Annotated in this window: 45 protein-coding genes and 1 tRNA gene (2 of these 46 cut by a window edge); 22 read left to right on the top strand and 24 right to left on the bottom strand. The window is 71.6% G+C overall.

Going from position 1 to position 57671, the window contains the following annotated elements; all coding sequences use genetic code 11:
- Nucleotides 1-515 carry the start of an ADP-ribosylglycohydrolase family protein gene (locus tag AC07DF_RS21695; protein WP_478973602.1) on the bottom strand. It extends 760 nt beyond the left edge of the window, so 515 of the gene's 1275 nt are visible here — the first part of the coding sequence; the start codon lies at nt 513-515; its stop codon lies beyond the left edge, outside the window.
- The gene (locus tag AC07DF_RS21690; protein ID WP_478973600.1) at nt 512-1528 is read right to left on the bottom strand and encodes an ADP-ribosylglycohydrolase family protein; all 1017 of its coding nucleotides are present in this window, start codon (nt 1526-1528) and stop codon (nt 512-514) included. The genes AC07DF_RS21695 and AC07DF_RS21690 overlap by 4 nt, the downstream gene beginning before the upstream one ends.
- Before the next feature lie 227 nt (nt 1529-1755).
- Between AC07DF_RS21690 and AC07DF_RS21685 the strand changes: the two genes are divergently transcribed.
- The 3 genes from AC07DF_RS21685 (at nt 1756) to AC07DF_RS21675 (ending at nt 8926) form a co-directional block, all read left to right on the top strand.
- Nucleotides 1756-2487 (top strand): VIT1/CCC1 transporter family protein, encoded by a 732-nt coding sequence (locus AC07DF_RS21685; RefSeq protein WP_478973599.1) that lies wholly within the window; start codon nt 1756-1758, stop codon nt 2485-2487.
- Between the two features lie 384 nt (nt 2488-2871).
- Nucleotides 2872-7470 (top strand): glutamate synthase large subunit, encoded by a 4599-nt coding sequence (gene gltB / locus AC07DF_RS21680; RefSeq protein WP_478974631.1) that lies wholly within the window; start codon nt 2872-2874, stop codon nt 7468-7470.
- On the top strand, nt 7463-8926 hold the full coding sequence (locus AC07DF_RS21675) for a glutamate synthase subunit beta (RefSeq protein WP_478973597.1): 1464 nt from the start codon (nt 7463-7465) through the stop codon (nt 8924-8926). Before gltB ends, AC07DF_RS21675 begins: the two co-directional genes overlap by 8 nt.
- Nucleotides 8927-9027: 101 nt before the next feature.
- Here AC07DF_RS21675 and AC07DF_RS21670 read toward each other — a convergent pair whose 3' ends face one another.
- The 6 genes from AC07DF_RS21670 to AC07DF_RS21645 all read right to left on the bottom strand — a co-directional run bounded on the left by AC07DF_RS21670 (nt 9028) and on the right by AC07DF_RS21645 (nt 22120).
- A complete protein-coding gene (locus AC07DF_RS21670) occupies nt 9028-9480 on the bottom strand; it encodes a hypothetical protein (protein ID WP_478973594.1) in 453 nt (150 codons plus the stop codon).
- On the bottom strand, nt 9477-9821 hold the full coding sequence (locus AC07DF_RS21665) for a hypothetical protein (RefSeq protein WP_478973591.1): 345 nt from the start codon (nt 9819-9821) through the stop codon (nt 9477-9479). The genes AC07DF_RS21670 and AC07DF_RS21665 overlap by 4 nt, the downstream gene beginning before the upstream one ends.
- A complete protein-coding gene (locus tag AC07DF_RS21660; RefSeq protein ID WP_478973588.1) occupies nt 9818-14929 on the bottom strand; it encodes an HD domain-containing protein in 5112 nt (1703 codons plus the stop codon). The genes AC07DF_RS21665 and AC07DF_RS21660 overlap by 4 nt, the downstream gene beginning before the upstream one ends.
- Before the next feature lie 153 nt (nt 14930-15082).
- Nucleotides 15083-16051, bottom strand: a complete 969-nt coding sequence (locus AC07DF_RS21655; protein WP_478973585.1) for an ABC transporter ATP-binding protein — start codon at nt 16049-16051, stop codon at nt 15083-15085.
- The gene (locus AC07DF_RS21650) at nt 16048-18783 is read right to left on the bottom strand and encodes a thioesterase domain-containing protein (RefSeq protein ID WP_478973582.1); all 2736 of its coding nucleotides are present in this window, start codon (nt 18781-18783) and stop codon (nt 16048-16050) included. The genes AC07DF_RS21655 and AC07DF_RS21650 overlap by 4 nt, the downstream gene beginning before the upstream one ends.
- Nucleotide 18784: 1 nt before the next feature.
- Nucleotides 18785-22120, bottom strand: coding sequence for an FtsX-like permease family protein (locus AC07DF_RS21645; protein ID WP_478973579.1), 3336 nt, complete (start codon nt 22118-22120; stop codon nt 18785-18787).
- Between the two features lie 135 nt (nt 22121-22255).
- Between AC07DF_RS21645 and AC07DF_RS21640 the strand changes: the two genes are divergently transcribed.
- Entirely contained in the window at nt 22256-22987 is a 732-nt protein-coding gene (locus tag AC07DF_RS21640) for an ABC transporter ATP-binding protein (protein WP_478973576.1), read from the top strand.
- 30 nt (nt 22988-23017) lie between these two features.
- On the top strand, nt 23018-23743 hold the full coding sequence (locus AC07DF_RS21635; RefSeq protein WP_478973573.1) for a vWA domain-containing protein: 726 nt from the start codon (nt 23018-23020) through the stop codon (nt 23741-23743).
- Nucleotides 23744-23745: 2 nt separating this feature from the next.
- Here the strand turns inward: AC07DF_RS21635 and AC07DF_RS21630 are convergent, their stop codons facing one another.
- The gene (locus AC07DF_RS21630; RefSeq protein WP_478973570.1) at nt 23746-24612 is read right to left on the bottom strand and encodes an aldo/keto reductase; all 867 of its coding nucleotides are present in this window, start codon (nt 24610-24612) and stop codon (nt 23746-23748) included.
- Between the two features lie 59 nt (nt 24613-24671).
- Between AC07DF_RS21630 and AC07DF_RS21625 the strand changes: the two genes are divergently transcribed.
- Complete coding sequence (locus AC07DF_RS21625; RefSeq protein WP_478973567.1) at nt 24672-25013, top strand: MerR family transcriptional regulator; 342 nt, start codon at nt 24672-24674, stop codon at nt 25011-25013.
- Nucleotides 25014-25113: 100 nt separating this feature from the next.
- The gene (gene qcrB, locus AC07DF_RS21620) at nt 25114-26772 is read left to right on the top strand and encodes a cytochrome bc1 complex cytochrome b subunit (RefSeq protein WP_478973564.1); all 1659 of its coding nucleotides are present in this window, start codon (nt 25114-25116) and stop codon (nt 26770-26772) included.
- Here the strand turns inward: qcrB and AC07DF_RS21615 are convergent.
- Together AC07DF_RS21615 and AC07DF_RS21610 are read right to left on the bottom strand one after the other, a co-directional pair.
- Entirely contained in the window at nt 26744-27811 is a 1068-nt protein-coding gene (locus AC07DF_RS21615; protein ID WP_478973561.1) for an acyl-CoA dehydrogenase family protein, read from the bottom strand. The two genes, qcrB and AC07DF_RS21615, sit on opposite strands and share 29 nt — an antisense overlap.
- Entirely contained in the window at nt 27811-28950 is a 1140-nt protein-coding gene (locus tag AC07DF_RS21610; protein ID WP_478973558.1) for an acyl-CoA dehydrogenase family protein, read from the bottom strand. The genes AC07DF_RS21615 and AC07DF_RS21610 overlap by 1 nt, the downstream gene beginning before the upstream one ends.
- Before the next feature lie 47 nt (nt 28951-28997).
- Here AC07DF_RS21610 and AC07DF_RS21605 point away from each other — a divergent pair, with 47 nt between their 5' ends.
- The 3 genes from AC07DF_RS21605 to AC07DF_RS21595 are packed head-to-tail and all read left to right on the top strand — an operon-like array spanning nt 28998 to nt 31595.
- Nucleotides 28998-29786 (top strand): SDR family oxidoreductase, encoded by a 789-nt coding sequence (locus tag AC07DF_RS21605; RefSeq protein WP_478973556.1) that lies wholly within the window; start codon nt 28998-29000, stop codon nt 29784-29786.
- Between the two features lie 13 nt (nt 29787-29799).
- A complete protein-coding gene (locus tag AC07DF_RS21600) occupies nt 29800-30414 on the top strand; it encodes a TetR/AcrR family transcriptional regulator (protein ID WP_478974628.1) in 615 nt (204 codons plus the stop codon).
- 23 nt (nt 30415-30437) lie between these two features.
- Entirely contained in the window at nt 30438-31595 is a 1158-nt protein-coding gene (locus AC07DF_RS21595; protein WP_478973553.1) for an acetyl-CoA C-acetyltransferase, read from the top strand.
- Here the strand turns inward: AC07DF_RS21595 and AC07DF_RS21590 are convergent.
- From AC07DF_RS21590 to AC07DF_RS21575, 4 genes are read right to left on the bottom strand one after another with little or no spacing between them, the layout of a single operon-like run.
- The gene (locus AC07DF_RS21590) at nt 31579-32628 is read right to left on the bottom strand and encodes an NAD(P)H-dependent flavin oxidoreductase (RefSeq protein ID WP_478973550.1); all 1050 of its coding nucleotides are present in this window, start codon (nt 32626-32628) and stop codon (nt 31579-31581) included. The two genes, AC07DF_RS21595 and AC07DF_RS21590, sit on opposite strands and share 17 nt — an antisense overlap.
- Entirely contained in the window at nt 32628-33368 is a 741-nt protein-coding gene (locus tag AC07DF_RS21585) for a CoA-transferase subunit beta (protein ID WP_478973547.1), read from the bottom strand. Before AC07DF_RS21585 ends, AC07DF_RS21590 begins: the two co-directional genes overlap by 1 nt.
- Nucleotides 33365-34201 carry a CoA transferase subunit A gene (locus AC07DF_RS21580; protein ID WP_478973544.1) on the bottom strand — a complete coding sequence of 279 codons (837 nt, stop codon included), beginning with the start codon at nt 34199-34201 and terminating at the stop codon, nt 33365-33367. The genes AC07DF_RS21585 and AC07DF_RS21580 overlap by 4 nt, the downstream gene beginning before the upstream one ends.
- A complete protein-coding gene (locus AC07DF_RS21575) occupies nt 34202-34951 on the bottom strand; it encodes an enoyl-CoA hydratase family protein (RefSeq protein WP_478973541.1) in 750 nt (249 codons plus the stop codon).
- Between the two features lie 55 nt (nt 34952-35006).
- Between AC07DF_RS21575 and AC07DF_RS21570 the strand changes: the two genes are divergently transcribed.
- On the top strand, nt 35007-35747 hold the full coding sequence (locus AC07DF_RS21570; RefSeq protein WP_478973538.1) for an SDR family oxidoreductase: 741 nt from the start codon (nt 35007-35009) through the stop codon (nt 35745-35747).
- A gap of 1 nt (nt 35748) precedes the next feature.
- Nucleotides 35749-36729, top strand: coding sequence for an SDR family oxidoreductase (locus AC07DF_RS21565; protein ID WP_478973535.1), 981 nt, complete (start codon nt 35749-35751; stop codon nt 36727-36729).
- Nucleotides 36730-36881: 152 nt separating this feature from the next.
- Here AC07DF_RS21565 and AC07DF_RS21560 read toward each other — a convergent pair whose 3' ends face one another.
- On the bottom strand, nt 36882-37772 hold the full coding sequence (locus AC07DF_RS21560; protein WP_478973532.1) for a hypothetical protein: 891 nt from the start codon (nt 37770-37772) through the stop codon (nt 36882-36884).
- Nucleotides 37773-37894: 122 nt separating this feature from the next.
- On the opposite strand from AC07DF_RS21560, the gene AC07DF_RS21555 reads away from it, so the two are divergent.
- The 7 genes from AC07DF_RS21555 (at nt 37895) to AC07DF_RS21525 (ending at nt 45876) form a co-directional block, all read left to right on the top strand.
- Complete coding sequence (locus AC07DF_RS21555; RefSeq protein WP_478973529.1) at nt 37895-38347, top strand: GNAT family N-acetyltransferase; 453 nt, start codon at nt 37895-37897, stop codon at nt 38345-38347.
- Nucleotides 38348-38392: 45 nt separating this feature from the next.
- Nucleotides 38393-38743, top strand: a complete 351-nt coding sequence (locus tag AC07DF_RS21550) for a chorismate mutase (protein WP_478973526.1) — start codon at nt 38393-38395, stop codon at nt 38741-38743.
- Between the two features lie 141 nt (nt 38744-38884).
- Nucleotides 38885-39436, top strand: a complete 552-nt coding sequence (locus AC07DF_RS21545; protein ID WP_478973523.1) for a response regulator — start codon at nt 38885-38887, stop codon at nt 39434-39436.
- A 67-nt stretch (nt 39437-39503) separates the two neighbouring features.
- A complete protein-coding gene (gene pepN, locus AC07DF_RS21540; RefSeq protein ID WP_478973520.1) occupies nt 39504-41996 on the top strand; it encodes an aminopeptidase N in 2493 nt (830 codons plus the stop codon).
- 112 nt (nt 41997-42108) lie between these two features.
- Nucleotides 42109-42942 carry an NAD(P)H-binding protein gene (locus tag AC07DF_RS21535; protein ID WP_478973517.1) on the top strand — a complete coding sequence of 278 codons (834 nt, stop codon included), beginning with the start codon at nt 42109-42111 and terminating at the stop codon, nt 42940-42942.
- Nucleotides 42943-43045: 103 nt separating this feature from the next.
- On the top strand, nt 43046-44440 hold the full coding sequence (locus AC07DF_RS21530) for a pyridoxal phosphate-dependent decarboxylase family protein (protein WP_478973514.1): 1395 nt from the start codon (nt 43046-43048) through the stop codon (nt 44438-44440).
- The gene (locus tag AC07DF_RS21525) at nt 44437-45876 is read left to right on the top strand and encodes a lysine N(6)-hydroxylase/L-ornithine N(5)-oxygenase family protein (protein ID WP_478973511.1); all 1440 of its coding nucleotides are present in this window, start codon (nt 44437-44439) and stop codon (nt 45874-45876) included. The genes AC07DF_RS21530 and AC07DF_RS21525 overlap by 4 nt, the downstream gene beginning before the upstream one ends.
- A 21-nt stretch (nt 45877-45897) precedes the next feature.
- Here AC07DF_RS21525 and AC07DF_RS21520 read toward each other — a convergent pair whose 3' ends face one another.
- Nucleotides 45898-47700, bottom strand: coding sequence for a bifunctional metallophosphatase/5'-nucleotidase (locus AC07DF_RS21520; RefSeq protein WP_478973508.1), 1803 nt, complete (start codon nt 47698-47700; stop codon nt 45898-45900).
- A 163-nt stretch (nt 47701-47863) separates the two neighbouring features.
- Here AC07DF_RS21520 and AC07DF_RS21515 point away from each other — a divergent pair, with 163 nt between their 5' ends.
- Together AC07DF_RS21515 and pyk are read left to right on the top strand one after the other, a co-directional pair.
- On the top strand, nt 47864-48583 hold the full coding sequence (locus tag AC07DF_RS21515; protein WP_478973505.1) for an SIMPL domain-containing protein: 720 nt from the start codon (nt 47864-47866) through the stop codon (nt 48581-48583).
- Between the two features lie 165 nt (nt 48584-48748).
- The gene (gene pyk, locus AC07DF_RS21510; protein WP_478973502.1) at nt 48749-50185 is read left to right on the top strand and encodes a pyruvate kinase; all 1437 of its coding nucleotides are present in this window, start codon (nt 48749-48751) and stop codon (nt 50183-50185) included.
- Nucleotides 50186-50192: 7 nt separating this feature from the next.
- On the opposite strand, the gene AC07DF_RS21505 is transcribed toward pyk, so the two are convergent.
- Together AC07DF_RS21505 and AC07DF_RS21500 are read right to left on the bottom strand one after the other, a co-directional pair.
- Nucleotides 50193-50981: a helix-turn-helix domain-containing protein gene (locus AC07DF_RS21505; RefSeq protein ID WP_478973499.1), complete on the bottom strand. Its 789-nt coding sequence runs from the start codon at nt 50979-50981 to the stop codon at nt 50193-50195.
- Nucleotides 50982-51069: 88 nt separating this feature from the next.
- Nucleotides 51070-51153: transfer RNA gene (locus tag AC07DF_RS21500), tRNA-Leu, on the bottom strand.
- A gap of 101 nt (nt 51154-51254) precedes the next feature.
- On the opposite strand from AC07DF_RS21500, the gene AC07DF_RS21495 reads away from it, so the two are divergent.
- On the top strand, nt 51255-51911 hold the full coding sequence (locus tag AC07DF_RS21495) for an ANTAR domain-containing response regulator (RefSeq protein ID WP_399020495.1): 657 nt from the start codon (nt 51255-51257) through the stop codon (nt 51909-51911).
- A gap of 67 nt (nt 51912-51978) precedes the next feature.
- Here the strand turns inward: AC07DF_RS21495 and AC07DF_RS21490 are convergent, their stop codons facing one another.
- The 5 genes from AC07DF_RS21490 to AC07DF_RS21470 all read right to left on the bottom strand — a co-directional run.
- Nucleotides 51979-52695 (bottom strand): ABC transporter ATP-binding protein, encoded by a 717-nt coding sequence (locus tag AC07DF_RS21490; RefSeq protein ID WP_215122116.1) that lies wholly within the window; start codon nt 52693-52695, stop codon nt 51979-51981.
- Entirely contained in the window at nt 52692-53558 is an 867-nt protein-coding gene (locus AC07DF_RS21485) for an ABC transporter ATP-binding protein (RefSeq protein ID WP_478973494.1), read from the bottom strand. Before AC07DF_RS21485 ends, AC07DF_RS21490 begins: the two co-directional genes overlap by 4 nt.
- Before the next feature lie 5 nt (nt 53559-53563).
- Nucleotides 53564-55378 carry a branched-chain amino acid ABC transporter permease gene (locus AC07DF_RS21480; protein WP_478973492.1) on the bottom strand — a complete coding sequence of 605 codons (1815 nt, stop codon included), beginning with the start codon at nt 55376-55378 and terminating at the stop codon, nt 53564-53566.
- 4 nt (nt 55379-55382) lie between these two features.
- Nucleotides 55383-56312, bottom strand: a complete 930-nt coding sequence (locus tag AC07DF_RS21475) for a branched-chain amino acid ABC transporter permease (protein ID WP_478973489.1) — start codon at nt 56310-56312, stop codon at nt 55383-55385.
- Between the two features lie 137 nt (nt 56313-56449).
- A protein-coding gene (locus tag AC07DF_RS21470) for a branched-chain amino acid ABC transporter substrate-binding protein (protein WP_478974625.1) crosses the window boundary here: on the bottom strand, nt 56450-57671 show its 3' portion. The gene runs 8 nt beyond the window's last position; 1222 of the gene's 1230 nt are visible here — the last part of the coding sequence; the start codon falls outside the window, past its right edge — the gene reads right to left on this strand; the stop codon is at nt 56450-56452.

The following is a 57671-nucleotide window of genomic DNA, read 5'->3' as shown; positions in this document are numbered from 1 at the left end:
GCGGCGACCTCGCTTGCGATGGCGTTCCAGGTGAGGTCGATCGCGGCGCGGGTGCGGCGTTCCCGGCTGAGGTCGTTCAGGACGGTGTCGTCGCCGGCGCGGAGGAGGGCCTCGGCGGCGAAGGCCGCCCACTCGGCGTCGTCGGAGGGGCCGAGGCGGAGGGGTTCGGGGGGTTGGTTCAGGGCGATCGGGACGGGGAGGGTGGTCGTCGCGTTGTGTTCGGCGAAGGTGTCCAGCTCGCGGGTGAGGCGGCGGGTCCAGTCGGGCATGCGGGCGGCTCTGTGGCGGGCGGCGGGCCAGCCGGCGGCGTCTCCGGCGGCCAGTCCGAGCAGGAGGCCTTCGGGCCTTCTGGCCTCGGCTTCGCCTTCGGCCCTTTTGTCTCCCACCCGCGCACCGCCCGTAACTGTCACCCGAGGGGTCCTGGTCTCCCGTGGGGCGCTTTCGCCGTCGGCGGCTGCGGGTGGCTCCTGTGGGTGCTTCTCGCCGTCCGCGGCTGACGGTGCCAGGGGGGTCATGCTCGTACCTCCGCTTCGCCGTCCGCTGTCAGCAGGTCCGCCACGTCCCGTACGTGGTAGCCCGCCATCGCCGGGAGGCATCGGCCGCGGACCGGGCCGATGGGGGTGGCCCAGGCCTCCGGGATCGCCGAGACGCCCCGTGTCGCGCCCGCCAGGGCCCCCGCCACCGCCGCGGTCGTGTCCGCGTCGCGGCCCATGTTCACCGCTGTCAGGACGGACTGCTCGAAGTCGCCGTCGGCCGCCGCGTACGCGCCGAAGGCGAGGGCGACCGCCTCGGGGGCCAGGTCGGTCCAGGGGTAGCCGCCGATGACGACCGCGGAGCGGACCGCCCGTTCGCCCCGGTGGGCCACCGCCACCGCCCGGCGCAGACAGCGGGCCGTCCACGAGTCGTCGGGCACGACCGCGAGCGCGGCGGCCACCACCGCGATGGGCTGGGCGCCCGCCATCGCCGCCGCCACACCCGCCGCCACCGCCTGGCCGCCGTAGATGCCCTCGCCGTCGTGGCTCACCGAGCCGTCGATCGCCACCAGACGGGCCGCTTCCGCGGGGCGGCCCGCCGCGAACACCCCGAAGGGGGCCGCGCGCATGGCCAGGCCGTCGCTCCAGGCGTGCCGGTGCTGGGCGGAGATGGGCGCGGCAAGTCCTCGGCGGAGGTTCTCCAGCGTGCCGCGTTCGCTGAAGCCGGCGCCCCGGAAGGGGCCCTCGTCGCGGTCGGCGATCCACTCGTGCCAGGCCGCCTCCACATGTGCCGGGGTGAGTGCGGAGCCGTGCCGGGCGAGGAGGAGGCCGGAGAAGATCGCGTACTCGGTGTCGTCCGTGCCGGACGGGTTGTCGGTGACGTAGCCGGTGATACGGCCCCACCGGGCGCGGATCTCGGAGGGCTTCATGTTCTCGGCCGGGGCCCCCAGGGCGTCACCGACGGCCAGGCCCAGCAGTGCGCCCCGTGCCCGTTCGCGGAGTCCGGCGGCGTCCCCGGGAGCCGGGACGGAGGGGATGCAGGCGATCGATGCCATACGGCATGTGTCCCACTCCGGCGACCGCCCCGAGCCTCGGGAGCCACAGCATCACCCGGTCGACATCTGCGCAGTGTCCTGATCAGGTGAGCGGACAAGGGTAAAACCGCAGGTTAGCGCAGCCTTTCCTTGCTGGCGGCGCCGGAATTCACAGCGTACTTTGGGTGTTGTAAAAATCTGGAACTCGTCCAAAGAAGCCGTTGAAGCAAGGGAATCGGGGATCTTTCATGGCCATCATCGAGACCGAGGCGCCGCTGCACGAGGCGCACCGGGACAACCACACTCACCGGGACGTGAACGGCGGCTGGCTGCGTCCCGCGGTGTTCGGCGCCATGGACGGCCTCGTCTCCAACCTGGCCCTGATGACCGGTGTCGCGGGCGGGGCCGTGAGCCAGCAGACCGTGGTCCTCAGCGGACTCGCGGGTCTGGCCGCCGGCGCGTTCTCCATGGCCGCAGGCGAGTACACCTCGGTGGCCTCGCAGCGCGAGCTCGTCGAGGCCGAGCTGGACGTGGAGCGGCGCCAGCTGCGCAAGCACCCGAAGGACGAGGAGGCCGAGCTCGCCTCGCTCTACGAGTCGAGAGGCGTCGAGCCGCGGCTGGCTCGCGAAGTCGCCCGGCAGCTGTCCAGGGATCCCGAGCAGGCGCTGGAGATCCATGCCCGGGAGGAGCTGGGGATCGACCCCGGCGATCTGCCCTCGCCCACCGTGGCCGCGGTGTCGAGCTTCGGCTCCTTCGCGCTGGGCGCGCTCACTCCCGTACTGCCGTATCTCCTGGGTGCGAGCACCCTGTGGCCCGCCGTGCTGCTCGCGCTGCTGGGGCTTTTCCTGTGCGGCGCGGTGGTGGCCAAGGTGACGGCCCGCACCTGGTGGTACAGCGGGCTGCGGCAGCTGTTCCTGGGAGGCGCGGCGGCCGGTGTGACGTACGCCCTGGGCACCTTGTTCGGAACGGCCGTAGGATAGCTCGGCTCGGACTTATGCGCTGGGCCGTATAAGTAGCCGTTACTCGCTGGTTTCGGATGTGGAACCACGGGGCATGAGCCGTAAGCGCTGCGGGCAATGACGCTCGCCGCGCACCCCCAGCGGGAGGGGCGAAGACGCCTTTTCCGCCATCGGGCCCGACGGGCATCGATCTCACCCGGTCGTTCCGTACTGGCCCCCCATAGCTTCCACCGTCGGCGCGGAACCCCCACCGCGCACCTGCGGTGTCCGCATGTTGGAACGGATTATCCCGCTTCCCGAGAACCGCTCCATCATGTAACCTGCACGAAATTTTGCGATCACGCAGAGGGCCAACGTCGTCCCTCGGCACCTTGCATATGCCACATGACGACGACGGGAGAGCCGATGCGTACGCCGCGCCAGCCGTCCCAGCACTCCGCGAATGGCCAGAACTGGTCGTTCATGGATGCTCGCCCTGCTGCGCAGGGTATGTACGACCCCCGCAACGAGCACGACGCCTGCGGCGTCGGCTTCGTCGCCACCCTCACAGGCGAGGCGTCCCACACCCTGGTCGAGCAGGCTCTGACCGTCCTGCGCAACCTCGAACACCGCGGTGCCACCGGCTCCGAGCCCGACTCCGGCGACGGCGCCGGCATCCTGTCGCAGGTCCCGGACGCCTTCTTCCGTGACGTGGCCGGTTTCGAGCTGCCCGAGGCCGGCGGATACGCCGTCGGCATCGCCTTCCTGCCGGAGGACGCCACCGGCGACGCCGTCTCGAAGATCGAGACGATCGCGTCCGAGGAGGGCCTCACCGTGCTCGGCTGGCGCGAGGTGCCGGTCGCCCCCCAGCTGCTGGGCGCCACCGCCCGGTCGACCATGCCGGTCTTCCGCCAGATCTTCGTCAGCGACGGCGTTTCGGAGGGCATCGCCCTCGACCGCAAGGCCTTCGTGCTGCGCAAGCGCGCCGAGCGCGAGGCCGGCGTGTACTTCCCGTCGCTGTCCGCGCGGACCATCGTCTACAAGGGCATGCTGACCACCGGCCAGCTGGAGCCGTTCTTCCCGGACCTGTCCGACCGCCGGTTCGCCTCCGCGGTCGCGCTCGTGCACTCCCGGTTCTCGACGAACACGTTCCCGTCGTGGCCGCTGGCCCACCCCTACCGCTTCGTCGCGCACAACGGTGAGATCAACACCGTCAAGGGCAACCGCAACTGGATGGTCGCCCGCGAGTCCCAGCTCGTCTCCGACCTGTTCGGTTCGGACGACAAGGCCATAGAGCGGATCTTCCCGGTCTGTACGCCGGACGCCTCCGACTCCGCCTCCTTCGACGAGGTCCTCGAACTCCTGCACCTGGGCGGCCGTTCCCTGCCGCACTCCGTGCTGATGATGATCCCGGAGGCGTGGGAGAACCACGACTCCATGGACCCGGCCCGGCGCGCCTTCTACCAGTACCACTCCACGATGATGGAGCCCTGGGACGGCCCGGCCTGTGTCACCTTCACCGACGGCACCCAGGTCGGCGCCGTGCTCGACCGCAACGGCCTGCGCCCCGGCCGCTACTGGGTCACCGACGACGGCCTCGTCGTCCTCGGCTCCGAGGTCGGCGTCCTGGACATCGACCCGGCCAAGGTCGTCCGCAAGGGACGCCTCCAACCCGGCCGCATGTTCCTCGTCGACACCGCCGAGCACCGCATCATCGAGGACGACGAGATCAAGGCCGAGCTCGCCGCCGAGAACCCCTACGCGGAGTGGCTGGAGGCCGGCGAGATCGAGCTGGGCGACCTGCCCGAGCGCGAGCACATCGTCCACACCCACGCCTCGGTCACCCGCCGCCAGCAGACCTTCGGCTACACCGAGGAGGAGCTGCGCGTCCTCCTCGCGCCGATGGCCAAGGCCGGTGCCGAGCCGATCGGCTCGATGGGCACCGACTCGCCCATCGCCGCGCTGAGCGACCGCCCGCGCCTGCTCTTCGACTACTTCACCCAGCTGTTCGCGCAGGTCACCAACCCGCCGCTGGACGCCATCCGCGAGGAGCTCGTCACCTCGCTGCGCTCCGCGCTGGGCCCGCAGGGCAACCTGCTCGACCCGAACGCGGCCTCCTGCCGCAGCGTCCTGCTGCCCTTCCCGGTCATCGACAACGACGAGCTGGCCAAGCTCATCCACATCAACGCCGACGGCGACATGCCGGGCTTCAAGGCCGCGACGCTGTCCGGCCTGTACCGGGTGCACGGCGGCGGTGACACCCTGGCCGCGCGCATCGAGGAGATCTGCGCCGAGGCCGACGCCGCGATAGAGAACGGCGCCCGGCTGATCGTCCTGTCGGACCGCCACTCGGACGCCGAGCACGCGCCGATCCCGTCGCTGCTGCTCACCGCGGCCGTCCACCACCACCTCATCCGCACCAAGCAGCGCACCCAGGTGGGCCTGCTGGTGGAGGCCGGCGACGTCCGCGAGGTCCACCACGTCGCCCTGCTCATCGGCTACGGCGCCGCCGCCGTCAACCCGTACCTGGCGATGGAGTCCGTCGAGGACCTGGTCCGCGCCGGCACCTTCCTGCCCGGCATCGAGCCCGAGAAGGCCATCCGCAACCTCATCTACGCCCTGGGCAAGGGCGTGCTGAAGGTCATGTCCAAGATGGGCATCTCGACCGTCGCCTCCTACCGCGGCGCCCAGGTCTTCGAGGCCGTCGGTCTCGACGAGGCCTTCGTCGAGAAGTACTTCAACGGCACGGCCACCAAGATCGGCGGCGTCGGCATCGACGTCATCGCCAAGGAGGTCGCCGCCCGCCACGCCAAGGCCTACCCGGCCTCCGGCATCGCCCCGGCGCACCGCGCGCTGGAGATAGGCGGCGAGTACCAGTGGCGCCGCGAGGGCGAGCCGCACCTGTTCGACCCGGACACGGTCTTCCGCCTCCAGCACTCCACGCGCTCCGGCCGCTACGACATCTTCAAGAAGTACACCGAGCGCGTGAACGAGCAGTCCGAGCGTCTGATGACGCTGCGCGGCCTGTTCGGCTTCAAGTCGGGCCGCCAGCCGATCTCCATCGACGAGGTCGAGCCGGTCTCCGAGATCGTCAAGCGCTTCTCGACCGGCGCCATGTCGTACGGCTCCATCTCCCAGGAGGCGCACGAGACCCTCGCCATCGCCATGAACCAGCTGGGCGGCAAGTCCAACACCGGTGAGGGCGGCGAGGACCCCGAGCGTCTGTACGACCCGGCCCGCCGGTCCTCCATCAAGCAGGTCGCCTCCGGCCGCTTCGGCGTGACCTCCGAGTACCTGGTCAACGCGGACGACATCCAGATCAAGATGGCCCAGGGCGCCAAGCCCGGCGAGGGCGGCCAGCTGCCCGGCCACAAGGTCTACCCGTGGGTCGCCAAGACGCGTCACTCGACGCCGGGCGTCGGCCTCATCTCGCCGCCGCCGCACCACGACATCTACTCCATCGAGGACCTGGCCCAGCTGATCCACGACCTGAAGAACGCGAACCCGCAGGCGCGGATTCACGTGAAGCTGGTCTCGGAGGTCGGCGTCGGCACGGTCGCCGCGGGTGTCTCCAAGGCGCACGCGGACGTCGTCCTGATCTCCGGTCACGACGGTGGTACGGGCGCCTCGCCGCTCACCTCGCTGAAGCACGCCGGCGGTCCCTGGGAGCTCGGCCTCGCCGAGACCCAGCAGACGCTGCTGCTCAACGGCCTGCGCGACCGCATCGTCGTGCAGACCGACGGCCAGCTCAAGACCGGCCGTGACGTGGTCATCGCCGCGCTGCTCGGCGCCGAGGAGTTCGGTTTCGCGACCGCGCCGCTGGTCGTCTCCGGCTGCGTCATGATGCGCGTCTGCCACCTGGACACCTGCCCGGTCGGCATCGCCACGCAGAACCCGACGCTGCGCGAGCGCTACTCCGGCAAGGCCGAGTACGTCGTGAACTTCTTCAAGTACATCGCCGAAGAGGTCCGCGAGATCCTCGCCGAGCTGGGCTTCCGCTCCATCGAGGAGGCCGTCGGTCACGCCGAGGCCCTCGACGTCACCCGCGCGGTCGACCACTGGAAGGCGCAGGGCCTGGACCTGGAGCCGCTGTTCCACGTGCCCGAGCTGCCCGAGGGCGCGGTCCGCCACCAGCTGATCGCCCAGGACCACGGTCTGGAGAAGGCGCTCGACAACCAGCTGATCAAGCTGGCCGCCGACGCCCTGTCCGCCTCGGACGCCACCGAGGCCCAGCCCGTGCGCGCCCAGGTGCAGATCCGCAACATCAACCGCACGGTCGGCACCATGCTCGGCCACGAGGTGACGAAGAAGTTCGGCGGTGCGGGCCTGCCCGACGACACCATCGACATCACCTTCACCGGCTCCGCGGGCCAGTCCTTCGGCGCGTTCGTGCCGCGCGGTGTCACCCTGCGCCTGGAGGGCGACGCCAACGACTACGTCGGCAAGGGCCTCTCCGGCGGCCGTGTGATCGTCCGCCCGGACCGGGGCGCCGACCACCTCGCCGAGTACTCGACGATCGCGGGCAACACCATCGCCTACGGCGCGACCGGCGGCGAGCTGTTCCTGCGCGGTCGCACCGGCGAGCGGTTCTGCGTCCGCAACTCCGGCGCGACGGTCGTCTCCGAGGGCGTGGGCGACCACGGCTGCGAGTACATGACCGGCGGTCACGCGGTGGTGCTCGGCGAGACGGGCCGCAACTTCGCGGCCGGTATGTCCGGCGGTATCGCGTACGTCATCGACCTGGACCGCGACAACGTCAACGTCGGCAACGTGGACGCCGTGGAGCCGCTGGACGACACCGACAAGCAGTGGCTGCACGACGTGGTCCGCCGCCACCAGGAGGAGACGGGCTCGACCGTCGCCGAGAAGCTCCTGGCCGAGTGGGACACCGCCGTCGAGCGTTTCAGCAGGATCATCCCCAGCACGTACAAGGCAGTGCTCGCCGCCAAGGACGCCGCCGAGCGAGCCGGTCTCTCCGAGACCGAGACCCACGAGAAGATGATGGAGGCGGCGATCAATGGCTGACCCGAAGGGCTTTCTGAACCACGGCCGCGAGGTCGCCAAGTCCCGCCCGGTCGAGGAGCGCCTCAAGGACTGGAACGAGGTCTACGTCCCCGGCTCCCTGCTGCCCATCATCAGCAAGCAGGCCAGCCGCTGCATGGACTGCGGCATCCCGTTCTGCCACAACGGCTGTCCGCTGGGGAACCTCATCCCCGAGTGGAACGACTACGCCTACCGCGAGGACTGGGCCGCCGCCTCCGAGCGGCTGCACGCGACGAACAACTTCCCGGAGTTCACGGGCCGTCTGTGCCCCGCTCCCTGTGAGTCGGCGTGTGTGCTCGGCATCAACCAGCCGGCCGTCACCATCAAGAACGTCGAGGTCTCGATCATCGACAAGGCGTGGGAGACCGGGGACGTCGCCCCGCAGATCCCGGAGCGCCTGTCCGGCAAGACGGTCGCGGTCGTCGGCTCTGGCCCGGCCGGTCTGGCCGCCGCCCAGCAGCTGACCCGGGCCGGTCACACGGTCGCCGTCTACGAGCGCGCGGACCGTATCGGAGGCCTCCTCCGCTACGGCATCCCCGAGTTCAAGATGGAGAAGCGGCACATCAACCGCCGTATCGAGCAGATGCGCGCGGAGGGCACCCGCTTCCGCACGGGCATCGAGATCGGCCGCGACCTGAAGGCGACGGACCTGAAGAAGCGGTACGACGCGGTGGTCCTGGCCGTCGGCGCGACCACGGCCCGCGATCTGCCGGTGCCCGGCCGCGAGCTCAAGGGCATCTACCAGGCCATGGAGTACCTGCCCCTGTCCAACAAGGTCCAGGAGGGCGACTTCGTGGCGCCCCCCATCACGGCCGAGGGCAAGCACGTCGTGGTCATCGGCGGCGGCGACACCGGCGCGGACTGCGTGGGCACCGCCCACCGGCAGGGCGCGGCCTCCGTCACGCAGCTGGAGATCATGCCCCGCCCGGGCGAGGAGCGGAACGCGGCCACTCAGCCGTGGCCGACTTTCCCGATGCTGTACAAGGTCACCTCGGCCCACGAGGAGGGCGGCGACCGCGTCTACTCGGTGTCGACGACCCACTTCGAGGGCGACGAGGACGGCAACGTCCAGTGGCTGCACCTCACCGAGGTGGAGTTCATCGACGGCAAGCTGACCCCGAAGCCGGGCTCCGAGCGCAAGATCCCCGCCCAGCTGGTCACCCTCGCCATGGGCTTCACCGGTACCGACCGCGACAACGGCCTGGTCGACCAGTTCGGCCTGGACCTCGACGAGCGGGGCAACATCGCCCGCGACGCCGACTTCCAGACCAACGTGCCGGGCGTGTTCGTCGCCGGTGACGCGGGCCGCGGCCAGTCGCTCATCGTGTGGGCGATCGCGGAGGGCCGCTCTGCCGCGCGCGGGGTGGACCGCCGGCTCACGGGCGTCAGCGAGCTGCCGGCTCCGATCCGCCCGACGGACCGTGCGCTGATGGTCTGAGCGCACCCCAGAACGTCCCGTACAAAGGCGTGCGGAACACAGACGGCGCCTGCCCTACAGTCCCCGACCGGACGACCGGGCAGGCGCTGTCGCATGTCCGCCTACTTGCCAGGGGCGATCCACGTGACGATGACGGCGGCAGCGACGCACAGCACGCCGGCCAGGGCGAGCCAGCGCGCGCACTCCACCAGCCGCCAGATGGTCTTCGTCCGCTTCTTCTCGTACCGCAGCAGCCTGCCCGCCTCCAGCAGGATCTCCTCACCCGGCCGCCCGTGCACGGCGACGACGCCCAGCCAGGATGCGGCGACGAGAGCGACGAACCCGGCGATCAGCAGCCCGATCACCCACCAGCGCGTGGGGTCCCCGAGCTTGCTCAGGTCCTCCTGGCCCTTGAGGACGAAGACGGCCGTGAGCAGGCCGGTGAGCGAGGCCAGGAAGTTCCGGTAGCCCTCGGCCTGTTGCAGCGCCGCCTGCAACTGCCGGTCCGGAGAGGCCGCCTCGCGTCCCCGGCGGTCCGCGTCGCGGAGCTGCCGGGGCGTGGGCGTGAAGGTCATGGCGTCGCTCCGGCGGACTGCCCGGCGCTGGGCGGCGGCGCGATGGTCAGCAGGGCACCACAGCCCAGGGGCTCGCTCGCGGGACGGTTCATGTGCAGGGTGCGGCACTGGCACACCGTGTAGTACGGCTCGGGCCCCGGCTCCTCGCGCCGGCCGAGGAAGCCGCCCTTGGCGACCAGGGGCTGTCCGAAGGTCCAGGTCCGCGTCATCGGGCAGGTGCAGACCGGGCAGGTCCCGGAGGCTTCGTACGAGGCGTCGTCGCCGTTGCTCCGGACGGCCCAGCGGAAGGCGAGGACACCGGGGTGGACGGCGTCGGGGTCGTACTCGATCGGGGGCGTCACTCGGGGGTGCCTTCCAGGTGCGGGGCGGGGGCGGGGAGTTCGAGGGAGAAGAGACCCGCGTACCGGGCCAGCCGATCGCGGACCTCGGCCTCGGACAGGTCCGTCTCCTCCGCGCAGAGCGCGATGTGGTCCTCGGAAACGGTGCCGGACAGGGCCGGGGCCCGGCCGGTGAGCTGCTCGGTGAGGATGATCAGGTCCTGCCAGTCAGGGACGCGGCCGGCCACCTCGCCCTCCGGCTCGCGGACGGTGACGTCCAGCCCGAGACAGGCGAAGGGGGCGTATCGGGCGTAGGTCTTGCCGAGGGACCAGCCGAAGCGGCCGGCGGTGCGGATGAGTTCGAGGGGGCCGAGGACGCCCTGCCCGAGCAGGCCGTCGTCGAACGCGACCAGGTCGAAAAGGTGCGGTGTGAAGTCCCGCAGGGCGGCGGCCTCGGGAGCGTCAGGGTCGCACGGGGTCGAGGGGGCGCCCAGCGGGGTGAACCGGCTCAGGCGTGCGAGGGACTCGGCGACCGTGCGGCGCGTACTGCGGGCATGCGCCAGCAACTGCTGAATCGTGAGCTCGGGAGCGAATCCCTTCCACACGGCGAGCGCTCTCGTGTCCTCGGAGGTCGCCTGCAGCTCCAGGACCTCGGCGGGGAGCCGGTCGACGGACAGGGGCAGATGGAGGTCCTCGCCGGTGAGCCTCTCCACGACATCGCCGACCGTCCGCCGTTCGACCACGCTGAGCTGAACCAGGGCAGCGGCCGGGATGCTGTACTCGCGCAGCCGTAGCGTCCCGCGGGACGGGAAGCTGCGGACCAGCGGGTGGTTCCCGGAAGCAAGCTGGCGGATCGTCTGGTCGATCCGGCCCTCGAAGTCCGCGGAGAGCAGCCCTGCCGCATCCAGGCGACGCAGAACGTCCTCGGCCTCCTGGAGATCGACCCTGGAGGCTGAGCGCTCGATCGGCGGGGGTGGGGCGCCGTCGCCCGTGAGGGCCTTGATGAACTCCCAGGGAGAGATGCGCTTCTCGCGGCTGCGCCGGACGGCGCGCAGCGCCGCGAGTGCCAGGCGGGGCGGAAGCCAGTCGGCCACCGCCTCCGGCGGCAGCGCGGCCTCGACGCCCGTCACCGGCGTGAGGGCGTTCACGCGTGCGGCCAGCTCACGGGGCCGAAGCCCCAGCTCGGCGGCGAACAGCAGCAACTCGACGAGCGACAGATCGTCGTCGCGGTACGCCGGCCTGCCCCCCGGGCCAACGAGGGAGCGGTTGAACAGCGGGCGTTCCGACGGCTGGAGCGGACCATGAGCGAGTGCCTCCTGCGACGGTTCCGTCCGCAGGCTGAAGCCCAGCGGCTCGAAGCGCCGGATCCGCGCCACCAGGTCACGGACGGAGACACTCGCGTCGGCCCGGGTGAGGATGTCGATGACGCGCAGCTCGCCGGGCCTCATGGGCCCCTCCGGGTCCAACTGCTCGTTCACCAGCAGCGTCGCGTCGGCAGGGGCGGGTGTCGAAGTGAGCAGGTCCTCGTCGAGTACGGGCGGGGCGGGCAGGTCGGGATTCCAGGCCCGGAGTTGCTCGAGCAAGGCCACGGCCCCACCCAGGGGAATCCGGTACCGCGCCGCGATCAGGAGCAGCGGCGCGTGCCGGGCCGGCTTGAGGCGGGGACTGACCTCCTCCGCACGGCGCACCGAACCGTAGGCGACGCAGAGGTCGATCAGTGCCCAGTTCGGCCGCACCGTGCGCAGCGCACGGATGTCCGGCGCGGCGGGAACGCAGAGCCCGGCGATCGCGTAGCGGCGCAGAGCCTTCAGGGTGCTGCCCACCGGTACCTCTGCCGCGCGGGCGGCGGCCAGAACCGTCTCCCACTCACGCGGCTCGGAGTTCTTCGGGAACAGAACGGCGTCCAGGCTGCGCGGTTCCGGATACCCGGCGGGCCGGAACGGCGGCCCCGCGTCGGGCACGCACAGCCGGGTGTCCTGCCACTTCCGCACCAGGGCGGCCTCGTGCTCCCCCAGGACCGAACGCCAGGCAGAGCCCGTGGTGCTGATGTCCGCGTCGACCGGCAGGCATCCCGCTGCCGTCAGGCTCACCGCGCGCGGCAGCTGATTGCGACGGGCCGTCCTCGGCGGATCGATGACGGCGGTGACATCAGGCGGCAACGAGTCGAGCACCTTGACGGCGAGCTGGGGAGAGAGGGTGGCGAGCTCCCACAACCAGGAGAGCGAGACCTCGGTCCACTGCGGCGTGGCCCTCTCCGTGGCCTCCAGGAGTTCTGTTGTCACCGCCGGAGCGTCCCAGGAGATGAGGCTGTTGCGGTCCACGCTGGGCTCGGGGCGGTGCCGCTCACGCAGGTTGACGATCCGTCCGTAGACCTCGGGCGCGTCCTTGATCACGACCCCGTCCAGCAGCCACTGGCCCTTGCCCTGCACCAGCCAGATGTCGCGGGCTCCCTGTACGGCGTCGTAGCGCCAGGGCTTCGGCGTCGGAGCGGTGAGCATGCCCGGCTCCCAGCGGGAGTGCTCCGGGACGGAGCCGGGAGCGTTGTCGGCGAACTCCCATGCCTCCACCTCGAAGTCCGCCACCCACAGGAAGGACTCGAGGGTCTCGATCAACGAAGGCCGCTGCGCCTGGTCCTGCCCCAGATACAGCCGAACCCGAGTCCCCCCGTCCAGCGCCACATGCGGATCCTCGCCGATCCGCAGCAGCCCCGAGCCCGACTGGATGTCGGCGCGCAACGGTTCCACCTGGGGTGCGCGGCCGTAGTGGTCGACCGGGCTCGTCCAGACGACCACCTCCTCGGCGAGCATGAAGTAGCTGAACACGCCGATGCCGAAGCGGGAGTTGAGGGGCATCTCGCCGAGTTCGGCGCGGCGCCAGTTGCGTCGTTCCTGGACGAACTCGGGGTCCTGCTCGTACCGCTTGCCGGCGCGGGCGAACATCGAGGTGAGCTTGGCGCGGTTCATGCCGGAACCGTTGTCCGTGCACTCGATGTAGGGCCTGCCGTCGGCGTCCCAGCCCTGCGTGAACGTGATCTTCGGCTGCCAGTCGGGCCCGGGCCGTCCCTGTGCCGCGCCGTACTGGCGTCGCATGTGACGGTAGCGGCAGGCGTCGAGCGCGTTCTGGTACAGCTCCCGCACCGCCAGCATCGGGTCGCCGTAGAGCTGGGTGCCCATCAGCAGGGGCCGGATCTCGTCCTCGGCCAGCCGGAAGCGCTCCAGCGGCTGCTTGTACCGTTCGGCGACGGGGACGAGCTGGTCGGTGGTGACGCGCTCGGGGAATCCGCGCAGCAGCGGCGGCGGGGTCGTGCGCTGCTTCTGCCACTCCTGGTGCAGGGAGCCCACGGTCGCGCTCGTGCGCGCGGCGAGTTCCTCGACGGCCACGTGCAGCGCAGGGTGGGGACAGGGGAAGCGGACGGTGAGCTCGTAGGCGCAGTCGTCCTGTTCGCCGAGGGGCGTCACGTCGTAGCCGAAGTCGGCCGACAGGGCGGCCACCACCTCGGCCGGGTCCAGGGGCTCATGCGCGCCGAGGTGGTCGACGAGGACGCTCGACATCCGGCGCGGATCGGCCGCCTGGAGACCGGCCGTCCACAGCAGCCGGGCGAGATCCGGGGCCCGCCACGAGTTCCCGGGCACCGGCGGATACGTGACCCATTCGTCGCCGCCGCGCGCGTCGTTGATGCGGGGGCTGGAACTCGGATGGACCGTCAGATGGCCGAGTACCTGCCGCAACTGCCCGTCGATGCCGAGCCTGGTCGCCTCCCTGACCGGTGCTGCCGCGGGGTCGGCGGCCGCGTCGAGGACCGCGCTGACCAGCAGGTCGAGGATCGTGTCCACGGCCGCGTAGTCGCCGGTGCGCTCCCAGAGCAGGTCCCAGTCCGTGATGAAGCGGTGCCGCAGCCAGTGGTCCGCTGCAGTGGTCTGCTCCTTGAGGCCACGGCGGCGCAGGGTCGCGACGGTGCGCCTGACCTGGGAGTGCGCGCGGGACACGTCATGGGCGGCGTCCCGCACCAAGCGGTCGTGGCCTTCGAGAGCGTCGTCCGCCGTGCTTTTGACGTCCATGCCCTCGGGCATCGTCCGGCGCAGCTCCTCGAGCGCGATGGCGACGATGCCCTCCTGCACCACGGGCGCGGCGAGCAGCGCCGCGGTCTCGGCGGGCGAGAGCAGGTCACGGCCCTCCAGACGGGCCCCCTTCACCAGGATCTCCGTCCGCTCGACCACCCGTACCGGATACGTCGGGTCGGCCCACGGGTCGTCGCGGTGCGCGCCCTCGGTGGAGAGGGAGTCCACGATGTGCTCCACGAGCGCGCCGAGCCGCTTCTTGACCCGTTGGTGCACGGCGTCGGTGCCCGAGGTGTACTCCCACAGGCTCGACTGCTCGATCATGGTGGTCCACCGGTACGCCTCCTGCGCGCCCTCGCACAGCACGGGCCCGGGGCCGTCCGCGTTCAGCCCGTGCGGGAAGTACCGGTCGACGGTGGGCGGTCTGACCCCCGCGTCGGAGGCGTTCCTGCGCACAGCGGACCGCGTGTACCGGACGAGGTCGGCGAAGGTGGTCGGCTGGGTCGTCGGCGCCAGCGCCTTGGCGAGGGCGCGGCCGAACCAGCTGCCTTCCTGGGGGTCGGCGTAGGAGCGCTCGCCCCGGCCGCAGCTGTACAGCCAGTACACGTCCTCGGCGGCCGAGAGCACCGTCGCGATGCTCTGCTGGGCCAGGGGCGTGGGCTCCTCGGTGCGGCAGGTGTCCAGGCACACCACCGTGGTCACACCGGGCGGCAGACCGTCGAGCAGTCCCTCGGGGTCGGCGGCTATGAGCGTGCGGTCGAGCAGGGACCGGCCGCCCGCCGGGTCCGCGCGGCCCGGCTGTACGTCGGCGGGCAGGAGATGGTCCCGCTTGCCCACGGTCGTACCGTGACAGGAGATGTAGAGGAACGCGGTGTCGCCCGGGGAGCACTCGTCGAAGAACTCCTGGAGGGCGCCGAGCAGTTCGAAGCCGCCCGGGTCGTTTAGCGGCCTCACCTCGTAGTGCGACTGGCGCAGCGCACGGCTCACGAGCTCGACGTCCTCGACGGCGCTCTCCAGGGCGGGGAAACGCCGGGCCAGATGCTCGTCCCGCTCCAGCGCGGGGGTCCGCCCCACCCCGACGACCAACGCCCGCCGTGTGCCTGCCCCAGCGGCCTCGGTTTCTCCAGGTTTCACTCGTCCCCCCACGCATTTCACGAGTAGGACATCATCGCAGAGCGTGGGGGCCGTGGTGCCGTCCTTCCGGCGGCCGGCCGGTGTCGCAGGTCCTCAGCCGTTCCCGCTCCCGTTCCGGTCCGGCCAGACCTGGATGTGGTCCTCCTCCAGCTCCAGCAGCACCCGGTCCGCCATGCCCAGCGCCGTCGTGTACTCGTCCGGCAGCTGCAGGCGGCCCGCGCGGTCGAGCATCGCGTACTCGCGGGCCACCAGGGACTCCTGGCCCGCCTCGTCGACCTCCGTGCGGCGCAGTACCTCCGTCGAGGTGCGGCCGTCGCGGATGGCCACCGTGCGGCGGACCTCACCGGCGACCGCCTGGTCGTGCGTGACGATGACGATCGTCGTGCCCAGCTCCTCGTTGGCCCGGCGGAACGCCGCGAAGACCTGCTGCCCGGTCGCCGAGTCCAGTTCGCCGGTCGGCTCGTCGGCCAGCAGTACGGCGGGTGCGTTGGCCAGGCCGACGGCGATCGCGACGCGCTGCTGCTGACCGCCGGACATCTGCCCCGGACGCCGGTCCCGGCAGTCGGCGACACCGAGCATGGCCAGCAGGTCGTCCGCCCGTCCGGCCCGTTTCCGGCGCGAGCCGCCCGCCAGTTGCATGGGCAGGGCGACGTTCTGCGCCGCCGTCAGATAGGGCAGCAGATTGCGTGCCGTCTGCTGCCAGACGAAGCCGACCACCTCGCGCCGGTATCGCAGCCGCGCCTTGGCGTCCATCGTCAGCAGATCGCGGCCCGCGACCCTCGCGGCGCCCGCGGTCGGGACGTCCAGGCCCGCGAGGATGTTCATCAGCGTCGACTTGCCGCTGCCGGACGCCCCCACCAGGGCCATCAACTCGCCCTCCCGCACCAGCAGATCGAGCCCCTGGAGCGCCTGCACCTCCATGGCGTCCCCGCCCCCGCGCTTGGCGAAGATCCGCACCAGCCGGTCGCAGGCGATCAGTGCGTCGTGCCCGTAGGCGGGCCGGTCGCGGTGGTGCGCCGCGCGCCGCTCCAGCTCCGCCAGGGACTCCGTCGTACCGCTCATCGCATGTCTCCTGCCCTGAGGTGAGTGATCGGTGTCCGGCGGCCCGCCCACCAGGCCTGTGCGACGGCCACCGCCCCCGCCAGCAGCACCGCGCCGGCGGCGGGCAGGGCCAGCGACCACACATCGGCCCGCAGCGCGGCACCCCCCGGCGCCGTCACGACGGACGCGTCGGGCAGCGCCAGCCGGTCCAGGTCGATGCCGGGGGCGAGCAGCCCCACCGTGGCCCAGCCGACGGCCATGCCCCCACCGGCCGCGAGCAGCGCCAGGGGCACCGCCTCCAGGCCGAGCAGCTGCCGCCCCTGGCGGGCCGTCAGGCCCAGGGTGCGCAGCCGGGCCAGCAGCGCGGCCCGTTCCGGAGCGGACCGCAGCAGACCGAGCACCAGGGCGAGCAGGGCGTACCCCGCGCCCGCCACGACGGCCCAGACGTAGATCCGCTCGGCGCCCGCCTGCAACGGCGAGTCGGACAGCGCCGCGCGTTCCTCGCCGCGCACCGTCACGGACAGGTCCGCCCCGGTGCCGCTCATGGCCGCCCGCAGCGCCTTCGTGTCGATCCCCGCTCCGGTCGCCAGCAGGGTCGAAGCACCTGCGGAACCCTTCAGCCCCGCCGCGTCGACGAGCAGGAACTCGCCCTCGGGGACGGCCGGGGTGCGGGGACGCACCGCCGTGATCCGCACCGTGACGGCTCCGTCCGGCAGCACGATCCGGTGCGGGGTCCGCCCCAGCCGCTCGGCGACATCGGGGGAGGAGACGGCGTTCAGCACCTCGCTGTCGGCCCTCAGCCGGTCGGCCGTGAAACCCCCGAGTCCCGTCTGCCCGGCCAACTCCGCGTACCTCTGCGGGTCGACCTTCACCACGGGAAGCGACCGCGTCTCATCGGACTCGCGCTCCGCGGCGTACTCGATGCCCACGGCCGTGACCTGCCGTACACCCGCGACCTCCCGAACCGTCCGCTCGAGACCCGCAGGCAGCGGGCCGCCGTCGGTCGTGGAGATCCGTGCGTCCGCGCCCGTCTCCAGCAGCGCCGCCCGGTCCCGGGCGTCCGCCACGCCCGCCAGCACGGAACCCCCGAACGCGGCCGTCGTCAGCGCCGTCAGCAGGGCGAGCAGCGGCAGCGCGGCGACCGCCGCCGGTGAACGGCCCGCGCGGGCCAGCGACAGGAACCCGACCACGCCGCGCAGCCGCCCGGCCGGGCCGGCGGCCCACCGCAGGGGCAGCGGACACAGCCGTACGAGGACCAGCGCGGCGACCAGACCGACGAGCACCGGGGCGGCGCTCACCAGCAGATCGCCCGATCCGGCCGTACCGCGGCGGCGCAACGCCGCCACCGAGCCGACGGCCAGCACCACCAAGGTCAGTTCGGCGACGGTCCGGCGCCCGCCGGGCCTGGCGTGGGTGAGGTCGTCTCGCTCCCGGTGCGCCCGCGGCCTGCGATGCGCCACGGCCGCGCGCACCGGCAGCCCTCCACAGGCGAGCAGGGCCACGGCGCCCGCCCCGAGCACGGCGGGCAGCGGCCGGGCCCCGTCCACGGCGAGTACGGCGAGCAGCAGACCGCAGGCCGCGGCGGGCACCGCCGGTACCGCGGTCTCGGCCAGCAGCCGCCCGGCGATGCCGCTCAGGGAGCCGCCCCGGGCCCGCAGCAGGGCGAGTTCGACGTCGCGGCGGGCGGCGGCCACACCGGCGCTCATCACCAGGACGACGACGGCGACCGCGGCGATCCCGAAAGCCGCGACGGCCACCACGGGCGTGATCGCGTCACGGGTCGCCGCGTAGGAGTCGACGACCCGCTCCAGGCCGGTGGACAGCTGCGCCGTCGGACCGGCGGCCCCGCGCATCCGCACCAGCCCGGGCCCGTTCTCCAGGGACGCGACCCCGTCGACGAGTGCGGGGGCGTCCCCCGCGGTGAGCTTCCCGGCCGCGGGCGCGAGCCGCCAGTACCTCTCCGGCTCGCCCTGGCCGTCGAGCAGCGCCGGTGCGGCCCCGGGCGCCAGCAGGACGCCCGCCTCCCAGTAGAACTGCGGCGGCCGTGCGCCGTTGCCGGCCAGGGCCGGTGTGCGCAGGATCGGTTCCGCGGACCAGTAGCTCCGCTGCGGGTGCCGGGGTTCGAGGACGCCCGTGATCCGCACGGTCAGCGGCCCGCCGGGGAAGCCGGCCAGGGTGAGCTCGGAGCCGGCCCGCAACCGCAGCGTGCGGGCGGTCTCGGCGGTCACGGCGCCTTCCACCACCCGGGTGTCCACGGTCACCGATGTGCCGGCGGTGGGCAGCCGGCCCTCCCGCACGGTGGCGTGGCCGGCCGCTCCCGACTGCGCGAACAGGGTGAACCGGGGCGGCAGCCCGTCGGGCCGGGGCAAGGACGCGTCCAGGGCCTCCAGGCTCTTCGCGGTGCGCACCCCGTACGCCGACTCGGCCGGGTCCGCGCGCAGCGGTTCGGGCAGCAGCGACCGCGCCGTGCCGTCGATGGCCGCGAGTGCCTCCGGCCGGACCGCGTTCGCACGGGCCTCGTCGGGCCGTTCGAGACCGGGTGCCGGTGCCTTCAGCTCCAGCACGGTGGACTCGGGGGCGGCGGTGGTGAGGGCCTCACGCAGCCCGTCCGTCTCGTACGCCTCGACGGCCCGGGGCAGGACGGCCGCGAGGAACGCCGTGACCAGCACCAGCAGACCGAAGGCGACAGCGGACACCGGAGCGGTCCGCAGCCGGGTCCGCACCCAGGGCGCGCCCTGTGCGTCCTTCGGCATCTCAGTCCTCCCCCTGATGGCGGAGCGCGACCGCCGGCTCGGCACGGCGCAGCGCCGACGCGGCGGTGATCAGCAGCAGCGGGGCGGCCACGCCCGCGACGAGCAGCGCCACCCGGAACAGCGGCAGTTCGACGAGGACGGGCGGGACCGGCCGCGCCGCGTCGGAGGTCAGCACGATCAGCGGGACGACGGCCCGGGTCAGGACGGCACCGAGACCGAGCCCGGCGAGCAGGCCGACGCCGATGAGCAGGCTCTGCTCCGTGGCGACCAGCCGGGCGAGATCCCGTCGGGGCGCGCCCAGCGCTCGCAGCACCGCGAACTCGGCCGACCGCTCCCGCCGCGCACCGGCGGCGCTCACCGCGAAACCCCCGGCGGCGAGGAGGGCCGCGGCCACCGCCACCGCCGTCAGCGCCGAACGCGGCCCGGAGCCGAGGGGATCCCGCAGCAGCTCGGCCGCGGTCTCGTCCCGCACGAGCACCTGGCTCGATCGCAGGTCGGGGCGCGCCCGCAGCGCGGCGGCGATCTCGGCGGCCTTGCCCGGGCCGGCGCTCACCCACCACTCGGTGGGGGAGAGCGGCGCACTGGCCCGCTGGGCCAGCACGGCGTCGACGGCCCGCAGATCAAGCAGCAGCGCCCCGCCGGTCACGGCTTCTCCCGCCAGGCCGGTGGCGGCGGTGGGCAGCTCCTCGACCGACCGTACGATCCGCACCCGCAGCTCCTCCCCGGACAGCGGGACGTCGATGGTGTCGCCGGTCTCGGCCCCCGCCGCCCGCAGGAAGCCCCGGGTGGCGACGGCGGCGAGGTCCCGCGGTGTTTCGGCCCCGGTGGTGCCGACGCGGACGGTGTAGATCGACGGGGCGATGAAACTCTCGTCGCTGCCGGCGCCGGTGCCGTACGACACGGCCAGCGGCGCGTTCCCCGACGCGGCGGGCCTCGCGGCCTCGCGGGCGACGACCTCGCCGTTCTCCGTCACGACCTCCTCGCCCTGCCAGCGTGTCCCGGCGGGTACCGGGACGGTCCGCGCGGAGTCGTCGCGTCCGGTGGCCAGCAGCCGTTCCACGGTGAACCGGTGTCTCTCGGAGCGGCCGACGGGAGAGGTGTCGTCGAGCTGAAGTCCGGTCACCCGCAGTGGTCCGGCCGGGGCGGCGCGGCGGCCCGTCGCCGTCACGTCCAGGTCGAGGGTGATCCGGTGCGCCCGGCCGTCCACCGGGACGTTCCCGGCGCCCAGCCGGTAGCCGATGCCGTACCGGTCCTCGACGACCACCGTGAGCTGGGGCGCGCGGCCGGAGGGGGAGCGTCCCGTCCGGGTCCCCGCGTCGGTGATCCGCACGTCGAGGCCGAGCCGCCGGGTGCCCTCGGGGAGCCGTACCGCGCGGTGGGTGTCCGGCGCGGGCGGTGCCAGGGCCCGCAGCAGTTTCGCCGGGGGCTCGTCGGCGAGATCGCCGCGCATCAGCATCCCGTCCCCGGCGTGGCCGGTGTCCAGGGCGAGGACCGTCGCCTCACGGTCGCGGGAGAGGGCCAGGGTGGCGCGGTGCGCGGGAGCGGCGTCCCGGGATCCGGGCAGCGCGGCGTAGAGACCGGTCTGCCCGGGGCTGCCCGGCCGGTAGTCGAGGACCCGGAGGGAGGCGCCCGTCCTGAAGTCGGCCTGGTCGTCCTGCGACCGGTCCCAGGACGCGCCGTGCCCGATCGCCAGCATTCCGGTCGCCACGGCGATGACCAGCAGCAGCACCGGACCCGCCCCGCGCAGCGGACGCCGGCTGAACTGCCACCCCGCCAGCGCCGCCGGCAGCCCGCGCCCGCTCGCGGACCGCCGCTCCGCGAGCCGGGCCGCGAGCGGCAGCAGACGCAGCGTCAGGACCGTGCCCGCCAGCAGCGCCAGCGCGGGCGCCGCGACCAGCAGCGGATCGATGCCCAGCTCCCCGGCCCGGTCCCGGCTCAGCACTCCGCCACCGGCCGCGTCGGTCTGCCGGCCGAGTTGCCAGTACGCCACGCCCGCGATCAGCAGCAGCGCGACGTCGGCTCCGGCGCGCACGGGCGCGGCCGACGTCGCGGCCCGGACGCGCCGCAGCCGTACGGGCGTGCTCGCCGTCGCCGCCAGCGCGGGTGCCACGACCGCCACCGCGCACGCCGCCGCCACCCCGCCCGCGACCAGCCAGACCCGGCCCGCCGGGACGGCGTCGAGCCGCAGCCCGATCCGGTCGAGCGAGGACCACCGCGCCAGCAGCCGGGCCAGCGGGCCGGACAGCAGCGCGGCACAGACGGCGGCCGGCACCGCGAGCAGCAACGCCTCCAACGCGGCCAGCCCCGCGATCCGGCCGCGCGATCCGCCCCTGGCCCGCAACAGCTCGGTCTCGCCCGCCCGCTCGCCGTCCAGCAGCCGGGCCACCAGCAGCAGCGCGTACCCGGCGAGCAGCACCAGCTGCACGGAGACGATCATCAGCGTCGACCGGGCCACCAGCAGGGCCCGCCCGGTCCGGTCGAGCACCTCGGGGAGATCGGTGCGCACGTCCGCCTCACCCCCGAGCGCCGGGTCCTCGCGCAGCGCCCCGGCCGCGCGCACGGCGGCCGCGCGGAGCGCGCCGATGCTGTCGGTGGTGACGGTCCGGTAGTCGGCCGTCGCCACCCAGCCGGTGCCGTCCGCGGAGACGCGGCCGGAGGCGAGCACCGACGCGTCGGCCAGCAGCGGCCCGTACGTGGTGAAGGCGACGGTGCGCACGCCCTGGCCGCCGAGGGTGTCCGCCTGCCAGTAGGGATCGGTGCTGTCGGCCGCCCGGTACACGCCGCTCACCCGTACCCGGAGCGGCTCGCCGCCCAGCCGGTCGGTGAGCGTGACGCGCGCCCCGGGCCGCAGTCTCAGCCGGTCGGCCGCGGCCTCGGGAAGGGCGACGGGCACGGCTTCGCCGCGCGCCGCCGGCGCGGGGCCCGGCAAGCTGCCCGAGACCAGCCTGATCCGCGACCGGTCCAGGGCGGCGAGGTGCGTGAGGTCCGGCTCCCCGGCGCGCCTGTCGGCGTCCTGGAGGGAACGGGGCAGCGCGTACGGCCCGGACCGCTCCAGCGCCCGCACGGTCACCGGCAGCCCGCCGAACGCCTCCCGCGCTCCGCGCACCACCGCCCGCCGCGCAGCGTCCCGTCGCTCCCGGGGCACGTCCGCCTCGATGACGAGGGAGGCGGAGGCCGCGGCCCGTCCGCTCAGGGTGCCGCGCAGCGCCGCGTCCCCGACGGAGCCGGAGAAGGCCGTGAGGGCGGCGAGCACCGAGGTGGTCAGCAGGACGGCGAGCAGGGCGGCGGTGAGGAGCGGCCGGTGCGCCCGCAGGCGCAGCAGCAGTAGGCCCGTCACGCTTCCCCCACCCCCGTGGCAACCGCATTCCCCAACTCGGCATGCATATCACGGAGTTACCTGCCAGGCACATGCGTTCGAGCGTGGGTTGTTCCACCCTTGACCATCCGGACCGGTTCCGTATGAGATGCGGTGATGACCGAGAACACCAGCCCGGGGCCCGGCGCCGCCCTCGCCGACGACCCGTCCGGCGAGCCGATGCTGCGGGTGGCGGACCTGCACCATTCCTACGGCACGGGTGCCGCGACCGTGCACGCGCTGCGCGGGGCCTCCTTCGCCGTCCGGCGAGGTGAACTGGTCGCCCTCAAGGGCCGTTCGGGCTCCGGCAAGACGACGCTGCTCCATATGATCGGCGGACTGGACTCCCCGCAGAGCGGCCGTGTCGTCGTCGACGGCACCGATCTGTCGGCGCTGAGCGGGAGCGAGCTGCTGGAACTGCGCCGCGACCGGATCGGCTTCGTCTTCCAGTCCTTCGGGCTGATCCCCATCCTCACCGCCGCCGAGAACGTGGGCGTGCCGCTGCGGCTGCGCCGGGCCGAACCGCGCGAACGCGAGGAACGGGTGGCGCTGCTCCTGGCCCTGGTGGGCCTCGCCGGCCACGAGACACAGCGGCCCGCCGAGCTCTCCGGCGGGCAGCAGCAGCGGGTAGCCATCGCCCGCGCCCTCGCCAACCGCCCGGCCCTGCTGCTCGCCGACGAGCCGACCGGCCAGCTCGACGCCGCGACCGGCCTGGCGGTGATGGAACTGCTGCGGGCCGTGGTCCGCAGCGAGGGCGTCACGGCCCTCGTCGCCACCCACGACCCCCAACTCCTCGGCCTGGCCGACCGGGTGCTGGAACTGAGCGACGGAGTGGTCGTCGAGGGCTGAGGGCTCCGCCGGAAGTGGGAGGGTGGGGCCATGGTCGCGATCAGTCTGAGCAAGGTCCAGGAGACCGCCCCCACCCTGGTGAGCCTCTACAAGAGCGCCGGTGTGTCCCTCACGAAGCACGGCCTCGACGGGCTGCGGGCCGCGGTCTATCTCGTGGTCGACTACTCCGGCTCGATGCGGCCGTACTACCGGGACGGCAGCGTGCAGGCGCTCGCCGACCGGGTGCTCGGGCTGTCGGCGCACCTCGACGACGACGGCGTCGTGCCGGTGGTGTTCTTCTCCACCGACGTCGACGCCGAGACCGAGATCGCCCTGGCCGGCCACGAGGGACGGATCGACCGGATCGTGGCCGGGCTCGGGCACATGGGCAAGACCAGCTACCACCTGGCCATGGACGCCGTCATCGACCACTACCTCGACAGCGGGGCGACGCAGCCCGCCCTCGTGATCTTCCAGACCGACGGCGGCCCCATCAACAAGCTCGCCGCCGAGCGGTATCTGTGCAAGGCGGCGAGGCTGCCCCTGTTCTGGCAGTTCATCGGCTTCGGCGACCCGGGCAGCAAGCAGTTCGACTTCCTGCGCAAGCTGGACGAGCTGGCCGTGCCGGGCAAGCGGATCGTCGACAACGCCGGTTTCTTCCACGCGGGCGAGGACCCGCGGAAGGTGCCGGACACCGAGTTGTACGACCGCCTGGTGGGTGAGTTCCCCGCGTGGCTCGCGTCGGCCAGGGCGGAGGGGATCGTGCTACCGGCCTGACGTCACGCGTCCAGGCGGTTGAACTGGTCCTCCGTGAGGGTGAGTTCGAGGGCGGCCGCGTTCTCCGTGAGATGGGCCGGGGACGAGGTGCCCGGGATCGGGATCACGTTCGGGGCGCGGTGCAGCAGCCAGGCGAGAGCGGTCTGGGCCGGGGTCGCGCCCAGTTCCGCGGCGACCTGGGCGACGGAACCGTCCGTCCGGGCGTGCTCGCCCATCGCCACCGGGAAGTACGGCAGGAACGCGATCCCGAGCGCGGCCGTGCGGTCGACCACCGGATCGTGGCCCCGCGTCGCCAGGTTGTAGACGTTCTGCACGCTTGCGATCGGCGCGATCGCCGAAGCCGCCTCAAGCTCCTCCACCGTCACCTCGGACAGCCCGATGTGCCGGATCTTGCCCTCCTCCTGGAGCCTCTTCAGCGCGCCGACCTGGTCGGCGAGCGGGTACTCGGGGTCGATCCGGTGCAGCTGGAACAGGTCGATGCGGTCGGTGCGCAGCCTGCGCAGGCTCAGCTCGGCCTGCTGGCGCAGATAGGCCGGGTGGCCGTGGGTGATCCACTCCGTGGGGCTCGGGCGTACGACCCCGGCCTTCGTCGCGACCACGATGCCGTCGCGGTACGGGTGCAGAGCCTCGGCGAGCAACTCCTCGTTGGTGCCGAGGGCGTAGGCGTCGGCGGTGTCGAAGAAGGTCACACCGAGATCGACCGCCTTGCGCAGCAGGGCGATCGCCTCGGGGCGGTCGGTGGGCGCGGTCCAGATGGGGGCGGTCATGCCGGAGCGCTCGTGCGGGGCGTTCGCCAGGCGCATCGCGCCGTACCCGATCCGCCGTACCGGGAGGTCGCCGCCGAGCTGGAATATCGTCGTGTTCGTCATGGCTGGGACGCTATGAGCTCACATGGATGTGAGGTTCAAGCCGATGTGAGGGGGTTCACTTGAAGATCGGGCAGCTCTCCCGGGAGACCGGCGTCAGTGTCCGGCTGCTGCGCTACTACGAGGAACAGGGGCTGCTCGACGCCGACCGCACCCCGGGCGGCCAGCGGGTGTACGCCGACGACGCGCCCGTGACCGTACGCCGTATCCGGACGCTCCTCGACGCGGGCCTGCCCACCCGGGTGATCCGGGAGGTGCTGGACTGCGTGTGCGGTGCCGCCACCGAGATCGAGCCGTGCATGACCCCTTTGCTCTTGGACCAGCTGAACGGCATCGAGGAACGTATCGCCCGGTTGGAGGACTCGCGCCAGTCGCTGAACCGCCTCCTCGCCCCCTTGGCCTAGCCGCCCCCTGGTCCCCTTGGCCTAGCCCCCTCCTCGCCCCGTTTGCACCGTCGCGATGCCGTGCCACGCTGGGAAGGATCCGACGGGGAGGCGACGACGTATGGGCGACGACGGCGCACGACGGGTGTACGGGACGGCCTCCGCTCGCAGGAGACCTCCCGCCGGCAAGGGCGAGCAGCTCGCCGACTGGGCGGACGGACGGCTCGGGCTCTACGGGCTGGCCAAGGCCAACATGCGCAAGGTCTTCCCCGACCACTGGTCCTTCATGCTGGGCGAGGTCACCCTCTACAGCTTCGTCGTGCTGATCCTCACGGGCGTCTACCTCACCCTGTTCTTCGAGCCCAGCATGCAGGAGGTCGTCTACAACGGCTCCTACACCGAGCTCAACGGCGTCCTCATGAGCAGGGCCTTCGAGTCCACGCTGGACATCAGCTTCGACGTGCGCGGCGGCCTGCTGATCCGGCAGATCCACCACTGGGCGGCGCTGGTCTTCATCACCGGCATGCTGGTGCACATGATGCGGGTGTTCTTCACGGGCGCCTTCCGCAAGCCGCGCGAGCTCAACTGGGTCTTCGGCTGGACCCTGCTGATGCTCGGCATCATCACCGGCCTCACCGGCTACTCGCTCCCCGACGACCTGCTCTCCGGCACCGGCATCCGCTTCGCGCAGGGCGCGATCCTGTCGATCCCGATCGTCGGGACGTATCTGTCGTTCTTCCTCTTCGGCGGGGAGTTCCCGGGCGAGGACATCATCTCCCGGCTGTACCCGGTCCACATCCTGCTGCTGCCCGGGATCATGCTGGGCCTGGTCACCGCCCATCTGATCCTGGTCTTCTACCACAAGCACACCCAGTTCCCGGGCCCCGGCCGCAAGGAGCGGTCGGTCGTCGGGATGCCTTTCCTGCCGGTCTACATGGCCAAGGCGGGCGGCTTCTTCTTCCTCGTCTTCGGCGTCCTGACGGTGATGGGCGCGCTCGCCCAGATCAACCCCGTGTGGGCCTTCGGGCCCTACCGCCCCGACCTGGTCACCACGGGCGCCCAGCCCGACTGGTACCTCGGGTTCTCCGAGGGCCTGATCCGGGTGATGCCGGGATGGGAGATCAACCTCTGGGGCCACACGCTCGTCCTGGGCGTGTTCATCCCCTTCTCGCTCTTCCCGCTGATCCTGCTCGCCCTCGGCCTCTATCCCTTCATCGAGGCGTGGATCACCGGCGACAAACGCGAGCACCACATCCTGGACCGGCCGCGCAACGCGCCCGTGCGCACCGGCCTGGGCGTGGCCTGGCTGACCCTGTACGCGGTGCTGCTGATCGGCGGCGGCAACGACATCGTGGCCACCCATCTGCATCTGTCCATCAACGTGATCACCTGGTTCGTGCGGATCGGTGCCTTCGTGCTGCCCGTCCTCGCCTTCATCGTCACGAAGAAGATCTGCATGGGCCTCCAGCGCCGCGATCGCGCCAAGGTGCTGCACGGCAGGGAGACGGGCACGATCAAGCGGCTGGCGAACGGCGAGTACATCGAGCTGCACGAGCCCCTCGCGCAGAGCGAGCTGTTCACCCTCACCCAGCACGAGCAGAACCCGCCGTACGAGATGGGGCCCGAGGTCGACGAGGGCGGGGTCCGCCGCAAGGTCAAACGGTCCGAGCGGCTGCGGGCCCGGCTCGCGAAGGCCATGTTCGGTCCCGACGCGCGGATCGAGAAGCCGACGGTGGAGGAGTACCGGGAGATCACCAGCGGCGATCACCAGCCGCACTGACGACCAGGGCCCGGCACTCCCCGGGGTCGCCCCAGGCGGTGCGCAGGGCCCGGGCCTTGGTCAGCCACAGCGACAGGTCGTACTCCGCCGTGTAGCCGATCGCGCCGTGCAGTTGCAGCGCGGTACGGGCGGTGCCGTACGCCGCCTCGCACGCGGCGACCTTGGCGGCGGCGACATCGGCCGGGCGCATGGTCAGCGCGGCGCCGAACACCAGCGGGCGCGCGAACTCCAGGGCGATCTTCGCGTCGGCCAGCCGGTGCCGGACCGCCTGGAACGAGCCGACGGGCACCCCGAACTGGCTGCGCTGCTTGACGTACGCGACGGTTCTGTCGAGCAGCGCGAGGCCTACGCCGAGGGCCTGGGCGGCGGTGGCGAGCCGGGCCCAGGCGAGGGCCTGGTCCGTGGCGGTGCCGAGGGCCTCGCCGCCGGGGGAGAGGGGGGTGAGACGACGGGCGGGGTCGAGGGAGGGGCGGACGGGGCCGTGGCCTGGGGAGATCCGTATGCGGTCGTCCGCCCAGGAGAGACGGAGGGTGGCTGCGTCGCCGTCGAGGGCGTACGGGCCCTGCGGGGGCTGTGGCCGGGGCGGGTGATGAGGTTCATGCGACGTATGCGGTCCATGCCCGCGCTTCGGCCGGGGGCCGTGCGTCCCCCGCGGCGCGCCCGGGCCGGGCGGGGCCACCGTCGCCATCGTCCTGCCGGACGCCAGTCCCGGCAGCAGCCGCTCGGCGATCCCCGGCCCGGCCCCCGCGAGCAGCACCGCCGCCGTGATCGTCTCGACCAGCGGCCCCGGTACCGCGTGGCGGCCCAGCTCCACGAACGCGACGGCCGATTCGACCGGGCGCGGGCCCAGCCCCTCGTACGCCTCCGGGATCGCCAGCGCGAACACCCCGGCCTCCGCGACCCGGGACCACAGCACCCGCCCTCTCGCATGGTCGCCCCGGCTCCAGTCCCGGACCACCGCCGGGGTGTCGGCCGCCGTCAGCAGGGCGTCCAGTGAGGCGGAGAAGGCGCGTTGCTCGGGATCGAGGAGGAAACGCATCAGCGGCGCCCCTTCGGCAGGCCGAGCAGGCGCTCGGCGATGATGTCGCGCTGGATCTCGTTCGTGCCCGCGTAGAGGGGCCCGGCGAGTGCGAAGACGTACCGCTCCGCCCAGTCGGTGTCCGCCATCTCACCCTCCGGGCCGAGGAGGTCGAGGGCCGTCTCCTGCAGCGCGAGGTCCAGTTCGGACCAGAAGACCTTGTTGAGGCTCGCCTCCGGGCCGACCGTCTCGCCGTCCAGGAAACGGGCGGCCACCGCGTACGTGAAGAGCTGGTAGGCCCGCGCGCCGATCAGGGCGTCGGCCACCCGGTCCCGCGCCGGCACCGCACGGCCCCGCTCCCGCCACAGCCCCTCCAGCCGCCCGGCGGCGGCGAGGAACCGGCCGGGGGAGCGGAGCATCAGCCCGCGTTCGTTGCCCGCCGTCGACATCGCGATCCGCCACCCCTGGCCGGGTGCGCCGATCACGTCCTCGTCGGGCACGAAGACCTCGTCGAGGAACAGCTCCGCGAACGCCGGCTTGCCGTCCAGACGGGCGATCGGGCGGACCGTGACACCGGGGGCGCGCAGGCCGAACATGAGGTACGTCAGGCCCTGGTGGGGTCTCGGGGTGTCGGGGTCGCTGCGGAACAGGCCGAAGGCGCGGTCGGCGAACGCGGCGCGCGAGGACCAGGTCTTCTGCCCGCTCAGCAGCCAGCCGCCGTCCGTGCGCACGGCCCGCGCCCGCAGCGATGCCAGATCCGACCCGGCCTCGGGCTCCGACCAGGCCTGCGCCCAGATCACCTCGCCGGAGGCCATCGAGGGCAGCACCCGTGCCCGCTGCTCCTCGGTGCCGTGGTCGAGGAGGGTCGGGGCGAGCAGCTGGATGCCGTTCTGGCTGACCCGTCCCGGGGCGCCCGCCGCGTAGTACTCCTCCTCGAAGAGCAGCCACCGCAGCAGACCGGAGTCCCGTCCGCCGTACGCCGACGGCCAGTTGACCACCGACCAGCGGTCCGCGGCCAGCTCCGCCTCCCAGGCGCGGTGCGCGGCGAAACCCTCCGCGGTCTCCAGCGAGGGCAGCGGCTCGCGCGGCACATGCGCGTGCAGCCACTCCCGCGCCTCGGTGCGGAACTCCTCGTCCGCCGGGGAAAACGCGAGGTCCACGACCACCCTCCTTCCCTAACAAGTGTTTGGTAGGTTAGCGTGAGCCCATGACAGACGTCGAGAGCCCGACGTACGTGCCCGGTCACGGCCTGCTGACGGGCCGGACCGCCGTCGTCACCGCGGCGGCCGGCGCGGGGATCGGCGGGGCCACGGCGCGGCGCCTCCTGGAGGAGGGCGCGCGCGTGCTGATCAGCGACGCGCACGTGCGGCGGCTCAAGGAGCACGAGGCGGAACTGGCCGCCGAGTTCGGGCAGGCGTCGGTCTCCGCCGTGCCCTGCGACGTCACCGACGAGACGCAGGTGCGCGCGCTCTTCGACACGGCCGTACGGGAGCACGGCCGCCTCGACGTCGTGGTCAACAACGCCGGTCTCGGCGGCACCGCGGATCTCGTCGACATGACCGACGACCAGTGGTCCCACGTCCTGGACGTGACGCTGAACGGCACGTTCCGGTGCGTGCGGGCCGCACTCCGCCATATGAAGGAGACCCATGGCGGCGTGATCGTCAACAACGCCTCCGTCGTCGGCTGGCGCGCCCAGGCCGGGCAGGCCCACTACGCCGCCGCCAAGGCCGGCGTGATGGCCCTGACCCGCTGCGCGGCGCTGGAGGCGGCCGGTTACGGCGTACGGGTCAACGCCGTCTCACCGAGCCTCGCCATGCACCCGCACCTGGTGAAGGTGACCTCGGCGGAGCTGCTGGAGGAACTGACCGCGCGCGAGGCCTTCGGGCGGTACGCCGAGCCCTGGGAGGTGGCCAATGTGATCGTGTTCCTGGCCTCGGGCTACTCCTCGTACATGACGGGCGAGGTCGTCGCCGTCAGCAGCCAACACGCCTAGGACAATGAACGATGTGCCAACCAAGAAGAAGCCCCAGGTGAGCCCCGCAGCGCCCGCGCGCCGCACTGAACTCCTCGGCACCGCCGCCGAGGTCTTCGCCGAGCAGGGCTACAACGCCACCACCGTCCGCAAGATCGCGGACCACGCGGGCATGCTCGCGGGCAGCCTCTACTACCACTTCGACTCCAAGGAGTCGATGCTGGAGGAGATCCTCCGCACTTTCCTCGACGAGCTCTGGGACGGCTACGACGCGGTCCTGGACGCCGGGCTCGGCCCCCGCGAGACGCTTCAGGCCCTGGTCACGGAGTCGTTCCGGGAGATCGACCGGCACCGCCCGGCCGTCGCGATCTACCAGAAGGAGAGCAAGCAGCTCGTGGCGCAGGAGCGGTTCGCCTTCCTCGCCGAGTCACAGCGCCGATTCGAGAAGGCGTGGCTGTCCACCCTGGAGCGCGGCGTCGCCGAGCGGGCCTTCCGCGCCGATCTCGACGTCCGGCTCACCTACCGGTTCGTGCGCGACACGGTGTGGGTCGCCGCGTCCTGGTACCGCCCGGGCGGACAGCACAGCCCGGAGGAGATCGCCCGGCAGTACCTGTCGATGGTGCTGGACGGGATCGCCGTACGCGAATAGCCATTGTCTGCGAGGGAGTCGTCATGGCCGAGGCCTATATCGTCGAAGCGGTGCGGACGCCCGTCGGGCGGCGCGGAGGAGGACTGAGCGCGGTCCATCCGGCCGACCTCGGCGCGCATGTCCTCAAGGAGCTGATGAGCCGCTCGGGCGTCGACCCGGCCGCCGTGGAGGACGTCGTCCTCGGCTGTCTGGACACGGTCGGGCCGCAGGCCGGGGACATCGCGCGCACCTGCTGGCTCGCGGCCGGACTGCCCGAGGAGGTGCCGGGCGTGACCGTCGACCGGCAGTGCGGCTCCTCGCAGCAGGCCGTGCACTTCGCGGCACAGGCCGTGCTCTCCGGCACACAGGACCTGGTGGTCGCCGGCGGTGTGCAGAACATGTCGATGATCCCCATCGCCTTCGCCACCCGGCAGGCCGCCGAACCCCTGGGGCTGACCCAGGGGCCGTTCGCCGGCAGCGCGGGCTGGCGGGCACGGTACGGGGACAAGCCCGTGAACCAGTTCGTGGGCGCCGAGATGATCGCCGCGAAGTGGGGGATCAGCAGGCGGGACCAGGAGGAGTTCGCGCTGCGGTCCCACCAGCGGGCGGCGCGGGCGATCGACGAGGGCCGCTTCGGCCGAGAGACCGTGCCGTACGGGGAGGTCACGGCCGACGAGGGCCCCCGCCGGGACACCTCCCTGGAGAAGATGGCCGGGCTCGAACCGGTCCTCGACGGCGGCACGGTCACCGCCGCCTGCTCCTCGCAGGTCTCCGACGGGGCGGCGGCGATGCTGCTGGCCTCCGAGCGGGCGGTGCGCGACCACGGGCTCACCCCACGCGCACGCGTGCACCATCTCTCGGTGCGCGGCGAGGACCCGATCCGGATGCTCACCGCCCCGATCCCGGCCACCGCCCACGCCCTGAAGAAGACCGGCATGGCCATCGACGACATCGACCTCGTCGAGATCAACGAGGCCTTCGCCCCGGTCGTCCTGGCCTGGCTGAAGGAGACCGGCGCGGACCCGGACAAGGTCAACGTCAACGGCGGTGCCATCGCCCTGGGCCATCCGCTGGGTGCCACGGGCGTGAAGCTGATGACCACCCTGCTGCACGAACTGGAGCGCACCGGCGGCCGGTTCGGCCTGCAGACCATGTGCGAGGGCGGCGGACAGGCCAATGTGACGATCATCGAGAGGCTGTGAGCAGCGTCAGCGTCCCGTCCGCCTCCCTCATGATCCGCTCCACCAGCTCCGCGCACGACGGCAGGTCGTCGATCACCCCGGCGACCTGCCCGGACGCCATCACTCCCAGGTCCGTACGGCCGTCGACCATCGCGGACCTCAGCAGCATCGGCGCGTTCGCGGCGCGCAGCACCTGACTCCACGACAGGTCCTTGCCGTGCCTCATGGCGAGGCCGTCCCTCAGCATCCCGCGCCAGGTCGTGCCCGACAGCCGGCGGAATCCGGACGCGTGGCGCAGCGCCTGCAGCAACGCGCGCGTCCGCCCCGCCTGCTCCAGGGCACCGACGAACTCCGTCCGCAGCATGCGGTGCGGCAGCCCGTCGACGGCTCTCGTCACCGTCACATCCCGCACCGTCGCCGCCAGATACCGCGCCTTCACCGCGTCCGGCACGGTCGAGTCCGAGGTGAGCAGGAAGCGCGTGCCCATCGCCACGCCCGCCGCCCCGTAGGCGAGGGCCGCCACCAGCCCGCGTCCGTCGAAGAACCCGCCCGCCGCCACCACCGGTATGTCCACGGCGTCGACGACCTGCGGCAGCAGCACCGTCGTCGCCACCTCTCCGGTGTGCCCGCCGCCCTCCGTGCCCTGCACAAGCACCGCGTCCGCGCCCCATGCCGCGACCTTCTCGGCGTGCCGCCGCGCCCCCACGGTCGGCAGGACGACCACCCCGGCCTCCTTGAGCTCGCCGATCAGCTCCCGGGAGGGGGCCAGGGCGAAGGAGGCGACCCGGACGCCCTCGTCGATCAGGATCCGCACGCGCTCGCCCGCGTCCGCCGCGTCGGCGCGCAGGTTCACCCCGAACGGCGCGTCGGTACGGGCCCGGACCTCCCGTACGGCCGCGCGCAGCTGGTCGAGCGTCATCGTCGCGGAGGCCAGAATGCCGAGGGCACCCGCGTTCGCCGTGGCACTGACCAGGCGCGGGCCCGCCACCCAGCCCATCCCGGTCTGCACGATCGGATGGCGGACGCCGGTCAGCCGGGTCAGTGCCGTCTCCATCACGAGGCGACCTCCCGGGCGCGGGTGCCGGCCGGGTCGACGACCTCACGGATCAGCCGCAGCTCCTCGGCGGTCGGTTCACGGGTCGGCGGCACCTCGTCCGGGACGGTCAGCTCGAAGCCCGTCGCCTCCCTGACCTGCTCCACCGCGACGCCCGGATGCAGCGAGGCCAGCCGCATCGAGCGGTCGGGAGTGGCGAAGTCGAAGACGCCCAGGTCGGAGACGACCCGTGGGATGCGGTGGTGCCGCGCACCGGCCGCACGGTCGTACCCGACGCCGCAGACCATGTCGACCCGCTCGACGAAGATCCGCCGGGAGTGCCTCGGGATCCAGTAACTGGTCGGGTTGTTGAGCGTGTTGACCGGTGCGCCGCGCACCCCGAGCAACTGCCGCTCGGGCCGCTCCCAGTCGCCGATGCAGGAGATGTTCTGATTGCCGAACCGGTCGATCTGGCTCGCGCCCATCATCACGTGCCGCCGCCCGCCGGTGACCCAGGCCAGGTGCTGCCGGTACGGCAGCCAGCCCTCCGCCGTCCCGTCCGGGCGGACCAGCGTCGCCTCGCCGTCGGTCAGCAGCAGGTCGGGCGCGAAGGTGAGCCGGGCGAGCCGGGCGCCGACGGAGGGGATCAGCCCCATGGGACTGGCGAGCACCTCGCCGTCGCCCCGCCAGGCCTCGGCGCAGGCGATCACGCAGTACTCGGCGCGGGTGGGCCCGGCCACGGCCCGGGTGGGCGACGTCATGTCCCCTCCTCCACGGCCGACCGGTAGGCCCGCTCGTCCCCGGCGAGGAACCGGGCCGCGAATTCCGGCCAGGGAGTGGTCGCGTAGGTCTTCTGGAAAGCCTCGTCCCGGCCGTAGTCGGGCGCGCAGGACGTGAAGTGCGCCCCGTTGGGAGCCTCGACCACGCCGGTCACCGTGTGCCGTTTGACCAGCAGGGTCTGCGGTGCCGCCGCCTTCGTCAACTCGGCCGTGTCGACGATCCGTTCGCAGCTCAGGTACGCCGTGTCCGCCGCCTCGCAGAACAGGTCGTCGAAGTAGGGGTCCGGGCCCAGGTACTGGCCGTTGCCCAGCCGGTCGGCGCGGCTCATGTGCACCAGGGCCGCGTCGAGCCGCAGGGCGGGCATCGCGACGAAGGTCTCCCCGTCCTCGTACGGCGAAGTGACCGTCCGCAGGCCGGGGTTGACCCGCATCACGTCCGAACCGAGCCCGGCCCGCACCGGCAGGAACGGCAGCCGGTTCGCCGCCGCGCGCAGCCCCCACATGAACATCGCCTCGTCGATCTCCGTCAGTTCGAAGTCGCCCCGCTCGCGGGCCGCGCGGTAGTGCGGCTCCAGGGGGATCGAGTCGAGGGTGACGAAGGCCGCGACCAGCTTCCGGATCCGCCCGGCGGCGGCCAGCATGCCCACGTCCGGGCCGCCGTACGAGACGATCGTGAGATCGGTGATCCCGGACCGGAGCACCGCTCTCACCAGGGCCATCGGCTTGCGGCGCGAGCCCCAGCCGCCGATGCCGAGGGTCATGCCGCTGTGCAGACGGGAAACGGCCTCGTCGGCGGTCATCGTCTTGTCGCTCACCTACGCACCCTCCTTCTCCTTCCCGAAACCGGCCCGCACCCGGTCGGCCACCCCGCTGAGGCCCGCCTCGAAGGTGAAGCCCTGCTCGAAGCGGTAGCTGCGGCGCACGTCGACGGGGTCGATGCCGTTGATGGCGGCCTTGGCCAGGCGCAGCAGCTGCCCGTCCTTCGCGGCGATCTCGCGCGCCAACTCCATCGCGGCGGCCGTCAGTTCCTCGCGCGGCACGACCCGCCACACCGAGCCGTGCGCGTGCAGCTCGGCCGCGCTCGCCGTGCGGGAGGTGTAGTACAGGGCGCGCATCAGGTGCTGAGGGACCAGCCGGGCCAGATGCGTGGCCGCGCCCAGGGCGCCCCGGTCCAGCTCGGGCAACCCGAACACCGCGTCCTCGCTCGCCACGATCGCGTCCGCGTTTCCCACCAGGCCGATGCCGCCGCCCAGACAGAAGCCCCGCACCGCCGCCACGACGGGCACCGCGCAGTCGTACACCGCCGCGAAGGCCTCCGCGCAGGCGCGGTTGACGCCGATCAGCGCGCTGTTCCCGTCCCGCTGTATCTCCTTGATGTCCACGCCCGCGTTGAACCCCCGCCCCTCGGCCGTCAGCACCACGCACCGCACCCCCGGGTCGCGCCCCGCCGCGCGCACCGCTTCCGCCAGCGCGAACCAGCCGGCCACCGGCAGTGCGTTCACCGGCGGGAAGTCGACCGTGACAACGGCTATGCCCCTTTCCACGCACGAGGTGGAGACACCCATGGCCGCATCAGCTACCTTTCCACCAAACGTTTGTTAGGTGGAAAGGTAGCAGCGAATGGAGCTGGACGGGAAGGTCGCCGTCGTCACGGGCGGCACCCGGGGCGTCGGTGCCGGTATCGCGCGTGCCTTGGTGCGGGCGGGTGCGAAGGTCGTGGTGTGCGCCCGCCGCGCCCCGGAAGTGCCGCGGCCCGGGACCGAGTTCGTGCCGCTGGACGTCCGTGACCCCGAGGCGGTCCGCCGCGTCCTCGCCGGCCTGCCCCGGATGGACGTCCTGGTCAACAACGCGGGCGGCGCACCGCACCGGTTGCTCACCGCGGCCGACGCCGAGCGGCACGCGCGCGTGGTGGAGCTCAACCTGGTGGCTCCGCTGACCGTGTCCCTCGCCGCGTACGAGCACCTGCGGCGCACCAAGGGCTCGATCGTCATGATCGGCAGTGTCAGCGGCGGCCGCCCCTCGCCCGGCACCGCCGCCTACGGTGCCGCCAAGGCCGGCCTGGAGAGCCTCGCCCGCTCGATGGCCGTGGAGTGGGCGCCCGACATCCGGGTCAACACCCTCGTCGTCGGCATGGTCCGCACCGAACTGTCCCACCTCCACTACGGCGACCGGGACGGCATCGCCGCCGTCTCCCGCACCGTCCCGCTCGGCCGTCTCGCCGAGCCGTCCGACGTCGGCGCGGCCGCGGTATTCCTCGCCTCCGACGCCGCCGCCTACATCACCGGGGCGAGCCTGCTCGTCCACGGGGGCGGGGAGCGCCCCGCCTTCCTGGACGCCGCGACCGCGAACAAGGAGCTGTGAGATGAGCGCAATCCACGACGGACGGGTCGTCGTCGTCACCGGCGCCGGACGGGGGCTCGGCCGCGCGCACGCCCTGGCGTTCGCCGCCGAGGGCGCCCGGCTCGTCGTCAACGACCTCGGCGTGGGCCTCGACGGCACGCCCGGAGCCGACGGCACCCCCGGGGCCGACGGCACACCTGGAGCCGGCGGCACACCTGGAGCCGACGACACACCGGGCCCCGGCAGCCGCCCGGCCGCCCGGGTCGCCGAGGAGATCCGCGGGGCGGGCGGTGAGGCCGTGTCGCACGCCGGTGACATCGCCACGACCGAGGGCGCCGCCTCGCTGATCCGGACCGCCCTGGAGACGTACGGCCGGCTCGACACACTCGTCAACAACGCGGGCTTCCTGCGTGACCGGATGCTGGTCAACCTCGACGAGGACGACTTCGACGCCGTCGTACGCGTCCACCTCAAGGGCCACTTCCTGCCCCTGCGGCACGCCGCCGCACACTGGCGGGCCGAGGCCAAGGCGGGCCGCCGGCCCGAGGCCCGCATCGTCAACACCAGCAGCGGCGCCGGTCTGCTGGGCTCGGTCGGACAGGGCAACTACAGCGCCGCGAAAGCCGGCATCGTCGCCCTGACACTCGTCGCGGCGGCCGAACTGCGCCGCTACGGCGTCCAGGTCAACGCGATCGCCCCCGCCGCCCGGACCCGGATGACGGAGCGCGCCTTCGCCGACACCATGGCGGCACCCGGCTCGGGCTTCGACACGATGGCCCCGGAGAACGTCTCGCCCCTGGTCGTCTGGCTCGGCTCGGCCGCGAGCGCCGGGGTGACGGGCCGGGTCTTCGAGGCGGAGGGCGGCCGGATCACGGTGATGGAGGGATGGCGGCCGGGGCCGAGCGCGGACAAGAGGGAGCGGTGGAGCCCGACGGAGGCGGGGGAGGCGGCCCGCAAGCTGCTGGCGGAGGCGGAAGAGCCCGGGGCCGTCTACGGGGCGTAGGAAAGACGAGGGTTCCTCTTGCCCAACCGATTCGGGCGGGGGGTGGGCACAGGCCGGGGCCTGGGGGCGGAGCCCCCAGCACTCACCCGCGCACCCGCACCCCAGCGCACCCGCGCACCCGCACCCCAGCGCACCCGCGCACCCGCGCACACCTACGTGTCGCACTCCAACACACTCCGGCACAACGCACACCGCGCCCGAACCCGCCCCCGCACCGGCACCCGAATCCGCTGATGACAGGTAGGGCACGGAAACGACACGCGCAACCGCCCACCCCCATCGGGAGAGAACTGGTACCGCACACCCGGCTGCGGCGGCGGCCCCGCCGGGGCGTGCCGCCGGTCCCGGGCGTACCGCCGCCGCCCCGCCCACCCCGCCGCCGTCAGCGGCGGCTGCTGCTCATCGCGCCGGGCCAGCTCCATCCCCTTCACATACGCCGTGTACGCCTGAGCGCTGGTGAACCACACCGACGGGTCCTCCCCGAAGAGCAGCGCCCGCTTGGCCAGCACGTACCCGAACTCCTCCGGCGTCAGATAGCCCAGCTTCTGCGACGACGCCCCGTCCTCCCGGAACGCGTCCAGCAGCAACCAGCCCGCGCCCAGATACGTCGTCGCCGTGTCCGTCAGGATCTCGTTGTCCGGGACGCCCGGGAAGGACAGGTCGAGGCGGTGCAGGTACACATGCATCACCTCGTGGGCGAGCGCCGCCCCGATGTCCCGCCGATGCGTACGGAACCGGTCGTTCAGCTCCACGAAGTACTCCGGCCCCGCCGCGAGCTCGACGTTCGCCGCGTGCCGCATCTCCCGGAAGCTCACAATCAGCCGGGCGTCCGGAAGCCGGTAGTGCCGCACCAGCTCGTGCGCCACCCGCTGCGCCCCCAGATACAGGTCGTCGGTGTCGCAGAACGCCACATCGGCGGGTACCACGCTGGTCGCGAACGTCTGGACGGTGTCGTACGACAGGCGCTTGTACAACGCCGTGATGGCGGCCCGCACCGTCTCCAGATGCGGGTAGCCGTGCTCGACCGGCCCGTCGTTCGCCACGCCTCACCCCCAAGACGCCCCTGAACCCGGTTCCACTGTACGAAAGTGTGACGGTCACGGGGCCGCGCCGCCGCCGCGAAAACCGGTCGTCCCGCCCGGACCCCGCTGGCAGAATCCGGCCCGTGACCAGCGAACAGCGCACCGTGGCCGCCGAGCTCCGGGTGGGCGGCCAGGACGACGACCTCGAAGAGCGGCTCGACGAGGAGCTGACCGCCTTCAACACCGCCGCCGCCGACGGCGTCACCACCGAGCCCCTCTCGGTCCGCGTCACCGGCGAGACCGGCGACCTGATCGGCGGCCTCACCGCCTGGACCTGGGGCACTCTGTGCTCCGTGGACATGCTCTGGGTGCGGGAGGACCAGCGGCACGCCGGCTGGGGCGGCCGCCTGATGCGCGCGGCGGAGGCCGAGGCGGCCCGGCGCGGCTGCACCGACATGATCGTCTCCACGTACAGCTTCCAGGCCCCCGGCTTCTACCCCCGGCTCGGCTACCGGGAACGGGCCCGCGTCCAGGGCGTGCCCGGCGGCCACGAGGATGTCTCCTTCCACAAGCGGCTCGGCCCCGCCGAAGAATGAGACGACGTACGGCCGCCCGGTGTGATCCCCGTAGGCTGACGCCCCATGACCACCAGCAACACCGGCACCGGTGCCGTCGACGCCGTCGTCCGCGAGGAGCTCGCCCGGCTGCGCGCCAGTATCGACAACATCGACGCGGCCGTCGTCCACATGCTCGCCGAGCGCTTCAAGTGCACCCAGCAGGTCGGCCACCTCAAGGCCAGGCACCAGCTGCCGCCCGCCGACCCGGCCCGTGAGGCCCGCCAGATCGACCGGCTGCGCACGCTCGCCGAGAACGCCAAACTGGACCCGGCCTTCGCCGAGAAGTTCCTGAACTTCATCGTCGCCGAGGTCATCCGCCACCACGAGCGCATCGCCGACGAGACGCTCAACGGCTCCGCCTCCGGCGGCAACTGACCCCGGACGACCGCCCCCGGGGGAGTGACACGGCGGCCCGCGCGGGGCATGCTGCGCTGTGCACAGCATGTCAGCTGACGAGCACTGCGCGTCAGTGTCCCGGACTTATTCTGGTCCTCCACGAGGGAGGGGCGTCGGGCCATGCCGTCGGATACCAGGATCCTCATCGTCGACGACCACGAGGACACGCTCTACGCACTGGAAAGCGCCCTGGCCCCGCTGGGCTATCAGCTCGGCCGGGCCACCAGCGGCGACGAGGCGCTCAAGCAGGTGCTCCGCGGCCAGGTCGGCCTGCTGCTGCTCGACGTGCGCATGCCCGGCGTCAGCGGCCTCGAGGTGGTGCGCTACATGCGGCGCGTCGAACAGACCCAGAACATCCCCGTGATCCTGCTGACCGGCTTCGGCGCCGACCACGAACTGACCACCGCCGCCTTCCGCCTCGGCGTCGCCGACCTCGTCTTGAAGCCCGTGGACCCCTGGGCCCTGCGCACCAAGGTCCGCTACCTCTACGACGCCCAGCAGCGGCACCTCGCCCTGGAGCGGGAAGTGCGCCGGCTGCGCGCCCTCGTACGGGAGCACTCCGATGCCGCAGCGCACCCCTCGCGCCCCGCCCTGCCGCATCCCGACGCGCGCGTACCGACCCAGCGACCCGTGGGGGCGCACGCCGGGGAGCTCGAAAAAGACCGCACCTAGACCGGACATTGGGCACGTACCGATCCGCCTCTGTGCCTTGCCAGTGCCATCAGGCAGCATGTCACGCATGTCCGTACTGACGCGCGACGAAGCGCAGACCCGAGCAGAGCTCCTCGACGTGCACCGCTACACGATCGAACTCGACCTGACCACCGGCGACGAGACCTTCGACTCCCGCACCCTGATCAGGTTCAGCGCCCGCTCCGACGGAGACAGCTTCGTCGAGGTCAGGCCGGACGAGCTGCGCTCCGTCACCCTCGACGGACACCCCCTGGACCCGGAGGCCCTCGACGGCAACCGGCTCCCGTTGCGCAACCTCACCGCCGGCGAGCACGAACTGCGCGTGGACGCGCTCATGCGCTACTCCCGCACCGGCGAGGGCATGCACCGCTTCACCGACCCCACCGACGGCGAGACGTACGTCTACACGCAGCTCTTCCTGGACGACGTCCAGCGCGTCTTCGCCGCCTTCGACCAGCCCGACCTCAAGGCCGTCTTCGAGCTGTCCGTCCAGGCGCCCGAGGGCTGGACCGTCCTCGCCAACGGCATCACCGAACAGACCGGAGGCGTCTGGAAGTCGGCACCCACGCCGCTGATCTCCACCTACCTCGTCGCCGTCGCCGCCGGCCCCTGGCACTCCGTACGCACCGAGCACCGCGGCCTGCCCTTCGGCCTGCACTGCCGCCGCTCCCTCGCCCCCTACCTGGACGCCGACGCCGACGAACTCTTCGACGTCACGCGCGCGTGCTACGACCGCTACCACGAGAAGTTCGACGAGCCCTACCCCTTCGACTCCTACGACCAGGCCTTCGTCCCCGAGTTCAACGCGGGCGCCATGGAGAACCCCGGCCTGGTCACCTTCCGCGACGAGTTCGTCTACCGCTCCGCCGTCACCGACACCGAGCGGCAGACCCGCGCCATGGTCATCGCCCACGAGATGGCCCACATGTGGTTCGGTGACCTCGTCACCCTCAAGTGGTGGGACGACATCTGGCTGAACGAGTCCTTCGCCGAGTACATGGGCTACCAGACGCTCACCGAGGCCACCCGCTTCTCGGACACCTGGACCGACTTCGGCGTCACCCGCAAGTGCTGGGGCTACGACGCCGACCAGCGCCCCTCCACCCACCCCGTCGCCCCCGAGGCCGTCGACGACACCGCTTCCGCGCTGCTCAACTTCGACGGCATCTCCTACGCCAAGGGCGCGAGCGCGCTGCGGCAGCTGGTCGCCTGGCTCGGCGACAAGGACTTCCTCGCCGGCATCAACACCCACTTCGCCCGGCACAAGTTCGGCAACGCCACCCTCGCGGACTTCATCGACTCCCTCGCCGGAGCCACCGAACGCGACGTCCACGCCTGGGCCGACGCCTGGCTGCGCACCACCGGCGCCGACACCCTCACCCCCCAGATCGCCTCCGGCGAGAACGGCACCTGCGCCCTCACCGTCGACCAGGCCGGCAGCCGCCCGCACCACATCGCCGTCGGCCTGTACGACCGGGACCTCGGCGACGACGGCGGCCACCTCGTGCTGCGCGAACGCCTCCACCTGGACCTGCCGCGGGACGACGCCCAGCCCCTCGGCAAGCGCCCGGCCCTGCTCCTCCTCAACGACGGCGACCTGACCTACGCCAAGGTCCGCTTCGACCCCGAGTCCTTCGAGACGATCCGCAAGGAGCTGTCGGGCCTGCCCGAACCGCTCACCCGCGCGGTCGTCTGGAACGCCCTGCGCGACGCCGTCCGCGACGGCGAACTGGCCCCCGCCGCCTACCTGGAGACCGCCAGGGCCCACCTCCCGCTCGAGACGGACCTCGCCGTCGTCCAGGGCGTCCTCGCCTTCGCGTCCACGTACATCACCGACCACTACCTCACCCCCGAGGAGCGGCCCGCCGCGCTCGCCACCCTCTCCGACCTGTGCCGCGACCTCATCCGCCGCACCGAGGACGGCGACAACCCCGGCCTGCGCCTGATCGCCGTACGCCACCGCATCGACGTCGCGGCCCACCCCGACACCATCGCCGCCTGGCTCGCCGACGGCACCGTCCCCGGCGGCCCGGAGCTCGACCCCGAGCTGCGCTGGCGCGTCCTCGCCCGGCTCGCCGTCCTCGGCGCCACCGACGAGGCCGCCATCGCCGCCGAGCTGGAACGCGACCCGAGCGCCACCGGCCAGGAGGGCGCCGCCCACTGCCGGGCCGCCCTGCCCGACCCGGAGGCCAAGGCCCGTTCCTGGCAGGCGATGTTCGGCTCCGACGACCTGTCCAACTACCTCTTCACCGCCACCGCCGCGGGCTTCTGGCAGGCCGAGCAGGCCGATCTGGTCCGCGCGTACGTGCCGCGCTACTACCCCGACGCGGTGGCCGTCGCCGACCGCCGCGGCCCCGCCATCGCCACGGCCGTCGGCCGCTCGGCCTTCCCCGCCCACGCGGTCGACGCGGAGCACCTCCGCCTGGGCGAGGAGTGTCTGCGCGACGCCGCACCGATCCCGGCGCTGCGCCGCAAGCTCGTCGACCAACTGGACGACCTGGCACGGGCGTTGCGGGTGCGGCAGGGCAAGGAGAACTAGGACCGGCGACGTAGGGCGCGGGCGGGGCGGCTGGTCCCTTTCGCCGATGCGGCGGACCGGTCGCCTTCCTAGCCTCGGGCAGGCAAGGACGATCAAGCCCGAGGAGCCCTTCGTGATCGCAGTGACCGGTCCCACCGGAAATGTCGGCCGTGCCCTGGTCGAACGCCTCGTCGCCGCCGGGCGGCCCGTGCGGGCGCTCACCCGCGACCCGCAACGCGCCCGCCTGCCCGCCGGCGCCGAGGCGGTGCGGTTCAGTCCCGACGAGCCGGCCGCCCTGTTCGAGGGCGCGACCAAGCTGTTCCTGTACATCCAGGCCGGCGGCGACCGCACGGCGGACCTCCTCGCGGCGGCCCGTGCCGCCGGAGTGCGTCACGTGGTCCTGCTGTCCTCCGGGATCATCGGCTCCGGCGCCGACGAGACCCACCCCATTCACGTGATGCACGCCACCGCCGAGGAGCAGGTCCGCGACAGCGGCCTGACGTGGACCTTCCTGCGCCCCAACGCGTTCGCCGCCAACGCCTTCCAGTGGGCCCCGCAGATCCGCACCGGCGACACCGTCCGCGGTGTCTTCGCCGACGGGCGGTCCGCCCCCGTCCACGAGGACGACATCGCCGCCGTCGCCGAACGCGCACTCCTCGACGACGGCCACGAGGGCGCCGCCCACCGCCTGACCGGGCCGGAGGCGATCACCAACGCCGGGCAGGTCGAAGCGATCGGCCGAGCCCTCGGCCGCGAACTGCGCTTCGCCGAGGTGTCACCCGACGCGGCAGGACCCGAACTGTTCCCGCACGTGCCACCGGACATGCTCCGTGCCCTGCTGAGGACTTTCGCCGAGTCGGTCACCACACCGCCGGAAATCACCGGCACGGTAAGGGAGATCACCGGTCGGCCGGCCCGTCCCTTCACGGTCTGGGCCGAGGACCACGTGTCCGACTTCAAGGGCTGAGGCGGCCCGGACCCCCACAGGTTCTTCCCCTGCGGAAGTACCTCCACCCGGGTCCGGTCGTTGTGCATTCCGGGCGCGTCGCCCCGCTCCCCGGAGGACGCCCATGAGCACGCCGCCCCTCGCCTCAGGTCCCGAAGGCCCACGCGCCCTGCGGCCGTTGCTCGACACCGTGCTCGAAGCGCTGGACACCGGCGCCCGGGCACGCGGCGGACCGCTGCCGGCGGGCGGACCCGAGGCGGTGGCGGCCCGCGTGCGTGAGACGGCGGGAGAGATCCTCCCCGACCAGGGCGACCCACACGCCCTGCGCACCCTGGTCCACGCCTTCGCCGAAGGCGCCGCCGACCCGGCACACCCCCTGTGCGCCGCCCACCTCCACTGCCCGCCCCTCGCCGTCGCCGCCGCAGCCGACCTCGCGGCCTCCGCCCTCAACCCGTCCCTGGACTCCTGGGACCAGGCTCCGGCGGCGTCGGAACTGGAGACGCTGGTGGCGGGGGCGCTGGCCAGGGAGATCTACCGGCACGGCGCGAACCCCGACTCCCTCGTCACCACCGGCGGCACCGAGTCCAACCAGGTCGCCCTGCTCCTCGCGCGGGAGGCCTGCGGTGGGGCCGTGCGGCTGGTGTGCGGGGCCAACGCCCATCACTCCCTCGCTCGGGCCGCCTGGCTGCTCGGGCTGCCCGAACCCGTCGTGCTGCCCGCCCCGGCCGGGACGCTCGACCCCGCCGCCCTCGACGAGGCCCTCAACCACCTGCCCGGCCCGCTGCTCGTCGCCGCCACCGCCGGCACCACCGGCGCCGGTCTCATCGACCCGCTGCCGGAGATCGCCGCCCGCTGCGCGGCCCACGGCGCCCGGCTGCACATCGACGCCGCCTACGGCGGAGGGCTCCTGTTCAGCACCCGGCACCGCGCCGCGCTCACCGGACTCGACGCCGCCGACACCGTCACCCTCGACCTGCACAAACTCGGCTGGCAGCCGATCGCCGTAGGCCTCCTCGCCGTCAAGGACCCCCGCGACCTCACCGCCCTGCGGCAGCGCGCCGACTACCTCAACGCCGCCGACGACACCGAGGCCGGCCTGCCGGACCTGCTCGGCCGGTCCCTGCGCACCACCCGCCGCCCCGACGTCCTCAAGCTCGCCGTCACCCTCAAGACCCTCGGCCGCAGCGGTCTCGGTGCGCTCGTCGACCAGGTCTGCGCCCGGGCCCGGGAGTTCGCCGCCCTCGTCCACGACCACCCCGGCTTCACGCTCCACGCCCCGCCCGTCATCAGCACGGTGCTGTTCCGGCCCGCAGGAGCCACCGACGCCGCCGTGGCCGCCGTACGCCGCGCACTCCTCACCGACGGCCGTGCCGTCCTCGGCCGGACCCGTCTCGACGGCCGGCTCTGGCTCAAGGCCACCCTCCTCAACCCCGCCACCGGGCCCGACGACCTGGCCGCCCTGCTGCACCTCGTGGCAGCGCGACGAGCCACACTCGTGGAAGGACACACCCCCCGATGAACGCCGCACCCACCCCGGCCCACGCCCCGACGCCCCACCCGCACCACGAGCCCGACGGCCCCCGCGACCTGGTCGGCATCGGCATCGGCCCCGCCAACCTCTCCCTCGCCGCCCTCGCCCACCCGCTCGGCGAACTCGACACCGTCTTCTACGACCAGCGCCCCGCCTTCGGCTGGCACTCCGGCCTGCTCATCGAGGGCGCGACCATCCAGGTCCCGTTCCTCGCCGACCTGGTGAGCCTCGCCGACCCCACCAGCCCCTGGACCTTCCTCAACTACCTCAGATCCCGCGAGCGGCTCTTCCCCTTCTACTTCGCCGAGCGCTTCCACATCCAGCGCGCCGAGTACGACGCCTACTGCCGCTGGGTCGGCGAGAGCCTCCCGGACCTCCACTTCGGCCACCAGGTCGACGCCGTCCGCTGGAACCCCGAACGCGACGTCTTCGAGGTCGACTTCACCCAGCTCGACGCCGACGGAGAAGCCGAAGCCCTCGGCCGCACCTACGCCCGCAACGTCGCCCTCGGCATCGGCACCGAACCGTACGTCCCCGAACCCCTCAAGCCCCTCGCCCAGGCACCCGGCGTCCCGGTCGTGCACGCCGGCGACTACCTCGACCACCGCGCCGCCCTCCTCGCCGCCGAGCACGTCACGGTCGTGGGCATCGGACAGTCCGGCGCCGAGATCTTCCTCGACCTGCTGCGGAACAGGCCGGCCGGCCGGGAGAAACTCCACTGGCTGGGCCGCACGGAGGCCTTCGCACCCATGGAGTACTCCAAGCTCGGCCTGGAGCACTTCACCCCCGACCACACCCGCTACTTCCACGCCCTGCCCGAATCCGCCCGCGACCGGCTCGTCACCGGCCAGTGGCAGCTGCACAAGGGCATCGACGCCGCCACCGTCGCCGCCATCCACGACGAGCTCTACCGCCGCACCCTGCACGGCGGCTGGCCCGACGCGGTCCTCACCCCCGGCGTCCACGTCCGCACCGCGGGCCGCGTCGCGACGACCAAGGTGGAACTGCACCTGGAGCACAGCACGCAGGACAGCCGCTCCCGGCTCACCACCGACGCCGTCGTCCTCGCCACCGGCTACCGCGAACGCCCCCTCGACCGCGTCCTCGCCGGCCTCGACCCCTATCTGCGCCGGGACAGCCGGGAGCGCCCGCGCATCGACGAGGAGTACCGCCTCGTCCTCGACCCGTCCGTCACCGGCACGGTCTACGTCCAGAACGCCGAGACCCACACCCACGGCGTCGGCGCCCCGGACCTCGGCCTCGCCGCCTGGCGCAGCGCGATCATCCTCAACTCCCTGACAGGCAGGGAGGCGTACGCGCTCCCGCGCCGCACCGCCTTCACCACCTTCGGCCTCACCCAGCGGCAGCAGGTCCCGCCGGCCCGTGAGGCACCGGCGCTGACCCCGCTGGTGGACCGAAGGTGATGACGACCCCGAAGGAGTGTCTTAGAAGACGGGCGTGCCGTTCCGCGTGAGCTTCCAGTCCACCGCCGCGAACTCGGCCGGGTCGATCGCCCCCTTCGCCTTCACCCAGGCGATCATGGTGTTGCGGATCTCGTCCGAGTTCGACCACAGCAGCTGGGCGGCGGCGACATGCGGGAAGTTCCCGCCGCCGTTGGCCCGGTAGTTGTTCACCGCGAACACGAACTTCGCGTCGTCCGCGAGCGGCTGCCCCTCGAACCGCACGTTCGTCACCCGCGAACCGGCCGGCTTCGCGATGTCGATCTCGTACGACAGGCCGCTCACCACGTCGTAGTTGTAGTCCGGCGTGCCGTTGGCGTTCGTCAGCTTCGCCGGATCCACCGCGGCGCCCGGCGCGGTCTGCACGAAGTAGTTCGCCGAGTACTCCAGATACGCCTTCATCTGCGCGCCCGTCATCAGACGCGCCTCCAGCGTGTTCTCGAAGACGTACAGACCCGCCACGTCCCGGATCGTCACCTCACCGGCCGGGATCCGCGCACTGCGCGAGAAGCACGCCGCCTGCGACAGCACCGGCAGCGAGGCGTGCTCCGTGCCCGCCAGCGCCTGCTTCACCGTGTCCGCCTGGATGTGGTTGATCAGATCGATGATCGGCACGTCCTTGTACGGCGCCTCCGCCGACGTCATCTCCGCCGCGTTCGTGCCGATGACCTGGTTGACGTACGCCACGACCTTCTCGTGCTCGTCCGACAGCAGCCGCACGATCGTCCCGTCCTCCTCCACCGTGTTGGAGTTCAGGACCTGCGCGCCGACCTTCTCGACCTTCCAGCAACCCTTCGCCCAGACCAGCTCGAAGTCGAACAGTGTCAGGCGCTGCCCCCACTTCAGCGGCTCGGACAGCACGACCCGCTTGCCGGTCTTCTTGTTGGTGACGAAGTACTCGGGGATCTCCGTGTGCGCGTGCCCGACCAGGATCGCGTCGATCCCCGGCACCTGCTCCGCCACCAGACCGGCCGCGTTCTCGATGTACGGCAGCTGGTCACCGTAGGACGACGTCCCCGACGAACCGCTGTGCGCCGACACGATGACGACGTCCGCGCCCATCGACCGCAGCTTGGGCACCCACTTCGCCGCCTGCTCCTCCAGACCCGGGAACGTCATCTTGCCCTGCACGTTCGCCTTGTCCCAGATCGCGATGCCCGGGTTGGTCAGCCCCAGCACCGCCACCTTCACGTCCCGCCCGAACGGCGTGCGCAGCCGGTGCATGCTGTACGGCGCGAAAGCCGGCCGCAGCGTCTTGGCGTCGAGCGCGTTCGCGCCCAGCAGCGGGAAACGGCACTGCTGCTCGAACTTCCGCAGCACCGGAATGCCGTAGTTGAACTCGTGGTTGCCGAGCGCCGCCGCGTCGTAGTCCATGGCGTTCATCGCCTGCGCCATCGGGTGCACCGGGCCGCCCTCGGCGGTGATCGGGTCGACCTTGGCGTAGTAGTACGACAGCTGTGTGCCCTGGATCGTGTCGCCCGCGTCGATGAGCAGCGTGTTGCGGCGGCCCTTCTCCTCGCGGATCCGGTTCACCAGGGTGGAGATCTTCGCCAGACCGATGTCGTTGTGGTCCTTGTCGTCGAACTCCTTGTCCGTGAAGTAGTCCCAGTTGAAGACGTTGCCGTGCAGGTCCGTCGTCCCCATCACAGTGAACGCGTACCGCTTCGCAGGCCGCCCGCCCCGCGCCTCGGCCGCCTGCGCACCCGGCGCCCCGACCGCACCGGCCAGCGCCACCCCCGCCCCGGTCACGGCGGACTTCCCCAGGAACTTCCGGCGGTTCAACGGCATGTCTGGCTCCCCTTGCGGAATCTGTGAACGACGCGCGTAGATAACGCGCGTAGATTCTGACCCGTTCATGACCGACCACAACAGCCCCGGCAGGTTGCGATTAGATGACTCAGTCCGCCAACTCCCCGCCTCCGACCAGCCAAGACGTGACAGAGTGGGGCGTATGACCACGCCCACCGGAGACGCCCCCCAGCCCGCCGTCCCCTACGGCACACCCGACGCCCCCCGCATCGCCGTCCGCGGCGAAGCGCGCCTCGAAGTCGACCCCGAGATCGCCCGCATCGGCATCACCGTCGCCGCCCGGGGCCGGGACCGCCGCTCCGCCCTCGACGACCTCACCCGCCGCAACGCAGGCGTCCTCGATCTGGTCAAGTCCTACGGCGACGCCGGCGAACGCCTGGAGACCGGAGCCTTCTCCATCACGCCCGAACTCACCAAGCACGGGCGCGGCGAACGGATCCGCACCTACCACGGCCGCGTCCACGTCACCGCCGAACTCACCGACTTCACCGCCCTCGGCGAACTCACCACCCGCCTCGCCGACCTCGAACTCACTCGCGTCGACGGCCCCTGGTGGGCCCTGCGCCCCGACTCGCCCGCCCACCGCGAGGCCAGGAAGAAGGCCGTCCGGGAAGCGGTCCAGCGCGCCCGCGAGTACGCCGAGGCACTCGACACCACCCTCTCCGCCCTGGTCGAACTCGCCGACATCGGCGCCGAGAACGCCCCGCCGGCCTACCCCCAGGCACCCGGCCGCATGCGCTCCGCGGCCTACGGCGGCGCCGCCGAGGACACCGCCGCGGCCCCCCTCGACCTCGAACCCCAACGCCAGCGGGTCCACGCCGCCATCAATGCCCGCTTCACGATGGTGCCCCCGCGGCTGTAAGCACCACCAGGAGAGTCCCGAAAGCCCGACCGAATTCCTTCGGGGTGCTCATCGGAGCACCCCGCCGCACAATTCAACACTTGTTAATAACGTTTCACGTAAAGTCTGTTGAGTGGCCATGCTCGACCAATTCTCTACCGGCCGGTAACTCATAGGCTCAGCCTTATGCGCCGAGCAAAGATCGTCTGCACACTGGGGCCTGCCACCGACTCGTACGACCAGATCAAAGACCTGGTCGACGCCGGAATGGACGTAGCCCGATTCAACCTCAGCCACGGCGGCCACGCCGAGCACGAGGAGCGCTACCACCGGGTACGGAAGGCCGCCGACGAGACCGGCCGCAGCGTCGGCGTCCTCGCCGACCTTCAAGGCCCGAAAATCCGGCTCGGCCGCTTCACCGAAGGCCCCGTACTCCTTGAACGCGGCGACACCTTCACCATCACCGTCGAAGAAGGCGTCGAAGGCGACGGCCGCATGTGCGGCACCACCTACGCCGGCCTCGCCGCCGACGTCACCCCCGGCGAACGCGTCCTCGTCGACGACGGCAAGGTCTGCCTGGAAGTCACCGAGGTCGACGGCCCCCGCGTCCACACCACGGTCGTCGAGGGCGGCGTCATCTCCGACCACAAGGGCCTCAACCTCCCCGGCGTCGCCGTCTCCGTCCCCGCCCTCTCCAAGAAGGACGAGGACGACCTCCGCTGGGCCCTGCGCACCGGCGCCGACGTCATCGCCCTCTCCTTCGTCCGCAGCGGCCGCGACATCCAGGACGTCCACCGCATCATGGACGAGGAAGGCCGCCGCCTCCCCGTCATCGCCAAGGTCGAAAAACCGCAGGCCGTCGAGAACATCGAAGAAATCGTCGCGGCGTTCGACGGCATCATGGTCGCGCGCGGAGACCTCGGCGTCGAAATGCCACTGGAACAGGTCCCGATCGTCCAGAAGCGCGCGATCAAACTGGCCAAGCGCAATGCGAAACCCGTCATCGTCGCCACCCAGATGCTCGACTCGATGATCGACAACGCCCGCCCGACGCGTGCCGAGGCGTCGGACGTCGCCAACGCCGTCATCGACGGCACCGACGCGGTGATGCTGTCCGGCGAGACGAGCGTCGGCAAGCACCCCGTCGAAACGGTCCGCACCATGGCCCGCATCGTCGAAGCGGCGGAGGAAGACATCCTCGCCAAGGGCCTCCCGCCTCTCACCGAACGCAACAAGCCCCGCACCCAGGGCGGCGCGGTAGCCCGAGCCGCAGCCGAAATGGGCGACTTCCTCGGCGCCCGCTTCCTCGTCGCCTTCACGCAGTCCGGCGACACCGCCCGCCGCCTCTCCCGCTACCGCTCCCCGATCCCCCTCCTCGCCTTCACCCCCGACCAGGCCACCCGCTCCCAGCTCAGCCTCACGTGGGGCGTGGAAACCTTCCTCGGCCCCTGCGTGGACTCCACGGACGCGATGGTCGACCAGGTCGACGAACTCCTGCTCCGCTACGGCCGCTGCCGCAAGGGCGACACGGTCGTCATCACGGCAGGCTCCCCTCCCGGCGTCTCCGGCTCGACGAACCTGGTCCGCGTCCACCACATCGGCGAGGACGACAGCCCGAAGTAGGGCGCAATCAGTACTTGGGGCCTACGTGGGCGTCCATGAGGGCTACGGAGGCTTTGCGGGCGACAGAGATATTGAACGGGTTGCCGTTGCGGGTGCAGTGCGTCCACTCCACGCCGAGCTTGTCCAGGGTGTCGGTGTAGAGCCGTCGGATGTCATCGGAGACATTGGTGAAGAAGTACCGGGGATACTCGTAGCGCTTGCGCTCGCCGGCGACCATGCGAGTCGTCCAGTTCGTGATCCGGCAGCCGTCGGAGTGGATGAGCCCGCGGATGAACTCCCAGGGGTGGGCGTCGACGATGGCTTGCTGCCAGGGTTCGAGGGCGATGAGGCGTTCGTGTTTCTTGCCGGGGCCATGCTGCGGAAAGAGACAGTGCAAGTGCTTCGAGTAGACCTTCACGTTGCGGCACCCGGTCTTGCGGACGCGGCAGACGGAGTTGTCGGGGAAGACCGCACGCATGGCCCGCTCACAATCGTCCATGAGTCCGGGCCATGACTCCGTGCAGGTGATCATGAGGTTGGGCACGCGATGCTCGGAGTAGTGGCTGATATGGCCGTCGCCGAGGTAGAGGCCGAGCAGATAGGAGTAGGCGGATGCGTCCAGTTCCCGCCCGTCGCATCGGGGGCACTTTGGATCATGCCTGCCAGGACACTCGCCGCGCTGGGCCCGGTCCAGGTGCTTCCAGTAGCCGATCGTGCCCAGCGGCACTTTGAGGTCGCGGGCAACGTCCGCGTTCCTCGCGCCGCCGCGCAGCCGGGTCAGAGCCTTCTGTCGTACTTCAGTGCCATGAGAGAACATGCAGACACTCTGTGTCATCAAACGCGACTCTGAGCACCAAAAAGTGGAGGACCACGCGAACGTGATCCTCCACTTACTGATCTTGTTGTGCCCGGTGTGGGATTCGAACCCACATGCCCAAAGGGCACGGCATTTTGAGTGCCGCGAGTCTGACCAGTTCCTCCAACCGGGCAGGTCTGGGGACCGACCAGAAGTGTACCGGTTCACTGTGCGCCCTTGCTGCTAGGTACGCTCTTGGGAGCAGACCGGCCTGCCCCGTACCAAGGAGCCCACGTGAGCGCCCCCGAGTCGCCCCAGCCTGTTGACGTGCCCGATGACGACAAGTCGCACGTGCCTCCGCTGACGACCCGTGTCGTCATCGCCGAGGACGAGGCCCTGATCCGGCTCGATCTCAAGGAGATGCTGGAGGAGGAGGGGTACACCGTCGTCGGCGAGGCCGGGGACGGGGAGCAGGCCGTCGAGCTCGCGCGTGAGCACCGGCCCGACCTCGTCATTCTCGACGTGAAGATGCCGAAGATGGACGGTATCTCCGCGGCCGAGAAGATCGCCGAGGAGAGCATCGCGCCGGTGCTGATGCTGACCGCGTTCTCGCAGCGCGACCTCGTGGAGCGGGCCCGGGACGCCGGTGCGATGGCCTACCTGGTGAAGCCCTTCAGCAAGACGGATGTCGTGCCGGCGATCGAGATGGCCGTGTCGCGGTTCACGGAGCTGAAGGAGCTGGAGAAGGAGGTCGCGGACCTCACGCTGCGGCTGGAGACGCGGAAGCTGGTGGACCGGGCGAAGTCGATTCTCCAGACGGAGTACGGGCTGACGGAGCCGAACGCCTTCCGGTGGATCCAGAAGACTTCCATGGACCGGCGCATGTCGATGCAGCAGGTCGCGGAGGCGGTCATTGAGGACGCCGAGGAGAAGAAGTCCGGCAAGGGCTGAGGACCTCGCACCACAAGAGGCCCGCACCCCACTCGGGGTGCGGGCCTCGTCGTGTGACCAGCCTCTGTCAGTCCTCGCCGAGGTACGCCTTGCGGACGGACTCGTCGTGCAGCAGGTCCTGCCCCGTGCCGGAGAGGACGATGTTGCCGACCTCCATGACATGGCCGTGGTCGGCCAGGGAGAGCGCCGCCTGGGCGTTCTGCTCCACGAGGAGGATCGTCGTGCCCTGGGACTTGAGCTCCGAGATCGTCGCCATGATCTTCTGCATCATGATCGGGGAGAGGCCCATGGAGGGCTCGTCGAGCATGAGCAGCTTCGGCTGGGACATCAGGGCACGGCCCATGGCGAGCATCTGCTGTTCGCCGCCGGAGAGGGTTCCGGCGGCCTGCTTGCGGCGCTCTCCGAGGATGGGGAAGAGGTCGTAGGCCCGCTGGATGTCCTTCTCGATGCCTTCCTTGTCCTTGCGGAGGAACGCTCCGAGCTGGAGGTTCTCCGCGATGGTGAGGCGGGGGAAGATGTGCCGGCCCTCGGGGGAGTGGGCGAGGCCGAGGGCGACGATCTTGTGGGCGGGGACCCCGCTCAACGGCTTGCCGTCGAAGAGGACCTTGCCGGACGTCGGTCGCAGCAGGCCCGACAGCGTGCGCAGTGTGGTCGTCTTGCCGGCGCCGTTGGTGCCGATGAGGGTGACGACCTGGCCGGCCTCGACGCTGAAGGAGATGCCTTTGACGGCTTCGATCTTGCCGTAGGAGACCCGGAGGTCTTCGACCTCGAGGAGTGCGGTCACTTGGCTTCTCCCTTGGTGCTGCTGGTGGTGCTGGGTGCCGCCTCCGCGGCGGCTTCGGCGGCTTCGACCTCCGCGGCTTCGGCTTCACCGGGGTCGCCTTCGAAGGGTTCACCCAAGTAGGCGGCGATGACGCGTTCGTCGGCCTGGACGACCTCCGAGGTGCCCTCGACGAGCTTCTCGCCCTGGACGAGGACGGCGACGCGGTCGCTCAGGTTGAAGACGAAGCGCATGTCGTGCTCGATGAGGAGGACGGCGATGCCCTTGTCGCGGATGGCGAAGACCAGTTCCTCGGTCGCCCGGGTCTCCTGGGGGTTCATGCCGGCGGTCGGCTCGTCGAGCAGCAGCAGGCCCGGCTCGCTTGCCATGGCCCGCGCGATCTCCAGTTTGCGCTGTTCGCCGTAGGGGAGGTTGCGCGCCAGGTGGTCGCGCTTGTGGGCGAGGCCGATGAACTCGAGGAGTTCCATGGCTCGTTCCTCGCTGGCGCGTTCGGCCTTCTTGAAGCCGGGGCCGCGCAGCAGGGCGGACCACAGGCCCTCCTTCGTCCGCGTGTGGCGGCCGACGAGGACGTTTTCCAGGACCGTCATGTTGGAGAACAGGCGGATGTTCTGGAAGGTGCGGGCGATGCCGGCCTGGGTGACCAGGTGGGGCTTGGGCGGCAGGACCGTGCCCTTGTAGGAGACGGTGCCTTCGGTGGGGACGTAGAGGCCGGTCAGGCAGTTGAAGAAGGTGGTCTTGCCGGCGCCGTTGGGGCCGATGAGACCGACGATCTCGCCGGCGTTGACCGTGAAGTCGACGGAGCGGACGGCGGTGAGGCCGCCGAAGCGCATCGTGACGTCGCGTGCTTCGAGTACAGGTGTGGTCATGATTCTTACGCCCCCGCCTTGGTGACGGCCGGTTCGTCGGTCAGCGTGGTCTGTTTCGGTACGTCGAGTTGGCCGGTCTCGTGGAATTCGAGCTGGCGGCGGCGGTTGGCGATGATGCCTTCGGGGCGGAAGCGCATCAGCAGGATGAGTGCGACACCGAAGGCGAGGAGCGACTTGTCCTGGAGGAAGACCAGCTTCTCGGGCAGCAGGTAGAGCAGGGCCGCGCCGAGCAGGGGACCGGCGACGGTGCCCATGCCGCCGAGGACGACCGCGGCCAGGAGGAACGCGGAGTTGGGCGGGGTGGAGCCGGCAAACTGGTACGGGGTGGGGACCACGCTGTAGGTGACGTGGGCGCTGACGGTGCCGGCGAGGCCGGCCAGGGCGGCGCCGAGGGCGAAGGCGATGAGCTTGACGCGGAAGCCGTTGATGCCCATGGCGGTCGCGGCGGTCTCGTCCTCGCGGATGGCGATCCAGGAGCGGCCGATGCGGGAGTCCGCCGCACGCGTGTAGACCAGGACCACGATGGCCATGATCAGCACCATGAGCAGGTAGTAGTTGGCGAAGCGGCCGAGGGTGAATCCGCCGATGTCGTGCGCTTGGCCGAAGTTGAACCCGAAGAGGTTCAGGTCCGGGATGGAGGGGATGCCGTTCGGCCCGTTGGTGACGTCGGGGCCGGAGTCGCCGTCCATGTTGTTGACGGCGATGCGGAAGATCTCACCGAAGCCGAGGGTGACGATGGCGAGGTAGTCGCCGCGCAGGCGGAGGGTCGGGGCGCCGATGAGGACGCCGAAGACCAGGGAGGCGGCGGCGCCGGCCAGGGCGGAGGCCCAGAACGGCAGGTGGACGCCGGAGATGGTGGAGAACTCGGAGCCGGAGACCAGGGCGGCGGTGTAGGCGCCGACGCCGAGGAAGGCGACGTATCCGAGGTCGAGGAGGCCTGCGAGGCCGACGACGATGTTCAGGCCGAGGGCGACCGTCCCGAAGATCAGGATGTTGACGCCGATGTTGGCGTAGTGGTCGTCGGTCTGGGTGAAGGGGAAGGCGATGGCCGCGGCGAAGCCCATGGCGAGGGTGAAGCTGCGGTTGGCCGCGATGAGCTGGGAGAACCGGTCCAGCAGGCCCGCGGTGTGCACGGCCCACATGGCGAACGTGACGACGAAGAGGTAGCCGATGAAGAGTTCGCCGTACTCGGTGTCGATGCCGTAGGTGAAGACTCCGAGGCCGATGATCGTGACGACCGTGATGACGGCCCGCTGGACCCAGGGCGCGGAGGCCTGGGCGGCGGGGATGCGGTCGGGCTTGGCGACGTAGGCCTTGAGGGCCTCCTTGGTGCCGTCGGCGCCGGGCTTCTCCTGGGGGAGGGCGAAGGCGCCGAGGACGGGCAGAAGGGAGGCGATGGCCGCGATCCAGCCGCCGGGTTCGAGGTTGACGACTCCGCCGAGCTTGGCGCTGATGGCGATGACGGTGAACCAGGTGACGGCGAAGCCGCCGAGGGCGTTGAGGACGAGCGGTGCGTTGTTGCGGGCGGGCAGGAGCCAGCCGAGGCCGCGGACGCCGTAGGAGGCGAGGGCGAACAGTGCGGTGAGGACGCCGGCGGTGAAGGTGAGCCACTGCAGGCCGCCGGGGTAGCCGTTGAAGGTGAGGTCGCCGGGGAACTCGTCGGTCCAGGTCCAGGCGAGGTATGCGGAGGCCGCGGTGGCGATGCCGCCGGCGAGCAGGAGGGCGCGGGCGGCCGCTGCGGGCAGCGGTACGAGGCCGCGCAGTGCGGGCGTCGGGGTGGGGGCGGCGTCCGGCACCGGGGTCTTGGTCGTCTCGGTCATGTCATCACGCCCTGTCCGCGACGCGCTCGCCGAGCAGGCCCTGTGGCCTGAAGAGGAGCACGAGGATGAGGAGGCAGAAGGCCCAGACGTTGGCCCAGCTCTGACCGCCGAGCTGCTGCATGCCGGGGATCTCGTCGATGTAGGCCGAGGCGAGGGTCTCGGCGATGCCGAGGACGACGCCGCCGAGCATGGCGCCGTAGATGTTGCCGATGCCGCCGAGGACGGCCGCGGTGAAGGCCTTGAGGCCCATCAGGAAGCCCATGCGGTAGTCGACGTTGCCGTACTTGAGTCCGTAGGCGACGGCCGCGACGGCGGCGAAGAAACCGCCGATGGCGAAGGCGATGACGATGATGCGGTTGGTGTCGATGCCCATCAGCTGTGCGGTGTCGGGGTCCTGCGCGGTGGCCTGCATGGCGCGGCCGGTGCGGCTGCGGCGCACGAAGATCGCGAGGGCGGCCATGCAGACGACGGCGGCCAGGATCAGGAAGATGTCGGCGTCCTTGATGGTGACGGAGCCGATGTCGTGGGTGGCGTCGAGCCCGGGGAAGGCGCGGGCGCGGTCGGCGCCGGGGTAGAAGTTGCGGACGACTTCCTGCAGGGCCAGGGAGAGGCCGATGGCGGTGATGAGCGGTGCCAGGCGTGGTGCTCCGCGCAATGGCCGGTAGGCGAACCGTTCCGCTCCGACGGCGATGAGGATGGCCACGAGGGCGCCGCCGAGGAGCATCATCGGTACGGCGATGGCCATCGAGGTGCCGTCGGGCAGGATGTAGAAGTAGACCGTGAGGGCGCCGAAGGCCCCGGTCATGAAGATCTCGCCGTGCGCGAAGTTGATGAGCTGGACGATGCCGTACACCATCGTGTAGCCGATGGCGATCAGCCCGTACATCGAGCCGAGAAGCAGCCCGTTGGCCAGCTGCTGCGGCAGGGTGTTCACCGCATGGCCTCCATGTCGCTGGTGGTCGTGTGCACTGGATGTGTGCGTGGTCGTGTGCTGTGGGGGGTGTGGAAACGGGCCGCGCGGTCGGGGTCTTCCTTCCGCGCGGCCCGTGGTGCGGCGTTGTGGCGGGCCGACTACTTCAGGTCGGCGGTGCCGGTCTCCACGTCCTTCCAGGCACCCTTCTCGACCTGGTAGACCGTCAGCTGCTTGTTGGTGGTGTCGCCGTACTGGTCGAAGGAGATCTTGCCGGTGAGGCCTTCGAAGTCGGACTTCTGGACACCGTCGACGACCTTGGAGCGCAGGTCGTTGATGTCGCTGGGCACCTTGCCGCCGTTGGCGTCGGCCGCGGCCTTGACGGCCTTGATGATGGCGGTGGTGGCGTCGTAGGCGTAGGCGCCGTAGGCGCCGTAGTCGCCCTTGTACCCCTTGTCCTTGTACGTCTGGATGAACTGCTTGGCGGCGGGCAGGGTGTCGGCGGGGACACCGATGGCCGTGGCGAGGTCGCCCTCGGAGGACTTGCCGGCGGCCTCGATGTAGGTGGAGGCGAACATGCCGTCGCCGCCGAACAGCGGGATCTTGGCGCCGGTGTCCTTGAGCTGCTTGGTGATCAGCGCGGACTCGTCGTACTGGCCGCCGTAGTAGACCAGGTCGGCACCGGAGTTCTTGATCTTCGTGGCGAGCGAACCGAAGTCCTTGTCACCGGTGTTGACGTGGTCCGTGGCCACGACCTTGCCGCCGAGCTTCTTGTACTGCTCCGCGAAGATCTTCGCGAGGCCGGCGCCGTAGGTCTGCTTGTCGTCGACGACGAAGGCCTTCTTCTTCTTGAGGCCGTTGTACGCGTAGCCGGCGGCGAAGCTGCCCTGCAGTTCGTCGGTGGTGGCGGTGCGGAAGTACGTCTTGTAGGGGCGCTTCTTGTCCGTCTGCCAGTTCTTGCCCTGGGTCAGCTCGGGGTTGGTGTTGGCCGGGGAGATCTGGACCATGTTGGCCGAGGCGAACACCTGCTGCATCGTCTGGGCGACGCCGGAGTTCAGCGGGCCGACGGCGCCGACGGCGGTCTTGTCGCCGACGATGCTGGTGGCGTTGGACTGGCCGGTGGCGGGCTGCGCCTTGTCGTCCAGGGCCTTGAGCTTGAACTTCACGCCCGGGACCCAGTTGTTCTTGTTGGCGTCGTCGACGGCAATCTGGGCGCCGTACTGGATGCCGAGGCCGGTGGTGGAGTTCTCACCGGACAGGGGGGCGTCGACGCCGATGGTCAGCGTGGTGCCGTCGCCGCTGTCTCCGCTCTTGTTGCCGCTGTCGTCTCGGGAGCCGCAGGCGGTGAGAGTCAGAGCCCCGGTCGTCAGAACGGAGGTAAGA

Source organism: Streptomyces sp. NPDC044719 (assembly GCF_056433405.1).
Note: the sequence above shows the minus strand (reverse complement) of the source record. Positions and strands in the feature narration are given on the sequence as shown.

Excerpts from the sequence above, each read along its gene's own strand:
- AC07DF_RS21690 (WP_478973600.1), bottom strand. The coding sequence starts at position 1,528 with ATGGCATCGATCGCCTGCATCCCCTCCGTCCCGGCTCCCGGGGACGCC.
- AC07DF_RS21685 (WP_478973599.1), top strand. The coding sequence starts at position 1,756 with ATGGCCATCATCGAGACCGAGGCGCCGCTGCACGAGGCGCACCGGGAC.
- gltB (WP_478974631.1), top strand. The coding sequence starts at position 2,872 with ATGCGTACGCCGCGCCAGCCGTCCCAGCACTCCGCGAATGGCCAGAAC.
- AC07DF_RS21675 (WP_478973597.1), top strand. The coding sequence starts at position 7,463 with ATGGCTGACCCGAAGGGCTTTCTGAACCACGGCCGCGAGGTCGCCAAG.
- AC07DF_RS21670 (WP_478973594.1), bottom strand. The coding sequence starts at position 9,480 with ATGACCTTCACGCCCACGCCCCGGCAGCTCCGCGACGCGGACCGCCGG.
- AC07DF_RS21655 (WP_478973585.1), bottom strand. The coding sequence starts at position 16,051 with ATGAGCGGTACGACGGAGTCCCTGGCGGAGCTGGAGCGGCGCGCGGCG.
- AC07DF_RS21650 (WP_478973582.1), bottom strand. The coding sequence starts at position 18,783 with ATGCCGAAGGACGCACAGGGCGCGCCCTGGGTGCGGACCCGGCTGCGG.
- AC07DF_RS21640 (WP_478973576.1), top strand. The coding sequence starts at position 22,256 with ATGACCGAGAACACCAGCCCGGGGCCCGGCGCCGCCCTCGCCGACGAC.
- AC07DF_RS21635 (WP_478973573.1), top strand. The coding sequence starts at position 23,018 with ATGGTCGCGATCAGTCTGAGCAAGGTCCAGGAGACCGCCCCCACCCTG.
- AC07DF_RS21630 (WP_478973570.1), bottom strand. The coding sequence starts at position 24,612 with ATGACGAACACGACGATATTCCAGCTCGGCGGCGACCTCCCGGTACGG.
- qcrB (WP_478973564.1), top strand. The coding sequence starts at position 25,114 with ATGGGCGACGACGGCGCACGACGGGTGTACGGGACGGCCTCCGCTCGC.
- AC07DF_RS21615 (WP_478973561.1), bottom strand. The coding sequence starts at position 27,811 with ATGCGTTTCCTCCTCGATCCCGAGCAACGCGCCTTCTCCGCCTCACTG.
- AC07DF_RS21605 (WP_478973556.1), top strand. The coding sequence starts at position 28,998 with ATGACAGACGTCGAGAGCCCGACGTACGTGCCCGGTCACGGCCTGCTG.
- AC07DF_RS21595 (WP_478973553.1), top strand. The coding sequence starts at position 30,438 with ATGGCCGAGGCCTATATCGTCGAAGCGGTGCGGACGCCCGTCGGGCGG.
- AC07DF_RS21590 (WP_478973550.1), bottom strand. The coding sequence starts at position 32,628 with ATGGAGACGGCACTGACCCGGCTGACCGGCGTCCGCCATCCGATCGTG.
- AC07DF_RS21585 (WP_478973547.1), bottom strand. The coding sequence starts at position 33,368 with ATGACGTCGCCCACCCGGGCCGTGGCCGGGCCCACCCGCGCCGAGTAC.
- AC07DF_RS21575 (WP_478973541.1), bottom strand. The coding sequence starts at position 34,951 with ATGGGTGTCTCCACCTCGTGCGTGGAAAGGGGCATAGCCGTTGTCACG.
- AC07DF_RS21570 (WP_478973538.1), top strand. The coding sequence starts at position 35,007 with ATGGAGCTGGACGGGAAGGTCGCCGTCGTCACGGGCGGCACCCGGGGC.
- AC07DF_RS21565 (WP_478973535.1), top strand. The coding sequence starts at position 35,749 with ATGAGCGCAATCCACGACGGACGGGTCGTCGTCGTCACCGGCGCCGGA.
- AC07DF_RS21550 (WP_478973526.1), top strand. The coding sequence starts at position 38,393 with ATGACCACCAGCAACACCGGCACCGGTGCCGTCGACGCCGTCGTCCGC.
- AC07DF_RS21545 (WP_478973523.1), top strand. The coding sequence starts at position 38,885 with ATGCCGTCGGATACCAGGATCCTCATCGTCGACGACCACGAGGACACG.
- pepN (WP_478973520.1), top strand. The coding sequence starts at position 39,504 with ATGTCCGTACTGACGCGCGACGAAGCGCAGACCCGAGCAGAGCTCCTC.
- AC07DF_RS21530 (WP_478973514.1), top strand. The coding sequence starts at position 43,046 with ATGAGCACGCCGCCCCTCGCCTCAGGTCCCGAAGGCCCACGCGCCCTG.
- AC07DF_RS21525 (WP_478973511.1), top strand. The coding sequence starts at position 44,437 with ATGAACGCCGCACCCACCCCGGCCCACGCCCCGACGCCCCACCCGCAC.
- AC07DF_RS21520 (WP_478973508.1), bottom strand. The coding sequence starts at position 47,700 with ATGCCGTTGAACCGCCGGAAGTTCCTGGGGAAGTCCGCCGTGACCGGG.
- AC07DF_RS21515 (WP_478973505.1), top strand. The coding sequence starts at position 47,864 with ATGACCACGCCCACCGGAGACGCCCCCCAGCCCGCCGTCCCCTACGGC.
- pyk (WP_478973502.1), top strand. The coding sequence starts at position 48,749 with ATGCGCCGAGCAAAGATCGTCTGCACACTGGGGCCTGCCACCGACTCG.
- AC07DF_RS21505 (WP_478973499.1), bottom strand. The coding sequence starts at position 50,981 with ATGTTCTCTCATGGCACTGAAGTACGACAGAAGGCTCTGACCCGGCTG.
- AC07DF_RS21485 (WP_478973494.1), bottom strand. The coding sequence starts at position 53,558 with ATGACCACACCTGTACTCGAAGCACGCGACGTCACGATGCGCTTCGGC.
- AC07DF_RS21480 (WP_478973492.1), bottom strand. The coding sequence starts at position 55,378 with ATGACCGAGACGACCAAGACCCCGGTGCCGGACGCCGCCCCCACCCCG.